Here is a 56,532-nt window from a genome sequence, read left to right as displayed (position 1 = left end):
GCATCCTCGAGTCCGGCCTGCACTCGGGCATGGCGTCCGGCATCGTGCCCAGCTCGTTCCGCATCGCGCGGCTGCTGCTCGACCGGCTCGAGGACGCCGAGACGGGCGTCGTGAAGGTGCCGGAGATGCACGTCGAGATCCCGCCGCACCGCATCACCGAGACCCGCGAGGCCGTCGAGACCGCGCCCGGCGCGCTGCTCGGCGCCGTCCCGCGCGTCGGTGACCTGCGGGCCATGTCCGACGACGAGACCGAGCTGGCGCTCAACTCCGGTTGGCGGCCGACGCTGTCCATCACCGGCGCCGACGGCCTGCCCGCGCCGGACGACGCGGGCAACGTGCTGCGCCCGTTCACGTCGATCATGCTGTCGTTCCGCCTGCCGCCGACCGCGGACGCCAACGCCGCGCTGGCGGCCGTCACCGAGCTGCTGACCACGGACGTCCCGTACGGCGCGACCGTCGAGCTCAGCCGCATCGAGGCGGGCAACGGCTGGAACGCGCCCGAGCTGGCGCCGTGGCTGCGGGCCGCGCTGGACGACGCGGGCAAGGAGGTCTTCGGCGCGCCGTGGCGAACCGTGGCGCTCGGCGGCTCGATCCCGTTCATGGGGTTGTTGCACGAGGCTTACCCGGACGCGCAGTTCGTCGTGACCGGCGCCGTAGGGCCGGACTCCAACTGCCACGTGCCGGACGAGTGGCTGCACCTGGCCCAGGCCGCGCGGGTCACCGAGGCGGTCGCGTTGGTGCTGGACGCGCACTCGAAGCGCTCGTGAGTGGTAAATGACTCAGACCTGACCCTGGATTAACCAGCGGCCGGAACCGGTGCCCCACACTGGGCGCCATGAGCGAGCGAACGGAACGGGAACGTCTGGCGACGTCGGGTACTCCGACGTCGCCGTGGCGTCTGTGGGGCCCGTACCTCGCCGGGCGCCAGTGGGGCACCGTGCGCGAGGACTACTCGGCGGGCGGCGACGCGTGGACGTCGTTCCCGTTCGACCACGCTCGCGCCCGCGCCTACCGCTGGGGCGAGGACGGCATCGCGGGCATCTGCGACGTCCACGGGTTCCTCAACTTCGGGCTCGCGCTGTGGAACGGCAAGGACCCGATCCTCAAGGAGCGGTACTTCGGCCTCACCAACGACGAGGGCAACCACGGTGAGGACGTCAAGGAGCACTGGTGGGTGACCGACGGGACGCCCACCCACTCCTGGATGCAGGTGCTCTACCGCTACCCGCAGCAGGAGTTCCCGTACGACGAGCTCCGCAGGCTCGCGCGCGAGGCCGGACGCGAGGAGCGCGAGCCTGAGCTGAGCGACACCGGCGTGCTCGACCAGAACCGGTTCTTCGACGTGCGGGTGACCTACGCCAAGGCGGGCACCGACGACATCTGCGTCGAGATCAGCGCCACCAACCACGGGCCCGCACCGGCGCCGTTGCACCTGCTCCCCCAGCTGTGGTTCCGCAACACCTGGGCGTGGGGCCGCGACGAACGGCCGTGCTCGATCGTCGGCAGCACGAGGAACGGCCGGAGCTTCACCGCCGAGCACGGGCAGCTCGGGCGCTACCACCTGCACACCGAGGGCACGCCGACGCTGCTCGTCACCGACAACGAGACGAACGAGCAGCAGCTCTTCGGCGCGCACAGCAACCCGACGCGGTTCACCAAGGACGGCATCGACGAGTACGTGGTGAAGGGGTCGACGACCAGCTGCCAGGTCGTCGGACCGGACGACACCAGCGAGCCGGGCACGAAGGCCGCCGCCTGGTACTCGTTCGACCCGGTCGAGTCCGGCGAAACCGTGACCGTCCGGCTGCGCCTCACCGCGCTGGAGCACGACGACCCGTTCGGACCGAGCTTCCAGTCCACTGTGGATGAGCGAAGACGAGACGCGGACGACTTCTTCGCCGACCTCCTGCCCGGCGGCACGCCTGAGGAACAGCAGGTGCTGCGCAAGTCGCTCGCCGGCCTGATGTGGACCAAGCAGCACTACCGGTTCCGCGCCCGCGACTGGCTCGACGGCGACCCGACCAAGCCCGAGGCGCCGCAGTCGCGCCGGACGCCGACCGCGCGCAACACGCACTGGCGGCACCTCGACGTCGCCGACGTGATCTCCATGCCGGACGAGTGGGAGTACCCCTGGTTCGCCGCGTGGGACCTGGCGTTCCACACGATCCCGTTCACGCTCGTCGACCCGGCGTTCGCGAAGGAGCAACTGCTCCTGCTGTGCCGCGAGTGGCTGATGCACCCGAACGGCCAGCTGCCCGCGTACGAGTGGGAGTTCGGCGACGTCAACCCGCCGGTGCACGCGTGGGCCGCGCTGCAGGTGTACCGGATGGACGGCAGCTGGGACCGCAAGTTCCTGGCGAAGGTCTTCCACAAGCTGCTGCTCAACTTCTCCTGGTGGGTCAACCGCAAGGACGCCGACGGCAGCTACCTGTTCGAGGGCGGCTTCCTCGGCATGGACAACATCGGCCCGGTCAACCGGTCCGAGCCGATGCTCGGCGAGTGGCGGCTGGAGCAGTCCGACGCGACGAGCTGGATGGCCGCGTACTCGTTGCACCTCATGCAGATCGCACTGGAGCTGGCGCGCGAGGACGAGTCCTACGAGGACGTCGCGACGAAGTTCGTCGAGCACTTCCTGAGCATCGCGGAGGCGTTCACGCACTTCGGCAGCGCGGGCACGAGCATCTGGAACGAGGAGGACGGCTTCTGCTACGACCTGGTGAGCCGCAGGCACCCGGACGGCAGGGTCGAGTCCGAGCCGGTGCGCGTCCGCTCGATGGTCGGCCTCATCCCGTTGCTGGCCAACGCGGTGCTCGAACCGTGGGTGCTCAGCGACCTGCCCGGATTCACCAGCAGGCTCGACCACCTGCTGAAGCGGCGTCCCGAGCTGCGCCAGTTCATCTCCTTCAGCGACAAGGGCGCGTTCGTCAGCCTGCTCAACGAGCCCAAGGTGCGACGCCTGCTCAACCGGATGTTCGACGAGCAGGAGTTCCTGTCGCCGCACGGCATCCGCTCGCTGAGCGCGGCGCACCGCGAGGGGCTCGAGGTGATCGTCGCGGGCAAGGAGCACCGGATGGGCTACGAGCCAGGCGAGTCGCACACGCCGATGTTCGGCGGCAACTCGAACTGGCGCGGCCCGATCTGGTTCCCGACGAACGCGCTGCTCGTCGAGGCGCTGCGCACGGCGGACGCCTACTTCGACGGCGGGTTCTCCGTCGAGCTGCCCACCGGGTCGCGGCAGTTCGTCACAGCCGCCGAGGCGGCGGACGAGCTGGCGCGCAGGCTGGTGTCGCTCTTCCTGCCGGACGCCGACGGGCGGCGGCCGAGTGACGGCAAGCGCGTCGAGGCGAGCGACCACCCGCTCTGGCGCGAGCACGTGACGTTCTCCGAGTACTTCGACGGGGACACCGGCGAAGGACTCGGCGCCACGCACCAGACGGGGTGGACCGCGCTGGTCGCGAGCCTGCTCAAAGATCGCGGAGCACCGTCCGGCGGGCATTGACGCCGCAGGTCACGGCCCTGTTGATCAGATGACACTGCAGAGAGTCGTCATACGGCCGCATTACGTGCATCTGTTGTGTGATCTAGCCCAATTCGCGCAACAAACTGCGGCCGGACGGGCGATTCGACGCAAAAGTCATGCGTGAACGCGGTCTGTAACACGCACGTGCTGTGCACCACGTCACCCAAGTGGCAGTATCCCGGTCACTCGTCCGCGACAGTTACGAGGAGTGACGCAGTGGCTCGTCGAACCAGGCAGGTGCTGGCCCTGATCCCGGCGGTGGGGTTGGCCGTGATGGCAGCAGCGGGCTGCGCAACGCCGGTGAACCAGGGGTCGGGAACCGGCGACGTCCCCCTCATCCAGAGCGGCAAGCTGGTCACCTGCACGCACCTGTCCTACAAGCCGTTCCAGTACAGCGAGGGCGACAAGACCGTCGGCTTCGACGTCGACCTCGTCGACCTGGTGGCGAAGGACCTCGGCGTCAAGCAGGAGATCTTCGACACCCCGTTCGAGACGATCACGTCCGGCACGAGCTTCAACGCGAACCAGTGCGACCTGGCCGCGGCCGGCATGACGATCACCGAAGAGCGCAAGGGCGCGATCGACTTCTCCGAGCCGTACTTCGACGCCTCCCAGGCGCTGCTCGTGAAGAAGGACTCGGGTCTGAAGGACCTCGCCGCGCTGAAGGGCAAGAAGCTCGGTGTCCAGCAGGACACCACCGGTGAGAAGTACGCGAACGACAACGCGGCCGCCAACGGCTACACCGTCGTCCAGTTCGAGGACCTCCCGCTGATGGAGACCGCCGTCCGCACCGGCGCGGTCGACGCGGCGATCAACGACAACGGCGTGCTCTACGACTACGCCAAGGAGTTCCCGGACACCGAGGTCACCAAGGAGTTCGACACCGGTGAGCAGTACGGCATCGGCGTCAAGAAGGGCAACACCAAGCTGCAGGCCAAGATCAACGACGTGTTGAAGAAGGCCAAGGACAGCGGCGAGTACGACAAGATCTACGAGAAGTGGTTCGGCAAGAAGCCCGAGAAGAAGTAACGGCTTCTCACGGGGCCGGTGCAGCACAACGCGCCGGCCCCGCCGCATGTCCGAACCAAACCGCTAGGAGCCCTCGATGGCAATGTCGAAGCGCAAGCGGGCGCAGTACATCCGGTACGGGCAGTACGGCCTGCTGGTCGTCGTCGCCGGGCTGGTCGCCGTGCTCGCCGACTGGGGTCAGATCCGCCGGGCGTTCTTCAACACCGACATCGCGGCGTCGATGTTCCCCAACATCATCACCGTGGCGTTGAAGAACACCATCCTCTACACGGCGCTCGGCTTCGGTTTCGGTCTCGCGCTGGGTCTCGTGCTCGCGCTCATGAAGCTGTCCACGGTCGCGCCGTACCGGTGGATCGCGACCGTCTACATCGAGTTCTTCCGCGGCGTGCCCGCGCTGCTCGTGTTCATCGGCATCTACTACGGCGTGCCGATCGCCTTCCAGGTGCAGTTCCCCGCGCTCACCACCGTGATGCTCGCGCTCGGCAGCGTCGGTGCGGCCTACATGGCCGAGACGATCCGCGCGGGCATCCAGGCGGTGCCCAAGGGGCAGGTCGAGGCCGCGCGCTCGCTCGGCATGTCCGCGAGCCGCGCGACGATCACGATCGTGATCCCGCAGGCGTTCCGGATCATCCTGCCGCCGCTGACGAACGAGCTGATCCTGCTCACCAAGGACTCGTCGCTGATCTACATCCTCGGCCTGTTCCGCGAGCAGTACGAGCTGACGAAGTTCGGCCGCGAGACGCTGAGCCGCAGCCCGTCGCTGACGCCGATCCTCATCGCCGGCCTCTGCTACTTGATCATCACGTTGCCGCTCGGCTACCTGTCGCGGTACCTGGAGCGTCGTACGGGCGGGAAGAAGGTGTCGGTCCTGTGAGTGGTGCCGCTGTCGAGATCACCGGGCTGTGCAAGTCGTTCGGCCCGCTGGAAGTGCTCAAGGGCATCGACCTGACCGTCCTGCCGGGCGAGGTCGTCTGCATCATCGGACCGTCCGGCTCCGGCAAGTCCACGATGCTGCGCTGCGTCAACATCCTCGAGGAGCCGACCGCGGGCAAGGTCGTCGTGAACGGCACCGAGCTGACCGACCCGGACGTCGACATCGACTCCGCGCGCACGAAGATCGGCATGGTCTTCCAGTCGTTCAACCTGTTCAGCCACCTGAGCGTCATCAACAACCTGACGGTGGCGCAGCGCAAGGTGCTCAAGCGCGGCGAGAAAGAGGCGCAGGAGAAGGCGCTGCACAACCTCGAGCGGGTCGGGCTGAGCGACAAGGTCAACGCGATGCCCGCGCAGCTCTCCGGTGGCCAGCAGCAGCGCGTCGCGATCGCGCGGGCGCTGTCGATGGACCCCGAGGTCATGCTGTTCGACGAGCCGACGTCCGCGCTCGACCCCGAGCTCGTCGGTGACGTGCTCGGCGTCATGCGCCAGCTCGCCGACGAGGGCATGACGATGCTGATCGTGACGCACGAGATGCAGTTCGCCCGCGAGGTCGCGGACAAGGTGATCTTCATGGACGGCGGGTACGTCGTCGAGGAAGGACCTGCCGCCGACGTCATCGGGAACCCGCAGGAGGACCGCACCAAGTCGTTCCTCGCGCGCGTTCTGGACCCGATCCACCACGGTCCGAGCGATCCTGAGTAGTGATCGATCCCCATCGGGAATGCTGATCGCGTGATCCCACGATCCCCGTTCGAGCGGCAGTACTTTGGCTCCGTACCAGCCAGAGCTCGAGCGGGGATCGCATGCAGCCGCAAGAGACCGTCCACCGGACCGTGCTCGTCGTGGACGTCGAGGCGTTCGGCGACCTCCGCCGCACCAACCCGCACCAGAGCGCGGTGCGCGACGCCCTGTACCGGATCCTGCGGCAGGCCTTCGACGAGTCGGGGATCGGTTGGGACGACTGCCACCACGAGGACCGCGGCGACGGCGTGCTGGTCGTCGCTCCCGCCGAGTTCCCGAAGGCGCTGTTCACCGAGGCGCTGCCACCCGCGCTGGTCACCTTGCTGGCAGAGCACAACAGCACCCATCCCGACGAGCAACGCATCCGCCTGCGCATGGCCGTGCACGCCGGTGAGCTCAGGTTCGACGGGCACGGTGTCGTCGGCGCCGCGGTCAACCACACGTTCCGGCTGCTGGAGGCCCGTCAGCTGAAAGCGGCGCTGACCGGATCGCCCGGTGTGCTGGCGATCATCGCGTCGTCCTGGTTCTTCGACGACGTCGTCCGGCACAGCCCCGCCAGCGGTCCGGACACGTACCGCGCGGTGCGCGTGTCCACCAAGGAGACCAGGACGACCGGCTGGATCCGGCTGCCCGACCACGTTTACCGCCCGCGCGACCGGAGACTCGTCATCGTGGGGGCCGCGATCGCCGCCGTCTGCGTGATCTCGTTCGCCGCCGTCAAGCTGCTCAGCCCGGACTCGGCCACCGGCCAGCCGGGTTCGTCCGCTCCCACTCCTGCACCCACGTCGGTCTCCACGAGCGAGCAGACGTCCGTTCCCGCGACGACGTCGACGACCACGGCGCCCGCCCCGACTGCCACCGCGCCGTCCCGGCCGCTGGATCCGACTGGCAGGCCGACCGGTTCCGCACCACCGCCGCCACCACCCACGACCACGGTCGGAGCGGAAACCGCGACCGTGCACGTGCAGCGCGACGTCACACTGGACAGGTACTCCGCGATCGACGTCGACTCGGGGGCGTACAACCCCACCTACGGCGGCGACCTCTACTACGGGCAGGACGCGAACACGCTCGAGTTCTTCTTCCAGCCCATGGCGGACAGCGAGATCTGGCCGGTCGGCGGGACCGGTCAGGACATCGACCGCTGCACCGCCGCCCGCTCGCCGCAGGAGAAGATCGTGCTGACCTCGGTGCCCGTCGTCGTCTGCCTGAAAACCACAGACGGCCGCATCAGCGCGGTCAAAGTCATAAGGTCGGTGGAGGGGCCGTCCGGTCGCAGCTACGACGTCAACTACCTCACCTGGGAGCGCACGACATAGATGGCGCTGAGCAAACTCCCCGCCGCCGACGTGCTGCGGGGCTTGGGGGAGTCCGAGAACAACAGCAGCGGCACCTGGCGCCTGCCGAGGCGCAAGGCGAGCGTGTCACCGGTGATCAGGGTCGTCGACCGGACGATCACCGGTGCGCTCGACCTGCGTGCGGTCGAGGTGCCGTACCTGCTCGAGTTCGTGCGCTGCACGTTCGAGGAGACGCCGGACCTGCGGCAGAGCCGCATCGCGGGCATCGAGTTCAACGAGTGCTCGCTGCCCGGCTTCGCGGGCCGGAACCTGAGCAGCGACAACGACGTGGCGTTCATCAGCTGCACGGTCACCGGCCAGCTGGACCTCGTCGACGCGGACATCGCGGGCACGCTCGTGTTGCGGGACAGCACCTTCCACTCGCGCGGCAGGCCCGCCGTGCAAGCGGACCGGGTGACGCTCGCGGGCGCGCTGCTCGGTTTCGACCTGCGCACGAGCGGTGAGCTGCGGCTCGCGGGCGCGCGCATCGGCGGCAACTGCAACCTCAACGGCGCCGTGCTCGACAACGAGGACGGCATGGCGCTCAACGCCAACGGCGTCCAGGTCGGCGGCAACATGCTGTGCTCGTTCACCGCGCGCGGCACGGTGTTCCTGACCAACGCCAAGATCAGCTCGGCGTTGTCGTTGCGCGGCGCGAACCTCTCGCGCGGGCCGGCGACCGTCGACACGACCGACCCGCACGCCGATCCGAACGCGACGCTCGTGCTCGACCGCACCGACGTCAGCGGTGATGTGGGGCTGGACCGCGGTTTCGTCAGCGCGGGCACGTTGCGGCTGGTCAACGCGAACATCGGCGGCTCGCTGTCGCTCGTCGGCGCGTCGGTCGACGCGATCAGCCCGCCGCAGACGGGCAACGAGCCGATCGGCCGCGGCCGCGCGCTGCACATGGACGGCGCGCAGATCGGCGGTGACGTCGTCGGCAGGAACATGCGGATCAAGGGCCAGCTGCGGATGGTCGACCTGCACGTGCGCGGCAGCCTGATCCTCGACGGCTCGCGGCTGGAGAACCCGCAGGCGGACTGCGTGCTGGCCAACCGGTGCGTCGTCGGCAGCAACTTCGCGGTCCGCGACGCCGAGGTCGAGGGCGGGCTGGAGCTGCGCGGCGTCAACGTCGGCGCGAACCTCGACCTGCGCGGCAGCAGGCTCATCGCGCCCGGCCGCTACCGGCACCAGCCGAAGGAGAAGCCGTCACTGGACATCGGCGGCGCGATCATCGGCCGCGACCTCGTGTGTGCGCAGGGCGACAAGGAGTTCGTCGCGCACGGCGGTGTGCGGTGCCGTCGCGCCACGATCGGCCGGATGGCGAACTTCAACGGCGCGGTGCTCGGGTACAAACTGGACAGTCACGCGCTGAACGGCATGGGCATGCAGGTGCAGGAGCTGATGCTCAACGTCGTGACGCCGCCGAAGGGCGACGTGACGCTGCGGCAGGGCCGCTGCACCTCGTTGGACGACAACGCGATCTTCTGGCAGGCCACCGGGTACATCGACCTCGACGACTTCCGCTACGACTCGCTCGCCAGCCCGATCGACCTGCGCGACGACGCCCAGGTCGAGCTGCGGCTGCACTGGTTGCGGCAGGCGACCAGGCGCGCGTACCGGCCGCGGCCGTACGACCAGTTCGCGGAGATGCTGCAGGCGAGCGGCAACGACGAGCACGCGTCGACGGTGATGATCGAGAAGCAGCGGCTGCGGTACAAGGCGCTCGCGGAGGGCATGCGCTTCTACGGTCCGCTGGTGCTGCTGTGGAGCTGGCTGCAGCGGTCGATGGTCGGCTACGGGTACCGACCGGCGCGGGCGCTGGGGTGGCTGATCGCGTCGTGGCTGCTCGGCAGCCTGTGGTTCGAGTTCAAGCCGGACCTCGTGCCGATCAACGCCGACGACCACCTGCCGTGGAACGCCTGGCTGTACACGATCGACCTGGTCGTGCCGATCGTCGACTTCGGGAACAAGAACCGCTGGCAGACGCCCGGCGCGTCGCAGTGGATCGCGTCCGGGCTCATCGTCACGGGCTGGATGCTCGCGACGACCGTCGCCGCCGGTCTCACCCGCATGCTCAAGCGCTGAGCAGCCGGTGCAGCTCTTCTGGCCGGTGCACGACCAGCTTCTGCCGTCCGGTGCTGAGCACGCCGTCGTCGCGCAGCACGCGCAACGCCCGGCTGACCGCTTCGCGTGAGGCCGACACCAGCCCGGCGATCTCCTGCTGGCTGATCCGCAACGTGATCAGCCAGCCGTCGGCCGTCTGCACGCCGTACCGGTTGACCAGCTCGATCAGCAGCGCGACGACCCGCACCAACGTGGTGCGGTCGGCGTACTCGGCACGTCGCAGGCTGGCGATGCGGAGCCGACCGCTGATGATCTTCAGCAGGGCAGCCGACACGGCGGGCTCCCGCATCAGCTCGGTGAACCTGCCCGCGGGCAGGAAGAGCGCGGTCACGTCCTCGACCGCGATCACCGACGCCGACCGGGGGTTGCCGTCGACCGCGGACATCTCGCCGATGATGTCGCCCGGCTCCCGGACGCCGAGCACCGCGTCGTGGCCTCCCCCGGTCGACGACACGACCTTGACCCGGCCCGCGGTCAGCACCAGCACCCAGCCGGACCTGTCCCCCTCGTTGATGACCACGGCTCCCGACCGGAAGTTGCGGACGTCCGCAACGGACCGGAATGCTTGTCGTGTCGATTCGTCGAGCATGCTCCAGAAGTTCACATGTCCTCCCCCCGGAGAAATGGCCAGTAATTGGCCATTTCTCCGACTGCTGGCCCACCCCAATTGTTGTGTGTAATGTCACCCGCATCCAGTTCCTCGTTGTGTGTCACTTGGCACAGAACGAGTGCCCTCTTCACTGCCACCCTTCCGGGGCCAGCGCAGGAGAAGAGGGGTGAGCGAGATGGAGCCGCACAGGATCGTGGTCTTCGTGCTGATGGGCTGAGTGGCCAGCGGGGAGGAGGTGGGTCAGCTTGCGGGAGCTGACCCACCGGCCCAGCGCCATTGGACTCCGTATCCGAAGCCTTGCACCAACTCGTGGAACTCGGCGCGGATCTCGCCATTCGCGTCCACGCTGAGCAATTCGCCGCACGGCGTCGCGTCGTCCACCATGCGAATCGGCAGGTGGGATACCAGCCAGACCGCGCGAGGTGGATTGCGCACGTCGAAGTGGATTCGCACCGAGAACCTGTCACACCGGCGGTGCGGTGAGAACACGTAGTGCGGCCGCATCGGCTGCCCCTGCGGGACGCGCAGCTGCATCGCGTACTCGTGCGTCTGCCCGGTCTTCAACGGCTGCGGCAGCGCGATCGTGAACCGGAAGTAGCTCTCCGACGGCTGTTCCTGCTGGATGAGTTCGCCGCCGTAGAGGAGCGACGCGTTGACGTCGTGCAGCGGCCGCTGGTCCGCGCGGTGCCTCGGCAGGCTCAGTGCGGGCACGATCGCGTCGACGCCGTCCCTGGTCGCGACGATCGTGCGCCGCTCGACGACTTCCGGCGTGCGCGTGTCGAGCCGCACCTGGGCGTCGAACGCCTCGACGTACCAGCCCTCGTCACGCGGCCGGTTCTCGGCGGCCTGCGCCAGCAGCTCCAGCGCGTCGTCCGCGCGGCGCCGCGCGGTGCGGACCTGCTTGCCCAGTTGCTCGGCGAGCCACGCGACTCGGTCGGTCAGCAACGGGTGCTTCGCCTGCGGGTGGATGGCGAGCGCGGCCAGCGCCGCCAGCCGCAGGTCGGGCTGCAGCGTCTCGGCGAGCTTGCGCAGCTCCTCGGTCACCTTCTGCCTGATCACCGGTTTGGTGTCGGGTGCGGAAATCCCACACAATGCACGCAAGGCGTTGCCTGCGAGCGTGTCGATGTCCGGCGCGAGGACTCCCCTGCCCTTGCGCAGCCGTTTGAGCTCGTCCCTCAGGCCGGACATGGCGCATATGGTTGCAGTGGTGCCGGGGTCGGGGCCAGACGCAGGGACAATGTGCCTCCTAAGGGATCAAGAGAGAGGCACGTGGTGACTGATCTGGTGCTGGCACTGGACTTCGGCGGCACCAAGATCGCCGCTGGTCTGGTGGACCGGCTCGGCGAGGTGCGCCGGTCCGCGCAGGTGCCGACCCCGCGGACCGACCCGTGGGACGCCGTCGTGTCCGTCGTGACGCAGGTGCTGGACGGCGAGCAGGTCGCAGGCGTCGGCATCGCCTCCGCGGGTCCGGTGGACACCGGGCGCGGGACGGTCAGCCCGATCAACGTGCCGTCCTGGCAGGACTTCCCGCTGCGGTCGCGCGTCTCGGAGCTGCTGCCCGGTGTGCCGGTCGAGCTGGCGGGCGACGGCGTGTGCATGGCGCTCGGCGAGCAGTGGCGCGGGGCGGGGCGGAGCAGCCGGTTCATGGTCGGGCTCGTGGTGTCGACCGGTGTCGGCGGCGGGCTGGTGCTGGACGGACGGCCGTTCGGCGGCCGGACCGGCAACGCCGGGCACATCGGGCACGTGGTGGTCGAGCCGTCCGGCGAACCCTGCACGTGCGGGGGACGCGGGTGCGTGGAGACCGTGGCCGGTGGACCACGCATGGTCAGCTGGGCCGTCGCCCGCGGCTGGCGCGGCGACGACGCGGTGGCATTGGAGGCATCAGCTCGCGCCGGTGATGCCATCGCTCAGGCCGCGTTCGAGCGCGCCGGTCACGCGGTCGGGCTGGCGATCGCCGCGACGGCCGCGGTGTGCGACCTCGACCTCGCGGTGATCGGCGGTGGTGTGGCGCGGGCGGGCGGGCTGTTGTTCGACCCGGTGCGCCGCGCTCTGGCGACGCACGCGGGTCTCTCCTACCTGTCCACTTTGGAGGTTCGCCCCGCCGTGCTCGGTGGCGCGGCGGGGCTCGTGGGTGCCGCTGCTCTCGTCAGTGGGGTGCCGCGACCGGCTTGACCCGGTCGCTGTCCTCGTCGACGTGGTAGTCCGACGGGTCGGTCTGGTCGGTGCCGTTGAACACGTGCGTGCGCTTGGCGATCAGCGTGACGACCACCGCGACGAGCAGGTTGAGGACCACCGCGACCGCACCGACGTAGATCTGCGTGGCCGACCCCGAGAACGGGTGCCAGCCGAAGAGCGACAGCTTGTCCAGCGCGAGCGCCGAACCGGCGAAGTGCGGGCGCTTCCCGTCCGCGCTGGGGATGTTGTACAGCAGGTACATGCCGTAGCCCATGCCCGCGAACCAGCCGGCGACCAGGCCCCAGATGTGGAACCAGCGCGTGTACAGCGCGATCGCCACGGACGGCAGCGTCTGCAGGATCATCACGCCGCCGATGAGCTGGAGGTCGATCGAGAACTGCGGGTCGATGAACACGATGAACGCGACCGCGCCGAACTTGACCACCAGGCTGGCGAGCTTGGCCTGCTTGGCCTCCTGCGCCGGGGTGGCGTGCTTGCGGATGTACTCCTTGTAGACGTTGCGCGTCCACAGGTTCGCGGCCGCGATCGACATGATCGCCGCAGGCACGAGCGCGCCGATGCCGATCGCCGCGAACGCGATGCCCGCGAACCACGACGGGAAGTTCGCGCCGAAGAGCTCGGGGACGATCGTGTTCGTGTCCGGGCGTCCGGTGGCCTGGTTGACGATCGGCTTGGTGCCCGCGCTGATCGCGACGTAGCCGAGCAGCGCCAACAGGCCGAGCAGCAGCGAGTACGCCGGGAGCGCGACCATGTTGCGCTTGATGACGTTGCGGCCGCGGCTGGCCAGGATGCCGGTCAGCGAGTGCGGGTACAGGAACAGCGCCAGCGCGCTGCCGAGCGCCAGGGTGGCGTACTGCAGCTGGTTGTTCGCGGTGAGCAGGATGCCGTCGGTCTTCGACGGCGTGGCGTCGAACTTGGCCTGCGCGTCGTTGAAGATCTCGCCCCAGCCGCCGAACTTCGACGGCAGGTAGATGACGGCGACCAGGATGACCGCGTAGATCAGGATGTCCTTGACGAACGCGATCAGCGCGGGCGCGCGGAGGCCGGACTGGTACGTGTAGAGCGCGAGGATCACGAACGCGACGAACAGCGGCGCGTGGCCGAGGATGCCGCTGCCGTTGAGGCCCATGCTGCGCAGCACCGCTTCGAGGCCGACGAGCTGCAGCGCGATGTACGGCATGGTCGCGACGATGCCGGTGATCGCGATGATCAGCGCCAGCCAGTGCGAGCCGTAGCGGCCCTTCACGAAGTCCGCGGGCGTGACGTAGCCGTGCACCCGGCTGACGCTCCACATGCGAACGAGCGGCAGGAAGACGATCGGGTACAGGATCACCGTGTACGGCAGGGCGAAGAAGCCCGTCGCGCCCGCGCCGAACACCAGCGCCGGGACGGCGACGAACGTGTACGCCGTGTAGAGGTCACCGCCGACCAGGAACCACGTGATCCAGCTGCCGAACTTGCGGCCGCCGAGCCCCCACTCGTCGAGATGGTCGAGCGTGTCGCCCCGCTGCCAGCGCGCCGCGAAGAAGCCCATGACGGTGACCAGCAGGAAGAGGAAGCTGAACACCACCAGCTCGGTCCACTGCATCACTTGGCTCCTTCGTCCAGGTCGTCAACGCCGAGCTTGTCCGGTTTCCCCTTGACCGCCGGTTCGTCCTTCGTCTTGACGTAGACCAGTCCGACGCAGAGCACGCCGACCGGCACGAAGACGAACTGGTACCAGTAGAAGAAGGGGAGGCCGAACAGTCGCGGCTGGTCGAAGTTGAACCACGGCGTGATCAGCATCAGCAACGGGACCAGCAGGAGCACGTTCCAGTTGCTCCAGCGCAGGCTCCGGGTGCGGTCCATGTGGCCCTCCGTGTACGCGGTGTTGCGCGGATGTTAGGCCCGTTCACCTGCCAGGGCAGCAGATGTGCTCGCAATCGTGACCAGCTGACTAACTAGCCGACAGGTGTGTGACCACGTCCTGCTCGGCGATGCGGAAGTACTCGTCGAGGGTGCTGACCGCTTCCTGCGTCTTGTTCTTGTTGAGCAGCTCGACGATCTTGACGTTCCACTGCAGGTAGCGCTCGTAGAACTGGCGCGTCTCCCTGGTCATCTGGAAGGCGAGGCGGACCTCGGCGTAGAGGCGGTCGGCGTCCTCGTTGAGGCGTTCGCTGCCGGCCAGCCTGGTGATCGCCTGGTGGAACCTGATGTTGCCGGTGCCGACGTCGGCCCAGTTGTCCGTCCTGGCGCCCTGCTGGCCGAACTCGACGGCTTCCTTTACTGCTTGTTTCGCTTCGTCCGACGCTTCGTCCCACCGGCTCAGTGCGCCGCACTCGATGATGCGGCGGGCCGCGTAGATGTCGTGGACGTCGTCTTTCGTCGGGACTCGGACGAAGACGCCTCGGCTGTGCTCGTGGACCAGCAGCCGGTCGTGGGTGAGGAGGCGGAACGCTTCGCGGAGGGTGTTGCGGGAGACTCCCAGTGCTCCGCCGATGGCCTCTTCGCTCAGCTTGACGCCAGGGGCGAGCTCGCCGTTGAGGACTCGGGCGCGGAGGACGTCCGCGACCTTCTGCGCTGTGGTGGCTCGTTCGAGGTCCGCTTTGCCCCTGGCCAGGGTCGACGCGACATTGTCCGCCATGTGAACAATCCTACTGGAGTATTGCTCAATTGCTCCCTTGTAGTATCGTCCACTTGTAGAATTGTTCAACAATCTTGCTCTTCCCGGCGAGGGCGGTGAACCATGGATCTGAACGCGGACCTCGGTGAGGGTTTCGGCCATTGGACCCTCGGCGACGACAAGGCCCTGCTCGACGTCGTCACCAGCGCGAACATCGCCTGCGGCGCCCACGCCGGCGACCCGGACACCATGCTGGCCGCCGCCCGCGGCGTCGCCATCGGCGCCCACGTCGGCTATCGCGACCTGGCGGGCTTCGGCCGACGCTTCATCGACGTCGCGCCTGACACGCTGACCAACGAGATTCTGTGCCAGCTCGGCGCTCTGCAGGCTTGCGCTGCGGTGGCGGGTGCCCGGATCAGTTACGTGAAGCCGCACGGCGCGCTCTACAACGCGCTGGTGCGCCACGAGGCTCAGGCCGATGCCGTGGTCGACGCGGTGCGACTGTTCGACCCGCGGCTCGCCGTGCTCGGCTTACCCGGTGCGGTCTGGCTCAAGCGCGCCCAGGTCGCCGGGTTGAGCGTGCGCTACGAGGCGTTCGCCGATCGGGCGTACACCTCCAGCGGCACGCTCGTGCCGCGCGGGCTGCCCGGTGCGGTGCTGCACCAGCCCGCCCAGATCGCCGAGCGGTGCGTCCAGCTCGCCACCGAGGGGTGGCTGACGTCCATCGACGGGCGCGCCATCCGGGTGCGGGCCGACTCCATCTGCGTTCACGGCGACACGCCTGGGGCCGTGGGGATCGCGCGGGCGGTGCGCGATGCGCTGGTGGCGGCCGGGGTGTCCGTTCGGGCTGTGCCCCGTGTCGACGCCAGCCGATCCATCGCCTGACCGTCCCTCTTGATTCCTGTCGACACGGACAGAGTCAACGGAATGGGCCGGATGAAGGGTTCTGCCGGCCCACGCACCCCGAGAGGATCAGCGGCGTGAACAACATCGCCCGACTGGTGACCCTGGTCGCGTTGAGCCTGGTCGCGGTACCCGGCATCGCCAACGCGCAGGACAAGGCCTCCTGTTACGACGCGGCCGCGCCGCTCACGGTCGAGGAGCAGCGCCTCGACGACACGCTCGCACCCGGCGGACCGGCTGTCGGTCCTGAGCTGACGAAGCGAGCCGGGTTCGACGACGACGTGGAGCGGTTCACGCAGAAGCTGTGTCGCACGTTCGTCAAGCGGCAGGCGCAGCAGACGGCCGAGCAGGCCGGCGCGGACCTGTGGCGCACGGCGGTCAAGCGGGCGCAGGGCAAGGAGCAGACCCACGACGTCTTCGACGACCGGCCGCTGTACTGGGCGCGGTTGCAGATGACCAAGGCGCTGCGGCAGTGGCAGCCGCGGTTCGCGTTGGACGGGCAGGAACGGGCGAAGCTCGTCCAGGGCCTGGACTGGGCGTCCAGGGGGATCGGGGACATCAACTTCCCGAACAAGAAGGCCAAGCGGATCGTGCTCACCGGGTTCGACCCGTTCCAGCTCAACGGGCCCACGGTGCGGCGCAGCAACCCTGCCGGCGCGGCGGCGTTGCAGCTCGACGGGCGGGAGATCGACACGCCCGAGGGCAAGGTCGTCGTGCAGGCCGCTGTGCTGCCGGTGCTGTGGGGCGGGTTCGACGAGGGGATCGTCGAGCAGTTCTACGGGAGCGCGGTCAAGGCGAAGCCGCAGGGGTTCGTGACGGTCAGCCAGGGCAGGCCGGGGCGGTTCGACATCGAGCGGTGGGCCGCTCGGTGGCGCGGTGGGTTCCCGGACAACAACGACCTGCGCAGCTTCGGCACGGTGCCGAACGCGGCGGGCTGGCCGCAGCCGGCCACCGAGTTCATCGAGACGACGTTGCCGTTCCAGAAGATGATCGACGCGAAGACGACGCCGTACCCGGTGGCGTTCAACCTGTCGTTCTGCGAGTGGCCGGTCGGCACGACGCCCGGTGTCGGGCCGCGGAGCTGCCGGACGGACCAGCCGACGCCGGGTGCGGTGGCCGCGGTCGGTGGCGGTGGTGACTACCTGTCCAACGAGAGCATGTACCGGGCGAACCGGGTGCGGATCGGCATGCAGGCCAACAACGTTGTCGGTGGACACCTGCACACGCCGGTGCTCGGGCAGCCGACCGACCCGGCCGCGCTGACCGACGCCGCCTTCGAACTCGAACGTCGGAACATCGCCAACCAGGTGGTAGCCCTAGTCTCTGCGGTGTGAACTGTGTGCGACAGGCGGTGCTCGTCCTTCTGACCATGCTGGCGGTGTCCGCCTGCGCGATCCACGTCGGGGGGTACGCGGTCCCCGGACCGCTGCCGAGCACCGCCTCCGCACCCGCTCCTGACCTGCCGAAGCTCGGGCAGTGCATGAACTCCGCCGACTTCAAGGTGCTCGCGTGCGGTGAACCGCACGAGGCCGAGATCACCGCGGTCGGCGAGATCTCGGGGCTGTCCAAGGAGTACCCGAGTGAGCGGGACCTGCGCCGCGCCGCGTTGCCGCCGTGCCGGGACGCGCTCACGGAGTACCTCGGCAGTGCGGACGCGGACGCGACGCGGCTGCAGGTGTGGGCGTTCTGGCCCAACAAGAAGGGCTGGGAGGACGGCCAGCGCTGGCGGTTGTGCTCGGTGATCGAGATGTCGCCGAACGACGAGAAGAAGGTGAGCCGCAAGGGAAGCCTGAAGGGCGTGCTCGCCGCTTCCGGGTTCGGCACCTACCAGCTGTGCTCGTCCGGTTCTCCCGCCAAGGACACGAAGCTCGCGCTCGTCGGGTGCGACACGCCGCACGTCGGCGAGGCCGTGCCGGGCGTCGTGTCCCTGGGGAAGTTCACCGATCCCGCGCCGTCGCAGGACCAGATCACCGCGATCGCGAAGGACAAGTGCGCGAAGGCCGTCGCGGACTACGTCGGATCGGACAAGCGCACCGACGTCATCGCCGCGTGGCGGCCGTTCGGCGCTCAGGCCTGGTCAGAGGGATGGACGAACGCCATCTGCTACGCGGAAGCGTCCCGTACCTTCAGCGGACGATTGTGGGGACTCGGCGTCAAGCCGCTCCCGAACTAGTCCCGCGATCACGACCATCAGCACCGCGGCAAGGGACAGCACCAGCATCGCAACTCCCGCAACGATCCCCACGGCACACCTCCCTTTCCTCCAGGTGACGATCTTCAGTGACCGTCCTCACATATAGGACGTACCCGGAGGGGGTGAGGTTCACTCCCAATTTTTCGTCCACAAGCTGTGCACAACTCCATGCACAACCTGTGGACAACTCAGAGGACGACGGTGGACAGCAGGGCGCCGAGCACCACACCTAGGACGAGCCCGGCGATGAACAACAACATGGGGCGCCACCACGGGGTGCGCGAGGCCGGTTGCTGATCCACAGGGACGGGGTAGTAGCGCACGATCCCGGTCATCGGCCCGACCTGGACATCACGTGCCGAGCCGTCGAAGTGGAGACCGCCGGGGAGATCGTCATCCTGCGTCACACCACTATTGGTACCTCAAAAGAGTGACCCGGTGGACGTCGTTGTCCACCGGGTCACGGAAACACCCGGAAACTCAGCCCAGGCGCTGCTTCAGCGCGGCGAGCTCGTCGCGCAGCGTCGTCGGGACCTTCTCGCCGATCTTGGCGAACCACTCCTCGACCAGCGGGATCTCGGCACGCCACTCGTCGACGTTCACCTCGAGCGCGGCCTCGATGTCCTCGATCGGCGTGTCGAGGCCCTCGAGGTCGAGGTCAGCCGCGGTCGGCACGTGCCCGATCGGGGTCTCGACCGCGGCGGCCTTGCCCTCGATGCGCTCGATGGCCCACTTCAGCACGCGCGAGTTCTCGCCGAATCCGGGCCACAGGAAGCGCTTGTCGTCGCCGCGGCGGAACCAGTTGACGTAGAAGATCTTCGGCAGCTTGTCCGCGTCCGCGCGCTTGCCGAGGTCGACCCAGTGCTGGAAGTAGTCACCGGCGTTGTAGCCGATGAACGGCAGCATCGCCATCGGGTCGCGGCGCACGACACCGGTCTTGCCGACCGCGGCGGCCGTGGTCTCCGACGACAGCGTGGCGCCCATGTAGGTGCCGTGCTGCCAGTCGCGGGACTCGGTGACCAGCGGGATCGTCGTGGCGCGACGGCCGCCGAAGAAGATCGCCGAGATCGGCACGCCGTTCGGGTCGTCCCACTCGGGCGCCTTGATGTCGCACTGCTCGATCGGCGTGCAGTAACGCGAGTTCGGGTGCGACGACAGCTCCTCGGAGTCCGGCGTCCAGTCCTGGTGCTTCCACGAGGTGAGGTGGGCCGGGGGCTCGCCCATGCCCTCCCACCAGATGTCGCCGTCGTCGGTCAGCGCGACGTTCGTGAACAGCGAGTTGCCCTTCGCGATGGTGCGCATCGCGTTCGGGTTGGTGTGGTAGTCCGTGCCGGGCGCGACGCCGAAGAAGCCGTTCTCCGGGTTCACCGCGTACAGGCGGCCGTCCTTGCCGAAGCGCATCCAGGCGATGTCGTCGCCGAGCGTCTCGACCTTCCAGCCGGGGATGCTCGGCTCGAGCATCGCGAGGTTGGTCTTGCCGCAGGCCGACGGGAACGCGGCCGCGATGAAGTAGACCTTGTCCTCGGGCGAGGTGAGCTTGAGGATCAGCATGTGCTCGGCCAGCCAGCCCTCGTCGCGCGCCATCACCGAGGCGATGCGCAGCGAGTAGCACTTCTTGCCGAGCAGGGCGTTGCCGCCGTAGCCGGAGCCGAAGCTCCAGATCATCCGCTCCTCGGGGAAGTGGACGATGTACTTCGTGTCGTTGCACGGCCACGAGACGTCGGCCTGGCCGTGCTCGAGCGGCGCGCCGAGCGAGTGCAGCGCGGGCACGAACTCCGCGTCCTCGCCGAACACCGCGAGCGCCTTGGAGCCCATGCGGGTCATGATGTGCATGGAGACGACGACGTACTCGGAGTCGGTGATCTCGACGCCCAGCATCGGCTTCTCCGCGTCGAGCGGGCCCATGCAGAACGGGATCACGTACATCGTGCGGCCACGCATGCAGCCGCGGTACAGCTCGGTCATGATGGCCTTCATCTCTGAAGGCTCCATCCAGTTGTTCGTCGCGCCCGAGTCTTCCTCGCGCACCGAACAGATGAACGTGCTCTCTTCCACACGCGCGACGTCCGTGGGGTCCGAGGCGGCCCAGAACGAGTTCGGCTTCTTCTTCAGCGGCACGAACGTGCCCGCGTCGACGAGCTTCTGCGTCAGGCGGTTCCACTCGTCCTGGGAACCATCAGCCCAAACAACCTCGTCGGGGCAGGTCAGCTCAGCGACTTCCTGCACCCATGCGAGCAGGCGCGCGTGGTTGGTAGGTGCCTGATCGAGACCGGGAATGGTCACTGCCGTCATCTCGTCTCGTCTCCTGACTGAACGCCTCGGCCTCCCGAGCACGTCACCGTCCGTGTGGATGGACTTCGTCGTCCTCGGAAATAGCTGCGCCCGCCCGGTGGGGGCCGGGCGGTTGCGGTAGGGGATGAACCGAGGTTAGCCCGGTGAATGGCAGGTAACGCACCCCTGGCCTGAGGCTTCTCTCACAAAACCGATTCTGGAATCGATTCAGCACACGGACGGCGTTATGTCTCCCTTAAACGGGGAAAACACAAGAGGCGTTGGGTGTGGTTTGGGGCACCCTTCGGTGCTGTGACCTGGGCTTCAGTTGGGGCTGATCCACTGCCCGGTGGTCGAATCGATTCGGACGACCCCGTCGAAGCGCTCTTCCTCGACCCACACGTCGGTGTCGTCGAGCACGCCGCTCTTGCTGTCCGTGACGTACTTGCCGTCCGAGTCGATGTGCCCGTGCTCGACCTCTACCCAGTCGTCACCGCGGTGTTCCGCCATCGTGACCTCGCCCGACCGGGTGATCTCGGTCGACAGGTCGGCCTTGCCGTCCCCGTCGCGGTCGGTGAACAGCCACGTGTCGCCGTGGTCGTCCTGCACCACGGCGGTGTCGGCCCTGCCGTCGCCGTCGGTGTCCTCGGTGGCCGGACCGACCTTGCGATCGCCTTCGTCGGTGTCGACGACAATCGTTTGTTCCTGCGTGGAATTCGTCTTTTGTTGCGTGTGGTCGTTCGGGGCCACCTCGACCCACTCGCCCGAATTCTCTTCGAAGCGCGCTTGGCTGAGGAGTTTCCCGTCCTTGTCGAACGTGCTCATCAGATCGGCGTCGCCGTCGCCGTTCGTGTCGGTGAACGCCAGGTGTCCACCGTCGTCGGTCTCGACCACCGCGCTGTCGTTCACGCCGTCGTCGTCGAGGTCGTAGGTGGCCTCAGCGGTGTACTCCTCATCGGCCACGGTGACCTTCAGCTCGCCGTCGGTCGCACCGTTCTCGTCGATGTACACCGGGACACACCTCCTGCAGCTCCTGCGTACCGGTAAGACCCACGTTATGCCGGTTCGGTTCCGTCGCCAACCTCATCCACCCCGTGGCGCACCGTGCAAGACGTCTGCAAGACCGGTCCGGGAGGGTGGATCACGTCCGAACACGAGAAGGGGGAACCGATGTTCACCACGAAACGGCTGACGATCGCGTCACTCGCCACGGCCATGCTGCTGGGCGGACCGTTCGTCGGACAGGCGCTCGCGAAGCCCGCGTTCCAGCTGCCGTTCCAGTGCAACACGAGCTGGCGGCTGAACACCTGGGGTCACGCGCCCGCGCTCGACATGGTCAAGGAGCCCAACCAGGTCGGCACCGAGGGCGCGCCGGTGCTCGCGTCCGCCGACGGAGTCGTCAACCAGTCGTTCTACCACTCGAACGCCGGCAACATGATCCAGATCAACCACGGTGGCCGCTGGTTCACCACGCAGATCCACCTCCAGTCGCGTGCGGTCGCGGTGGGTGCGCGGGTGAAGCGCGGGCAGCTGATCGGCCGCGTCGGCAAGACCGGGCCGGGTGCCAACAACCACCCGCACCTGCACTTCGAGCAGGCGTACGACGCCAACAACGACGGCAGGGCGTCGTGGGGCGCGCCCGGCACCGAGCGGGTCAAGGCCGTGTTCAACGGCGTGACCTACGGCGGTCCCGAGCACCGCAACGTGGTCAGCAGGAACTGCTGAGCTAGGCGCGGTCTGGTCGTGAGCCGATCAGCAGGAGGCACAACGTGGTGACGGCCGCGACCAGACCGGCGAGCAGCAACATCGGGTCGAGTGCGTTCGGTTTCTGCGCCGGCACGACAGCCGCGGCGACCGCGGTGGTCGTGGCGGCGGTTGTGGTGGTGGTCGGTGCTGCTGCCGCCTCCGTTGTGGTCTGGACGGGTTCCCGCGCCAACGGTTGAGTGGTTTCCGCTGCCAGCACGGTGATCCGCGCCCGCATGTCCGGGTGGATGGAGCAGACGTAGTCGAACGTGCCGGGCTGGGTGAACGTGTAGCTCCACGACTGGCCGGTCTCGAGCATCGGCGAGCGGAACGTGCCCGCCGCGACGTCGTGCGGTGCCTGGTCCTGGTTGGTCCACGTGACGACGTCGCCGACCCGCACGGTCATGGCGGGCGGCATGTAGGAGTACTGGGCGATGGGGATCTGGTGCGTTGCCGCGCCCGCAGGCGCCGTGCTGAACGCGGTCAGCACGGCGAGCGCGGCCAGGACGGCACTGGCCAGGCCGCGCCTCATCAGCAGATCGCCTGGTTGAACGCCGGGTCGAGCATCTGCTCGAGGAGCACGGTGTGCGCCTTGATGTAGTTGTCGAACGCCAGCGCGTCGTTGACCTGCTGCACCGGCGAGGTCTCCAGGTGCGCCGCCTTCACGTGCGCGATGAACGGCGCGAGCACGTCCTGGGGCAGCGACGAGCCGAGTGCCGGGTCGAGCATCTGCTCCAGCAGCACCGTGTGCGCCTTGATGTAGTTGTCGAACGCCAGCACGTCGTTCACCTGCTGGAGCGGCGAAGTCTCCAGGTGCGCCGCCTTGAGGTGGGCGACGAACGGGGCGAGCGCTTCCTTCGACACGCAGTCACCGCTGGTCGGCGGCGTGCTGGTCGGCGAGCTGGGGTGGGTCGTCGGATGGCCGGTCGGCGGGGTCGTGGTGACCGGTGGCGTGGTGGTCGGAGGAGTCGTGGTCGGCGGCGTCGTGCCGCCGGACACGGTGACCGACGCCTTCATGTCCGGGTGGATCGAGCAGTAGTACTGGTACGTGCCCGCCTTGGTGAACGTGTAGGTGTAGGTCTGCCCCTGCTGCAGGGTGGGCGAGGTGAACTTCTCCGGGCCCGAGGTCACGACCACGTTGTGCGGTGCCGAGTCGTGGTTCGTCCAGACGACCGTGTCGCCGGGCGCCACGGTCAGCGCCGACGGCGAGTAGGCGTAGTTCATGATCTCGACCTTGGTCGTCGCCGCGGCCTGCACCTGTTGCTGCTGCGCGGCGAGGTCGACGCCCACCGGTGCCGCCTGGCCCGCGCCCACGAGGTTGAGGCACATCGCCGTCCCCGCGATGCCGAGCGCCGCCAGCAGCACGGCGAACCGAGTTGGTTTGTCCACAGTGGATCCTTTCTGGTGCATCAGCGACCGGGACCGGTCGTGACGAGGAAAGCGGCCACCCCGAGTACGGCGACGGCGAGGACCGTCTCGACGGTGACCGAGATGGCGAGCGTCCTGGTGTCGGCGGCGACCTTCATGCGCCGGTCGACCCAGGTCTTGCTCGCCAGTCCGGCGAGCAGCATCACCGCGAACGCGGCGAGCTTGATCAGCAGAATCCGGCCGTAGCCGGTGTGCAGCAGCGAGTCGACCGAGCCGACGAGCCGCCACGCGAGCAGCGCGCCCGCGGCGGTGAGCGTGGCGACGGAGACCATCGCGAGCTTCGAGTAGCGCGGCAGGACGGCGGCGAGCACGGCGCGGTCGCGTCCGGGCAGGACGGCGAGCAGCAGCACCGCGAGCCCACCGATCCACAGGCTGACGACGAGCAGGTGCACGAACACCGCGACCTGTCCCCAGCCGGGCAGGTCCACCGCGTGGCCGGTCATCCCGTTGGTGCGCAACACACCCAGCCCGACCGCGAGCGCACCGACGCGCCACGCGAGCGATCGTGCGGCCGGCGCGCCGCGGCGGGCCAGGTCGATCAGCACGACCAGCCCGAGCACCCACAGCAGCACCCGCGCGACCCACAGCCTGCCGAACTCGCTGTCCAGCACCGGTCCGACGACCGCCAGCGTGAACGCCTCGCCCGGTGGCCTGCCCGCGACCCACGCCGCCTGGAAGCACAGCCCGGCGGCCGAGCCCGCGAAGCCGCACAGCCAGCCGAACCCGAGCAGCCTGCGCACGCGCGCGGTGCTCGCGCCGTCCGGCCACAGCATCGCCACGAACGCCATGCCGCCCAGGAAGAACGTGGTGCCCAGGTAGTCGAACGACCTCGACAGCAGGTACCAGGACTTCGCCGCCTCGGTCACGGCTGGTCCAGCAGTCCGGTGACGCGGCCGGTCTTCTGGTCCACGACGAGCCGGCACGTCCCACCGAGCAGGCCGGTCAGCGCCGACAGGTCGGCCGGGGCCGCGTCGGTGCCGCCCAGCGGAAGGGTGCCCACCGGCAGTTTGCCCAGCGGCAGGCTGCCGCCGAGTGACCCGAGCAGCCCGGTCAGCAGCGCGGGGTCGACCGCACCCACGAGTCTCTTGTCCACCAACGACAAGCCGTCGACCGCCAGCGCTCCACCGGTCAGCTCACCGACGATCGGCAGCTCACCGACGAGCACGCCGAGCTGCTTCAGCAACGCGGCGATCGCGCCCGCGTCGCACGGTGCGGCCGGCTTGGTCGGCTGGGTCGGCGTGGTGGTCGGCGTGCTGGGAGGCGCAGTCGGGTGCGGATGGGTCGGCGCGGGCACGTGCGGGCCAGGGCCAGGCTGGTGCGCGACCGGGGCGGGGTTGTGCGCCACCGGTTGCGGCGCGTGGTCCGCCGGGTGCGGCTGCTCGGACCGCGTCTGGCTGGGCGGCGTCTGCGCCTGGGCCACCCCGCCTTGCGCGACGCGTCCGATGCCGGAGGCGAACCCGAGCACCACGACCACGGTGCCCACCAGGCTCGCCGCGACCACCTGGTCTCGCTGCAGCTTCATGCTTCAAGAGCGAAGCAGTGGCGAATTACCCGGCGTGCCCATTCAGTGACGCGGCCGTGAACTAGACCCCATTTCCGCCGAATACACCCGGTGCACCTTCGGTCACACGCAATTAAGTTGCACGAACAACAGCGTCCTGACCAGCGAAAATGAGCACCACTCGATTAAGTTCGATCGAATTGGAAATTCATGCGTATCCCGCGACGGACACGTTCGTTGTTGCTCTTTCAGGACCGATCGCGGACCGATCGGATTCGCGCGAGCAGCTCGTCCGTCTTCACCCGGCCCGCCTGCACCTCGGCGATCTTCTTCGTGACGGACTGGAGCTCGCGGCCGCGTTCGCCCGCCTCCATCCGCATCGCCTTCTCGACCTCGCGCAGCTCGGCCTCGATGGCCTCGATGCGGCGGGTGAGCGCCTCGTCCAGCGCGAGCGACAGCGCCTGCTCGGCCTCGATCAGCTGCTCGGCGGCGAGCTGGTCCAAAGTGGACCGAGCGTCCGCGATGGCGTCCGACAGCCACTGCTTGACGTGCTGCTTCTCGGCGGTGTGCGTGCGGGTGCGGGCCATCCACCAGCCGGCGCCGAGCCCGAGCACGATGGTCACCGGCAGCACGATCGGGTTCAGCGCGGCGACGCCGAGCCCGGCCAGCGGCATGACGGCGAGCTTGCCCGCGCCGAGCCCGCCGGAGACACCCATGAACACGAGCAGCTTGTCCTCGGCCGTCGGCGGGCGCTTGTCCTTGGGGCGCAAGATGATCGGCGGTTGGGCGCCGCGGGCGAACTGGCCGCGGATCACCGCGAGCTCGTCGGCGGAGAACAGCTCGGCGAGCGACGCGTCCGCGACGCGGGCCAGCCGGAACGCGAGGCCCTCGCTGATGCGGCCGGACACCACCTGCAGCGCGGTGTCGACCTGCTGGGGCAGGCCGGCGAGCTGCTCGCGTGACGCGACGTCGACCGCCTGCCGGAACCACGTCTGCAGATCGCGCATCTGCCTGCTGATCTCGTGGTTGTTCTCGACGCGGGCGCGCTGCACCTCGCCGCGCAGCCGCACCTGCCAGCCGCGCGTGGACGAACGCCGCTCGGTCATCAGCTCGTCACGGCGCAGCCGCAGCGCCTCGGCCTCCGACTCACCCGTCGCGAGCGCACGGCGTTCGGAGTCCAGCCGCACGTCCAGCTCGGCGAGCACGGTCGCCAAGGCGCGCAACGTGTTCGCCTCGCCGAGCATCGCGGCCCTGCCGACCACGAGCTCCTGCAACGCGGTCTGCAGCTCGGCGATGCCGGACCGCTCGCGCAGCATCGCGCCGGCGTCCGGGTTCGGTGCCTTCGCCGCCATCTCGAACAGCCGCGACGACACCGGGTGGAAGACCACGGAGGCGAACCGCGGCGCGTGCTCGGCGAGCAGCGCCTTGTTCGCGTCCAGCACCTGCCGCCAGCCGCGGTACTGGTCGGTCTTGGTCAGCGCGAAGACGACGGTCTCGACGCGGTCGCCGACGGTCTGGAGGAACGTCAGCTCGCCGCGGGTGAACGGCGACGACGCGTCGACCACGAACAGCAGCGCGGTCGCCGAAGCGGCGGCCTCGGCGGCCAGTTCACCGTGCACGGAGTCGAGTCCGCCGACTCCGGGAGTGTCCACGAGGGACATGCGTTCCAGCAGCGGGATCGGCGCGTCCACCTCGACGTAGCGCGGCGGCAGCTGGCCGGGCGGCAGCTCGTGCGCCGCCGACACCCAGTTGATCATCTGGGACCGGTCGAACGGCACCGGCGCCAGCTGGCCCGGATAGCACGCGCGAGTCGCCCAGTCCGCGCCGTGCTGGAACACCAGGTAGGTCGCGGTGGCGACGTCGGCGTCGACCGGCGACAGTCCCGGCACCGCGAGCAGCGCGTTGACCAGTGAGCTCTTGCCGCGGTTCGTCTCGCCGACCACCACGACCGTGGGCGTCGCGGTCGGCGGCACGAGCCAGTCGGCCGCCTTGGGGTCGAGCTCGCGGACCAGGGCGGTGAGTCGTTCCCTGGTCTGCCGGACGGTCTGCGGAAGGGTGCTCACCTGGCTGTGTACACCGTGACGATCGGGGCGCGCAGCGTGCGCCCGCGGTCGGAGAAGCCGACGACCTCGGTCTCGGCGACCAGCCCGTCGAGCGTCGGGTCGTCCGTCTGCACGGTGCCGCCCGCCTCGTGCCGCGACGGGTCGAAGCGCTGGCCGTCCGGTCGCACGGCGGTCACGCCGATGCCCGCGAGGCCCTCCTCGATGCGCTCGACCACGCCCGAGCTGCGGGCCCGGTCCATGGCGTACACGCACAGCTGCACCAGCGCGCGTCGCTCGGCCAGTGCCTGGTCGAGCAACTCGTCGGCGATGGTCTCCACACCGGTTTCCGACGGTTGGATCATGGGATCGGTTCCACTCATCGCTGCCCCCCAGCACGCAGTTGCTGCCACATCAGGAAATACGCCCTGTGCACGACGTGCGCCACTCGGCCCTGCGCGGGCGTGGCTCCGAACGACGCGAACGAGCGCCACCAGCCCGCGCGTTCGAGCGCGTAGGCGGTGAGTTCCTGAACGGGGCGGCCGGCGAGACCGAGCCGGCCGGGGATGTCGGGGGTGCTGCCGACCCGCAGCACCTCCTCGGCGAGGTCCTCCGGCATGGCGACGGCGCCGGACACGACCAGCGTCAACGCCTCCAGCAGCCGGAGCTGGTGCGCTTCGGGCTTGGCGAGCAGCACCTCGATCGCGTCGTGCACGCGGCGGCGTTCGCCCGGATCGGCGGACGACAACGACGTCACGGACGCGAGCGCGGCAGCGGCCTTGATCCCGTCCGCGCGGGCCCGGAACACCGCGTCCAGCCTGCCGCGCACCTCCGCGAAGCCGGACGAGTCGAGCAGTTTGCGGCGCAACGCGCCCGCGGTGATCGCGGGCTCGGCGTCGACCGCCTTCAGCGCCTCGCCGATGCCGTGCAGGTCGAGCTTCTCCAGCAGCCGTGCGCGCGTGCCGCTCGGGACGTCGCACTCCCAGCTGGTGAAGAGGTCGCCGGACATCAGCATCATCTCGCGCGTCTCCGCGTCCAGCTGGGCGAGCTGCCGCAACGACTCCGCGTCCGGCGCGGAGAAACTGCCGGTCTCGGCGGACTCGGCGAGCAGGCTGATCACCGGCAGCACGTCCGCGACGCGCGGCTTGAGCAGCTGCGCCTGCTTCCGCGCGAGGATCACGGCCGCGCGCCACACGTCTCCGTCCGCGCCCTCCACGGTCTCGGGCGCGACGGCGTCGACCTTGTTCAGCACGGCGAACGCGTTGACCGGACCGGCTTCACGTGACGCGGTGGCGGCGGTGAAGGCGGCGATGGCCTGGTGGTCGTCCGCGCGCACGCCCTGCGTGACGACGTACAGCACGGCCTCCGCGCCGGCGACCGCGTTGCGCGACACGGGATCCAGCAGTTCCTCGGTCCGCGCGACGGACGCCGCGTCCAGCGAGCCGAGCCCCGGTGTGTCGATGACCGTGAAGTCCCGCAGCACCGCGTTCGTCAGGTACGCCTCGACGTGCGACACCTGTGCGACGTCCACGCCGAGCGACGCGGGGATCATGCCGTCGGCGTCGAACGGCAGCACCAGCCTGCGCCCGTCGGTGAAGACGACCTCGACGCGGTCGACGTTGCCGTACTGGAATCGGGTGACGAGCCGGGTGCACTCACCTACGTCCGTCGGCGCGACCCGGCGGCCGATCAACGCGTTGACGAGCGTGGACTTCCCGGACTTGATGCGACCGGCGACGGCGACCTGGAGCGGCGCCTGCAACCGGCGCAGCACCTCGGCGAACCCGGCCGCGGTGGCGGGCGAGACCTGGGGCTGCAGCGCCACGCACAGGTTGGCCACGGCCGCGGAGAGCGGCCCGGCCAGCTGCTGCCCCTGGAGCGCGGTCACGGCCTGATCGTGCCACGGTTTGTGACGGCCGGTAGGCGGGTAGCCACAGCTCATGGGCGACAGCTACGTCACGTTCTTGGTGCTGGGGGTTCTCCTGGTCGCGGTCGACGGCCAGCTGATCTACCACAGCGGTAAGCGGTACATGCGCAAGGCGTACGAACCCGCTGAGGCCACCGCGATGATGCGGCTGGCGACCGTGCTCTTCCACCTCGTGGTGCTCGGTCTTGTCCTCCTGGTGTCGCTGATCGAGTTCGACTCGGCTGACACGGCGAAGAACGTCGTGGCGAAGCTGGGCATCCTGCTGCTGGTTCTGGCGCTGACGCACGCGGGCACGATGGCCATCCTCTCGCGCATCAGGGAGCGCCAGATGCAGCGGCAGATGGCGGACGAGATGGCCGAGGACCACCGCATATTCGACGAGCGTCACTCGCACATCACCGAACCTCGGGTGCAGCGAACCGTCATCGAGTCCCCGCGCGAACCCTATTCGACCCCGTAGACCACCCGGACGGCGTCGACCGCCTGTTCCAGGCTCGCACCGAGGGACATGGCGACCGCGCCGTACTCCGCCGCGGCGAGGGCGAGCGGATCCGGATGATGCGAAGGCAGGGCGGCCACCACCGTTCCCTGCCTTCGCCCCGTTCTGAGCACGCCCGCCGTCTCCAGCTCGCGGTAGGCGCGCGCGACCGTTCCCGCCGCCAGACCGAGGTCGGTCGCGAGCTGCCTGATCGTCGGCAGCCGCGAACCGACCGGCAGCTGACCACCGATGATCAGCCGTTCGAGCTGGTCGCGGACCTGCCGCCACGGCGCGACGCCGCTTTCGACGTCGACGACGATGCGGGTGCTCACGCGATCTCCCGCTCGCGCGGCGGGGTGTTCGCCATCGCGACCCAGAACAGGATCCCGGCCAGCGCCGCGAACCCGCCCGCCAGACCGAGCGCGACCGAGATGCCGAGCCCCATCGACACGTGGATGCTGCGGGTGCGCAGCGCGCTGTCCACGTCCGGGTCGCCGCTGGCGGGCCGCACCACCGCGGCCCAGGTCACCACGGCGACGACGAGCGCCGACACCAGCACCGCGACCAGTTCGACGGTGCCTCGCCAGAGCAGCACCAGGACGACCGAGGTGATCACCCCGGCCAGGTAGGTGGCGGCCACGACCGGCGAGGCGATGACGAAGAGGCTGCGCGGCACGAGCGTCGCCTGCCGCAGCGGGTCACGAGGAGGGCGCAGCGCGATGAGCTCGGCGAGCAGGGTGCCGATGAGCACGGTGATCACGATGCCGTCGAGCGAACCCTGGAACTTCCCGGTCATAAAGCCGGCCGCGACGTAGAGCCACGGGTAGAGCAGCCTGCGCCGCTTCAGGTAGCGCACGCCTTCGGCCACCTGCTCGGGTGACGGTTCGGCGACCTTCCACTTCTCCAGCAGGCGGCGCCCGGTGCTCGGCACCGGCCACAACGCCATGAGCAGCACGAGGCCCACCACCCCGTAGACCAGCGAGGTCACCAAGAACTCGGTCACGACACGCACCCCCGTTTGTATCGACTCATTGACACAATAACGTCCGACCGAAGTCGTACGTTGAGTCAGCCCGTGGCGCGACGCGCGAAAGTCCCGCGCGTACCTAATCTTGTGCAGTGCGGCGGTTGAGTCTGTGGATGCGAGCTCACCCGGTGTTCGGGGACTCCCTGATCGCCGGGGTGCTCGCCATGTTCGACCTGTTCAGCACCGCGGCCAGCGCGATGACCGTGTCCACGTCGTGGTTCCTGGTCGTCGGCCTGCTGCTGATCGGGCCGATCCCGTTCCGCCGCTACCACCCGCTCGGCTCGAGCTACATCATCCTCACCGGCGGGTTCCTGCAGCTCTTCACGCACACCACGTCGTTCGACGGCGGCGGCGTGCCGGTGCGGATATCGGACTTCGCGCTGGCCGTCGCGCTGTACACGATGGTCGCGTACGTCGGCAGGCGGCAGTCGCTGGTCTACGCGTTGTGGCTGGTCGTCGGCTCGGTGCTGTGGGCCGTGTTCCAGGTGCGGACGCTCGAGGCGCTGCCCTTGCTGTTCGTGGTCTTCGTGATCTTCGCGTTCAGCTGGGCGCTCGGCGAGTTCGTCGGCGCGCGCAGGGCGTACCACAGCGAGCTGGAGCAGCGGCTCAAGCTGCTGGAGACCGAACGCGACCAGGCGTCGAAGCTGGCGGTCGGCGAGGAGCGGTCGCGCATCGCGCGCGAGCTGCACGACGTGGTGGCGCACTCGGTGAGCGTCATGATCGTGCACGCCGACGGTGCGCTCTACAACATCAGGTCGAACCCCGAGCAGGCCGAGCGCGCGGTCGGCACGATCGCGGAGACCGGCCGGTTGGCGCTGACCGAGATGCGCAGGCTGCTGGGCGTGCTGCGCAGCGAGGACGAGGAGACGCAGTGGGCGCCGCAGCCGGACGCGCGCGGTGTCGTCGAGCTGGCCGAGCAGTCCAGGACCGCGGGTGTGCCGGTGCGGCTGGAGATCACCGGTGACGTGGACAACCTGCCGGTCGGTGTCGGGCTCGGCATCTACCGGATCGTGCAGGAGGCGCTGACCAACATCCTCAAGCACGCGGGGCCGGGCACGTCGACGCTGGTGCGGCTGGCGCGCACGGACGAGGAGGTGCGGCTCGAGGTCGTGGACAACGGCTTCGGCTCGCCGCAGGACGTGGTCGCCGTGTCCGGCGGCAACGGGTTGATCGGCATGAGGGAGCGGGCGCACGTGCTCGGCGGTTCGCTGGACGCCGGGCCGAACCCCGGTGGCGGATGGCGGGTCCGGGCGGTGTTCCCGGTGACGGCGGGATAGCTTGTGAGCGTGATCCGAGTATTGCTAGTCGACGACCAGGAGCTCATGCGCATGGGCTTCCGCATGGTGCTCGGCGCACAGGAGGACGTCGACGTGGTCGGCGAGGCCGCGGACGGGCTGGACGCCGTGCAGATGGCCGACCAGCTGCGGCCGGACGTCGTGCTGATGGACGTGCGCATGCCCGTGCTCGACGGTGTCGAGGCCACGAAGCGGATCACCGAGGCGGGCACCGCGAAGGTGCTCGTGATGACGACGTTCGACATGGACGAGTACGCGCTCTCGGCGTTGCGCAACGGCGCCAGCGGGTTCCTGCTGAAGGACACCCCGCCCGGCGACCTCGTGTCCGCGCTGCGCGCCGTGGCGTCGGGCGACGCGGTCGTCTCGCCGTCGGTGACGAAGCGGCTGCTCGGCCGGTTCCTCGGCGACGGCGGCGGTGAGCTGCGCGACGCGACCGTGCTGGACGTGCTGACCGAGCGGGAGCGCGAGGTGCTCGTGCTCATCGCGAAGGGCCTGTCCAACACGGAGATCGCGCGCAAGCTGTTCCTGTCCGAGGCGACGGTGAAGACGCACGTCGGCCGGATCCTGGCGAAGCTGGAGCTGCGGGACCGCGTCCAGGCCGTCGTGCTGTCGTACGAAACCGGCCTGGTGCGGCCCGGCGACGTCTAGCGGTAGTCGCTAGCGTCCACAGTGGACAGATCTTTGCCCGGCTTGACCACTTCCTCGAACCAGCGACCCCAGTCGGGCTTGCTGCCGTCGAGGTCGGTGAAGCCGTACTCGCGCATGAGCGCCCACGAGGACAGCGCTTGCCCGGCGAACCGGTGCTTGTCCGGGTCGGCGGCGAGGTGCGCGAGGCCGCGGCCGACGTAGTGCGGCGTCTCGGACAGCGCGTAGTGCGGGACCTTCGCGATCGCGTCGCGCCAGTTCTCCTCGGTGACGCCGAACAGTTCCAGCATGTGCTCGGAGCGCAGGAAACCGGGCGTCGCCGCGAGTGCCGTGACGTTGGTGTCCTTCAGGTCCTTGGCGAGGATCCAGCCGAACCTGCGGATGCTGTGCTTGACCGCGTCGTAGGTGAGGTTGACGTAGTACTGCTCGTTGTCGTCGCCGTCGGTGACCTCGACGATCAGTCCTGCGTCGCTCTTCAGCACGAGCGGGACCAGCTTGTGCAACGTGACGAGGTGCGTCTCGATGCCGTTGCGCCACATCCTGAGCTGCCGCTCGAGGTCGTGCTCCCAGAACTTGCCCCACTCGACGAGGCTCTCGCCGCCCCACGCGTTGTCGATGAGGATGTCCAGCTTGTCGATCTTCGATGCGAAGTTGTCCACATCGGACGGATCGGTGAAGTCGCATCGGACCGCGATGCCCTTGCCGCCCGCCTTCGTGACGAGCTCGGCGGTCTCCTCGATCGTCTCGTCCCGGTTGACGGGCGACTTCTGCTCGCGGGTCGTGCGTCCGCCGACGAACACGGTCGCGCCCGCGGCGCCCAGTTCGACGGCGATCGCTCGTCCGGCCCCGCGGGTCGCTCCGGTGACGGCGGCGACTTTCCCGGACAGGTCAGGTCCTGACGGCACGGCTGACTCCCTTTCCCTCGTGCCAAGAGACGATCACCAGTTCGTTCCCCTCGACGGTGATCGTCACTGCTTCGGTGATGTCCGCGGTGAACGTGTCCGCGTCGTCCGACGAGCTGTGCAGCGCCATGGTGCCGCTGATGCGCGCGTCGCCGTCGGTCATGGTCTGGTCGGAACTGGTGCTGTGCAGTGCGAACCGCGGATCCCGCTTCAGGTCGCGGGACTTCCACGAGTCGGCCATGCTGCCGACCCTCAGCTGACCGTCCTCGAACACCGTCTCGATGCCGGTGATCCGCGGCGCCCCGTCCTTGCGGACCGTGGCCAGCAACTTGTGCTTGTCCCGGTCGAACCGGTGGCGCACCGCCTTCGCGAGTTCCGGCGCCTGCCGCTCGAACTCCTGCCACGTCGCCATCAGCGCCACCCCTCCAACACGCTGTCGATGTCTTCCTCGATCCGTCGCACCAGCTCGCCTCTCGGTCGTACCGACCAGTCCATCGAGATCCCGTAGACGAGCGCGGCCAGCACCCGCGCCGCGTTGCCTGGGAGCTCTTCCTCGCGGCACAGCACTTCCAGCTCGTCCTCGAGCGCGGCGTAGTGCTTGCCGAGCAACGCCCTCAGCTCGGGATCGATGAGGTCGACCCCCAGCTGCGCGAGGTTGTTCGTCGCGACCTCGGGGTCCGCGAGCCGGTCGAACCAGGTGAGCAGCGCCAGCCGGACACTGCCGGCTTCGCGCATCCTCCGGACGACCGTCTCCGTGCCGGCCTTCGTCAACGCCTGCAGCAACCCGCTCTTCGACCCGAACCGCTTCGCAACCGCGCCCACGCTCACTTGTGCCTCCCGCGCGACGTCCGCGATCGTGAACTCGGGCCCTTTCCGGTCGATGACCAGGGCCAACGCGTCCAAGATGCGCTCATCGGTGATGCTGCGCGGTCGTGCCACGCCGTTAGTGAACCACAATTCACTAACCGTCGCATAGTCTTGTGCCAGTGAACTGGAGACCCCGGCTCGTCGCTCTCGACATCGACGGCACCCTCGCGCGCAGCGGCACCAACGACATCGCCCCGGCCGTGCACTCGGCCATCACCCGCGCGGCCGCCCATGGCACGCACGTCGTGTTGTGCACCGGGCGGTCGTTGATCGGCACCACCCCCATCGCCGACCAACTGGACCTGCCGGGGATCTCGCTGTGCTCCAACGGAGCCGTGTGGTGGGACCGCGGGTCTCGCGCCGTGCTGCGGCGCACCACGTTCTCGCCTGGGCCCACCATCGCCGCTCTGCGGGAACTGTTGCCAGGGGCCGTTTTCGCCGTTGAGCAGACCGGGGTCGGGAACATGTCCCTGGGGCGGTTCCGCACGGGCGACCTGTGGGGTGTCGTGACTCTCGGGACGTTCTCAGAGCTGGCCGCGGTCGCCACGCCTCGGCTCGTGGTGCGGTGGCACGACCGGACGCCCGAGGAGCTGGCGTTCGCGGTGCGGGACCTCGAGTTGCCCTCTGTGGCCTGGACCGTTGATCACACCGAGCCGTGGTTGACCGCGGTGCCGCCTGGGGTGACCAAGGGGTCCGCTCTCGAGGAGTTGCGGGTGCACCTCGGGGTGGCGGCCGGTGACACGCTCGCCGTTGGGGACGGGCACAACGACGTCGAGATGTTGCGGTGGGCGGCGCACGGGGTTGCCATGGGGCAGGCACCTGCGACCGTTCAGGCTGCTGCCGACTCGGTGACCGACACCGTGCTGGAGGACGGGCTGGCTACCGTGCTGTCTCGCTTCTTCCCCGCCTGACGGCAACGCCGCAAGGCCTTTCGCCGGCCGGGCAGCCCCCCGCCCTCCCTGGGGGGCGTCCCTGCTCCAGTCTACCGTCAGTAACAGGTTGACCACAGGTTGTTGACCAACCTGTGGATAACTCGCCACCTGTGGACAACTCAGGCGCGCAGCCGCGCCGCCACCACGCCGACGTTGCGCTGAGCCTCGACGCGGTCCACCTTGGTCGACTCCCCACCGGCGACAACCTGCTCACCGGCAACCCACACGTCGGTCACCCGCCGCGACCCGGACCCCCACACGAGGTTCGCGAGCAGCTGCGCATCGGGCGCGTCGAGCCCCACGGCGAAGGCCGGGTCGTCGGCGTCGATGTGCACGAGATCAGCCCAGTAACCGCTGGTCAACGACCCGATGTCGGTCCGGCCGAGCGCAGCGGCACCGCCACGGGTGGCCATCAACAACGCACCGGCAGCGCCCAGAGCGGACGCGTCCATCGAGGACACGCGGGCGAACAGGGCGGCGAGTCGCATCTCCTCGAACAGGTCGAGGTCGTCGTTGGACGCGGGCCCGTCGGTCCCGAGCCCGACCGACACGCCGGCCTCGAGCATCGCGGACACGGGCGCGATGCCGGACGCGAGCTTCCCGTTGGAGCCTGGGCAGTGCGCGACACCGACGCCGTGCGACGCGTAGATCTTGATGTCCTCGGGCGACAGGTGCACCGAGTGCGCGGACAGCACGCGCCCGCCCAGCACGCCTGCCGAAGCCAGCAGGCGCGGAACCGACCCGTGCGCCTCGCGCTGCGCGATGTCCTCGTCCGGGGCCTCGGCCACGTGGATCTGCATCAACGCACCGCGGGCGCGGGCCTCGTCGGCGATCTCGCTCAGCATCTCCGGCGTCAGCATGTACGCCGAGTGCGGGCCGTAGCCGACCTCGATCCGCTCGCCCGGCCCGAACCGCAGACCGTCCGCGTCGATCCACTTGGTGATCACCTCGGTCATCGGGCGCCACGGCATGCCGGGCAGGTCGAGGATCGCGCTGCCGAACACGACGCGCGAGCCCGCCTCGAGCACTGCCGAGACCAGTTCCTCGCCGTAGAAGTACATCTCCGCGCTGGTCGTGACGCCGTGCCGCAGCATCTCGACGGCGCCGAGCAGCATGCCGGTGCGCACGTCGGCTCCGTTCATCTGCGCCTCGGCGGGCCACATCGCCTCGCGCAGCCAGCGCAGCAGCGGCAGGTCGCTGCCCAGTCCGCGCAGGACGGTCATCGGGCTGTGCGCGTGCGAGTTGATCAGGCCGGGCAGCAGGATGCCGCTCAGCCGCCTGACCTCGCCGTCGAACGCGGGCGCGTCCGCGGCGGGACCGACGAACGCGATCCGTCCGTCGACCACGTCGACGACCGCGTCGCGCAGCACGGTGCAGGACGCGTCGCAGGGCAGGACGACCGGAGCGTGCAGGCGAAACGACATGCGCCTAATCCTGCCATTGTGAGCTGGCTCACTTTCAGGTGTGGGTTCTCGGCGGCGCGGGAAAACCCGTCTCGTCGGGGACGGGCCGACCCCCAGGGTCCGCCCCCGGCACTCACACTTCACCCCAACCGAGGGGCCCGCCGCGACGCACGCGGCGGGCCCTTCGTGCAACCACGGGGTAACACACGCGTCTTCAAGATCGAACAGACTGAGCAGGAGGTGCACTACATGTCGAAGAAGCCCTGCACGTCTCGTGGTGACTTCAGGCGCGCGCAGAAGCCCGCGACGCCGAAGCCGCCTAGGCGATCGGCAACGAAGCCCTGACTTCCCAGCCGCGCGGCTGCCGCCTGCCCGCGTGGAACGTTCCGCCGAGCAGCTCGACCCGCTCGCGCATGCCGACCAGTCCGTAGCCGCCCGATCCGCCGACCGGTGCGTGCTGCTGGCCGTTTCCGTTGTCCTGCACCAGCACGTGCACGTTTCCATCCCTTGTGGACAGACTGACGTCCACCGCGGACACGTCGGTGCCGTGCTTGCGCGCGTTGGTCAGCGACTCCTGCACCAACCGCAGCACCGACCTGCCGAGCTCGGGTGGCACCTGCTCGGCGAGGTCGAACGACAGGCGCACCGGCTGGCCGGACTCCTCGGCCAGCCCGCGCACGTCGTCCGCCAGGTCGCTGGTGGTGTTGGCACCTGACGAACCAGCGGGCTCGCTGCCGCGCAACGTGCCGACCAGCCTGCGCATCGCGGTGAGCGCCTCGTTGCCGCTGTGGGTGATCACCGGCAGCACCTGCATCGCGGCCTGGGGATTCACCTGTCCCGCCTGCGAATGCACGACGATGGCCGTGACGTAGTGCGCGACGACGTCGTGCAGCTCGCGCGCCAGCGCCATCCGTTCCGCGTGCTGCGCCTCGGTGACCTGCAGCTCGACGGACTTCGAGCGTTCCCGGTCACGGGCGCGGAAGTACAGTCCCGTCCCGACGGACAGCACGAGCATCAAGGTGCCGCCGAAGTAGTACTGGTCGAAGGAACCGCGATAGCCGTAGTGCACCAGGTCGTAGTTGGACCGAAGCACCTCCGCGACGGCCATTCCTTCCACCACGACAACTGTTCCGATGACCGCACGCCGTGGCGTGGCTTGACGAACCACGAACGCGATGATGGCCATCGCCGCCGCGGTTTCGGTCAGAACGGCTCCGCTGACGAAGAACTGCGGCGTCGGCGCGACCTGCAACCACTTCAGCAACACCGAGCTCGCCAGCAGTGTGGCGCTCGCGGCGAGCGCGGCGTCGAACGGACGACGCGGCGCGAGCACCGCCAGCGCGATCATCACCAGCGAACCCGGTACCTGCCACCACAGTTCCGGTTCGGCGGACGAGAAGCCCGTGACCTCGATTAACAGGAAGGCCAGCAGGATCAGGGCCAGCGGCCACTGCCGTCTCGCGAGGCTGCGCCAGCTCAGATCGGGGCTCGTCACGCGAACACGGTAAATGCTCAGGACTGATCGTGCGTCGTACCTGGGTCGGTTACCGCATCAGCCAGAAGGCTGATCCAGCGACCTGCGGAAACAACCCTCCTGGTGGATGCCGGATGACGTGTGCGCAGCTCACTCTGGAGTCAGAAGTTCGGGGAACGGAGGATGCGATGTTCGGGATTGTGCTCACCTGGGTCGCTGCGGTGGCCGGTTTGGTTGTTCTTGCCCTGATGGCACTTTCGGGCGTGATCGTCGACTCGCAGCAGCGCTGAAGCGGGAGCCAGTGGTTGATGGGGAAGTCAAGCACTGGCCTCTGCTGCAAGTGAATGCAACCGCATGAGCTCGGCGAGCCGGCCGTGCGGACGGGTCTCCTCGACAGCGCCGGGCGCGAACCGAGCGGGACCACCGGTGCGGGCGCGTTGCGCCGCAACGGGATCGAGCCGGAACGCGGGACGAGCTGGTGACGGCTTCTGCCGGGAACGCAGCCACGCCAACCGGTGCAGCGCCTCCGCGTGGTGGTCGGTGATCGTCACCTGCGCCTTGTCGAACGAGTGCAGCACCGCGCGGTTCAGGTGCACCGTCGCGAGATCGCGCCACAACGTGCGTTCGGACGACGTGTCCAGGCCGAGCGCTTCGGCGACTTCACGTGCGGCACCGTAGGCGCCTTCGTCCGCGAGGCTGCGCGCGCCGATCTCGGCACCGACGAACCAGGAGTTGAACGGCGCGGCCGGGTAGTTGATGCCGCCGATGGTGAGGCGCATGTTGCTGATCACCGGCGTGGAGTGCCAGCGCAGCCCCAGTTCGGCGAACTCGGGGATGTCCGGGTGCTCCAGCGGCACCTCGTGCACGACCTCGCGCGGCATCGTGAACAGGCGGGCGCCCTCGTGCGCGGTCTCGACGACGAGCGGCAGGTAGTCGAAGCGCGAGCGGTCGTCCGGCGGCACCCAGCCCATGCCCTGCATGGTGTCGGTGAACTGCGCGTAGCGCGGATCGCCCATGCCGTCGGAGTAGCCCGCGTAGCGGATCAGCTGTTCATTCCAGATGCACGGTCCCGGCGTGCCGGGCGTGTCCGGTGCGAAGACCGTGACGAGCGGCCGGATCTCACCCTCGTTCGTCGCGAGCCGCAGGTGTTCGACGCATTCGCCGGCGACCGCCGCGGCGTTGCGGTAACCGCGCAGGTCGCGCACCTTCAGTCTGCGCCAGGGAACGCCGGACGTGCACCAGCCCGAATCTCGCAGCGCGATGCGCGCGCCGTACGCGAGTTCGTTGGTGGTGTGGCGGTAGGTTCCCGTGTCGGCGACCTCGGCGCGCACCTGCGCGATGCGCGCGCTGACAGAGCCGGCTTCGGAGTGCGCCACGTGGAACATGCGGAGGAATTCCTCCGCGACATCGAGGTCAACTGCGGTCACGGCGCGAAACCTATGGCCGGAACGGCTTCACTCGCCACTGCCACTCGGGGCACATCGGGTGATCAACACGTCCCAGCCAATCGGGTGACATATCGACGGAGTGTGTTCGTCTCGACAGTCTCAAGAGTCATCTTGAGTACACGGTCAGGTGACGTTGTTCCGCTTGAACATCAGATCGTGGCTGATTCGAGCCTCCTCAACGGCCCGCTGCTCGAACTTCGTCACCGGCCGCCAATCGGGACGCGGCGCCCAGCCGTCGTACACGTTGTCCAAGGTCGGCTCGGCGGAGCACACTGCGAGCATCTGGTTCGCGTAGTGCTCCCAGTCCGTCGCCATGTGCAGCACGGCGCCCTCCTGAAGGCGCGACGACAGCAGCTTCACGAACTCCGGCTGCACCAGCCTGCGCTTGTGGTGCTTCTTCTTCGGCCACGGGTCCGGGAAGAAGATGCGCGCACCGCTCAACGAACCGGGTGCGATGTGGTCGGTCAGCAGGTCGACGGCGTCGCCGCGCAGCACCCGCAGGTTGTCCAGCCCGCCGAGGTGTTCGGCGCGCAGCAGCAGCTGCGCCAGGCCGGGCTTGTAGACCTCGACGGCCACGTAGTTCAGCTCGGGCGCGGCCGCGACGAGCTGCGCCGTCGTCTCACCCATGCCGGAGCCGATCTCCAGCAGAACGGGCGCTTCGCGGCCGAACCACGACGTGAAGTCGAGGTGCCCGTCGGGCAGCGTCTTCACCTCGGCGCCGAGCTTCTCCCAGTGGGTGTCCCAGGCGCGCTCCTGTCCAACGGTCATGCGCTCACCGCGCTGGACGAAGCTGACGATCGATCGGTGGTGCTCAGGCCTGGTCACGGCCATACAGACTAGGCGATGAGCTCGATGTCCTCGATCTGCGCACGCAGGTCGGCGATCGTGAAGTCGATCGGCTGCCGCAGACCGGGCCCTCGGTGGGCGGGCAGCAGGTCGACCCAGCCGGGGTGCCGGTCCGTGAACTGCACCGTTGTCGGCTCTGCCGGGCCGTAGACGCCGCTCTCCGACGGCACGAACTCCCAGTAACCGACCTCACCCGCGTTCACCCACGGCACGTACACCCAGCCCGGACGGTCGCCGAGCAGTTCGGTCACCTCGTCCTCGACCGCGTACCCGGCCGCGCGGGACGGCAGCTTGCCGCGGGCGACCGCGCGCAGCCACCACGGCGACGGCGGGCTCGTCTCCATCCTGCGAACCGCCTCGAACAAGGCGAGCACCTGTCGTTCGTCGGCGCGGTCGATCCACGACCTCCGCGCCTCGGCCGGTGTGGCGGCCAGTTCGCCGTTCGTCGATTCGATCGCACCCGCCCACTCGAGACCAACCATTGGTTCAACACGCAGCACGACGGTCACCTCCGCAAACGGGATGTACCCATGTCACCGCGAGTTGGAACAAAAGTCATTGTCCCGAGGCCGATTTCACGCGCTATTAACGACAGCCTTACGTGTGATGTGAGGCCCAGCACGTTGCGTTCTGGTGTTTTGTGACGATGGACATGACGTGCCGCTGATGCCCGTGCTCGCTCTCGCGCTGCCGCTGCTGCTCGCCGGTCAGACGATCGAGGAGCAGGAGTGGCACCTCGACGCGCTCGACGTGTACTCGGCGCACGAGATCAGCAGGGGCGACGGCGTGGTCGTCGCGGTGATCGACTCCGGTGTGGACGCCTCCCACCCCGACCTCGCGGGCCAGGTGCTGCCCGGCACCGGCTTCGGCACCTCCACCGGTTCCGACGGCACGAAGGACACCGACGGGCACGGCACCGGCATGGCCGCGATCATCGCGGGCAAGGGCACCGCGGGCGGCGTCCGCGGGATCGCTCCCAGGGCCAAGATCCTCCCGGTCGCGTCGGCCGAGAAGGAGCAGTTCGCGCTCGACGTCGTCGCCGACAGCATCCACTGGGCGACCGATCACGGCGCCCGCGTCATCAACATGTCGCTCGGTTTCACGTCATCGCTGACGCCTTCGTTGGTGCGCGCCGTGAACTACGCGATCGAGAAGGACGTCGTGCTCGTCGCCGCGACCGGCAACGAGGGCGGTGCCGTTTCCGCTCCCGCCAACATCGGCGGCGTGATCGCGGTGGCGGGCACCAACCAGGCTTCGGAGCCGTGGAAGCAGTCCAACGTCGGTTCCGACACCGTGCTCGCCGCGCCCGCCGAGGGCATCGTGACCGCGTCGCCGACGTCCGTGTTCGCCACCGGGTACGCCGAGATGGACGGGACGAGTGCCGCCTCGGCGATCGTGTCCGGGGTGGCCGCGCTGGTGCGGGGCAAGTACCCGGCCATGTCTGCACCCGACGTCGTCAACCGGTTGATCACCACCGCCCGCGACATGGGCGAGCCGGGACGGGACAAGCCGACCGGGTTCGGGATGGTCGACCCGGTGAAGGCGTTGACCGCCGACGTGCCGTCGGTGGCCCGCAATCCCCTCCTGCCACCGCCTCGGGCGTCCAGTTCGGTGCCCACCACGGTTCCCGCTCCGCCCGTTCAGGCCGCCGCTCCGGTGGAGGGGCGGGTGCCGTTCGTGCTCGGAACCGTGCTCGTCGTCGGGCTGTTCAGCACGTTGCTGGTCGTGGTTCCGGCTTCGCGGTCTCGGCGGAGGCACGCGCCGGTGGCCGGTGCTCCACCTCTGCCACCGGACTCGTTCGCCCCTTGGCCGGTCGCGGCGGTCGGTGAGGACGCGCTCGCGGCCCCGATGACCTACAGCGCGCCGCCCGCGGTCACGGCTGTGGAGCCTGCGGCTGAGCAGGAGCCGGTTCCGGCACAAGAGCCCTCGCCGGAGTCGGCCGCAGACCAGTCGTCTCAGCCGTCAGGGCCGCAGGCCTCGAACTGAGGCGGCTCAGGCGCTGTTCGGCGTGGCGCTGAAGAACTTGAACGGCAGTTCGTCGACCGCCCGCAGTTCGCACCGAACGTCTCCGCGGTCCCGCAGCTGCTCGTACGCGTTCTCGGTCAGCAGGGTCTCGCCGGCGCAGGCGGTGTCCTCGCCCAGCTTCGACGCGCAGTTCATCTCGTTGCCCATCGCCAGGTTCGGACCGATGGCGAACACGTCGCCGTACCCGATCCCGATGCAGCCGGCAGCCTGGTAGATGCCAGTCCGCCGGGCCAGGCCCTCATGGATCTCGAACGCCGCGTCCAACGCCGCATTCGGGTCGTCGAACAGCGCCACGATGTCGTCGGCGAACGCGCGGATCAGGCTCGCCCCTCGGCGCTGCAAGATCGGCTGGCACAGCTTCTGCACGTTCAGGATCCGCAGAAACGCATGAACCTCGCTGGATTTGAGGGCAGTCGTGGTGAAGCCGGTGATGTCCAGCACCAGGATGGCCTTGCGGTGGAGGTACCGGTCGCGGAATCCCTCCTCGGTGAGCTCGCCTCGTTCGACCGCCAGCAGGTCCTCGCAGACCGGCTCCGTCCACACGCAGAGACCCGCCAAGAGCTTCGGATCTTCCAGTAGTTCGTCCACCACGCGACCTCTCACGTCCGAGAAAGGTCGGCACGCTACTTCAGTCGTGGGCGTGGTAGTCCACGGACTCCTTGGTCAGCTGCATGAAGGCCTCCTCGAGCGACCCGCGCTGCGGCGACAGCTCGTGCAGCACGATGCCGTTCTCCGCCGCCACCTCACCGACGACGGACGCCGCCAGCCCGTGCACGACGAGCGCCCCGTCGACCGCGTCGTCGGCGACCAGTGCCTGGCCGGCCAGCAGCTCGCGCAGCCGCGAGGCCTGCGGGGAACGCACCCGGACGCGGTCCTCGGTGGCGTCGTGGATGAACTGCTCGGTCGTCGTCGCTGCGATCAGCTTGCCGCGGCCGATCACGATCAGGTCCTGTGCGGTCTGCGCCATCTCGGACAGCAGGTGCGACGACACGAACACGGTGCGACCGTCGTCGGCGAGGCGGTGCATCAGCTGGCGGATCCACAGGATGCCCTCGGGGTCGAGGCCGTTGACCGGCTCGTCGAACAGGAGGATCTCGGGATCGCCCAGCAGCGCGCCTGCGACACCGAGGCGCTGTGACATGCCCAGTGAGAACCCGCCCGCGCGCTTGCCAGCCACCGCGGTCAGGCCGACCATCTCCAGCACTTCGTCCACACGCGACACGGGCAGCCGGTTGGACTTCGCCAGCCAGCGCAGGTGAGCGCGGGCGGAACGGTTGGGGTGCACCCACTTCGCGTCGAGCAGTGCGCCGACCTTGCGCAGCGGGTGCTTCAGACCGGCGTAGTGCTGGCCGTCGATCAGGACGTCGCCGCCGTTGGGGCGGTCAAGGCCCAGGATCATCCGCATGGTCGTGGACTTGCCGGCGCCGTTGGGCCCCAGGAAGCCGGTGACCCGGCCGGGGTTCACGGTGAACGACAGGTCGTCGACCGCGACGGTCCGGCCGTAGTGCTTGCTGAGCCGCTTCGCTTCGATCATCACAAGCCTCCCGATAGCGGTGCAGAAAGACAGCGGGGCGCGGATCACCCCCCGAAGGTGACCCGCGCCCCTGTTCCCCCATGGTCAGGCGTCCCGCCTCTTCGCGACGACGAACGCCACGATCAGCAGGCCGACGGAGATGGCCGCGAAGTAGCCGAGCGATCCCCACGCCCCGAACGGGTAGTTGATGACCGGCTCCCCTGGGAACGGCTCGGTGCCCGCGGTGAGGAAGCGGTTGCCGTTCACGAAGGGCATCCAGCGCTGGATGTCGTCACCGATCTTCGGGATGATCCCGACCAGCGACTCGACCACGAGCGCCCACACCAGCAGGAGCGCGACGGCGCCCGCCGTGTGCCGCAGCAGCGTGCCGATCGCGATGGCGAAGATCGCGCCGACGAAGAACACCGCCCCGACACCGGCGACGTTGCGCCACTCCTGCGCGGTGTTGATCGCGATGTTGACGTCCGGCTTGATCAGCTTGCTGATGCCCCACGAGCCGAACGCGACCAGCTCGCCGATGACACCCGCGAGCAGCGACACGACGACCGTCTTCGCGAGCAGCGCCGAGATGCGGTTCGGCACCGCGAGGAACGTCGCGCGGATCGTGCTGAAGCGGTACTCCGTGGTGATCGCGAGCGCCGCCATCACCAGGACCACGTACATGCCGAACGTGTAGAACGCCTGCGTCACGCCGACCGTCAGCGGGAACTCCGTGCTGGTGTTCGCCGCGATCAGCGCGGTGATGCCGACCGTGATCACCAGCGCCAGTGCGGCGCACCACCACGGCGAGCGCGTGGAGAAGAGCTTGATTCTCTCGACTGCCAACAGGGTCATGGTGTCACTTCCCGATCTCGGCGTGGTACTCGACAGCATCGCCGGTGAGCTGCATGAACGCCTCTTCGAGCGAACCGCGCTGCGGCGACAGCTCGTGCAGGACGAAGCCGTTCGCGGCGACGATGTCACCGATCTGGTCACTCGTCGCACCCGATACGGACAGCGACGTGTCGCCGTTGTCACGAACGGTGAATCCCTTGTCCACCAGCAGGGGACCAAGTGCGCCCAGCTGGGGGCTTCGCACCTTCACCGAGGCTTCGGACGAGCGCTCGACGAACTCCTGCGTGGTGCTCTGCGAGATCAGCTTCCCCTTGCCGATCACGACGAGGTCCGACGCGGTCAGCGCCATCTCGGACAGCAGGTGCGACGAGACGAGCACGGTGCGGCCCTCGGCGGCCAGGCCCTGCATGAAGTTGCGGATCCAGAGGATGCCCTCCGGGTCAAGGCCGTTCACCGGCTCGTCGAACAGCAGCACCTGCGGGTCGCCCAGCAGTGCCGCGGCGATCCCCAGTCGCTGCGACATGCCGAGCGAGTACCCGCCCGCGCGCTTCCCCGCGACGGCGGTGAGACCGACGGTCTCCAGCACCTCGTCGACACGGCGCGCGGGCAGGCCGTTGGACTTGGCCAACCACCGCAGGTGTGCCCGCGCCGAGCGGTTCGGGTGCACCCACTTGGCGTCCAGCAGCGCGCCGACCGTCCGCAGTGGACGGTGCAGGCCCGCGTACGGCTTGCCGTCGATGAGCACCTTGCCCGACGTCGGGCGGTCGAGGCCGAGGATCATCCGCATGGTCGTGGACTTGCCCGCCCCGTTGGGACCGAGAAAGCCCGTCACCTTGCCCGGCGCGACGGAGAACGACAGATCGTCGACGGCTACCGTCTTGCCGTATCTCTTGGTGAGGCCGATCGCCTCGATCATGGTGTCTCCCCTGGGTCCCTGTGTTGGGAATCAGAGTCGCCCCACCACCCGTGCGAGGACATCACTCCCGGGTCTTCGAAATGCGTCAACTTAGGTCTGGGGAAAGATGGCCTTTATGGGTTACACCGAAGCTCCAGAAGGCTGGTGGCGGGAGTTCGTGCTGGCGTCGCCGGCGCGAACCGGCAAGCTCGCGGTCACGCGCAAGGACGGATCTCCGCACATCGCGCCCGTCTGGGTTGATCTCGACGGCAGCGATCTCGTGTTCCTGACCTCGAAGGACACCATCAAGGGCAAGTCGATCCTGCGGGACGGCAGGGTGTCTCTGTGCTTCGACGACGAGCACCCGCCGTTCAGCTTCGTGACCCTTACGGGTCGTGCTACTACCGATGAGGACCCCCAACAACTTTCGTATTGGGCAGGTCGAACGGCCGCTCGCTACATGGGAGCGGAGCGTGCTGACGAATACGCGGAGCGCAACGCCGTGCCCGGCGAGATGGCCATCAGGGTGAAAATCGACAAGATCGTCGCGAAGGTCAACGTCTCCGACTGAGCGGACTCAGTGGGCTCGCGGGCGGACGACGATCTCGGTGAAGTGGGCGTCGTCCCCGGCGAGCACCGCGGTCGCCACCGCCTTGCCGACCGAGTCGGCCTCCAGGTAGTACTGCGGCTGGTAGTCGCCGCCCTCCTGAGCCCGGACGTCGCGCTGCATGTCCGTGTCGACCCGGCCGGGGTGGACGGACGTGACCCGCAGCGACTGCTCCTCGGCGCGCAGCGAGTCGCCGAACGCCCGCAGCGCGAACTTCGACGCCGCGTACACGCCCCAGTTCGGGTTCGCCTGCAGGCCCGCGCCCGAGTTGATCAGCACCACGTGCCCCTGCGCCGCGCGCAACGCGGGCAGCAACAGCCTCGTCAGCGACGCGACCGCGATCAGGTTGATCTCGAACGTCTGGCGCCACACGTCGACCGAAGCCTCGGCGAGCGGCCCCAAGAACGCGACGCCTGCACTGTGGACCAGCACGTCCAGCGACGAGATGGCCGCCACGTCGTCCGACGACACCGACGTGAGGTCGACCGGCCAGGCCCGCGCCGACGGCAGCTCCTCGGCGAGGTCCTCGAGCAGGTCGCGGTCACGTCCGCCCAGCAGGAGGTCGTGCGTTGGCGCGAGGCTGCGGGCGACCGCCGCACCGATACCGCGGGTGGCCCCGGTGATGAGGGCGACGGGTCGATCACTCATGGGGGAGACCGTAGCTTGCGGAAGGCGTTCCGGATGCCCTCCTTTTGTCGGCTGCACGAATCGTTGGCAGCGCGAAACCGCCCCGGCCACCAGAGGAAGTGAGGTGGCCGGGGCGGCGATGACCGCGCCAGGGTCAGGCCTCGGGCGCGAAGAACGTGTAGAGCGCCGAGTAGGGCACGGAGGTCTGGGCGCCCTGGGTGCAGCCACCGCTCGGGGCGACGCCGCCCTCGGTCTGCAGGCGCTGCACGTAGTTCACCTTGCCGAACAGACCGTCGCCGCGGTTGGCCTTGGTCTTGAGCAGCAGCTCCGGCACGGCGCCTGGACGGTCGACCTTCGCGCCGTCGACCGGGGCGGCCTCGACCGCACTGCCATCCACAGTGGACACCCAGACCGGGCCGCGGGAGTGCAGGATGATCGGCTTGCCGTCCTTGTCGACCAGTGTCGCGGCGGGCTCGAGACCCTTCCACGCGTTGCCGGTGCAGGTGTAGACCTGCACGCCGGTCGCTTTGTACTTGCCGACGAGCTCGTTGCCCGCGGGGACCTGCACGGCGGCCGCGACGGGTGCGTCAGCGGCGTCCGAGGCCGGGGTGGAGGTGGGGGTGGTGGCGGTCGCCGAACCGCAGGCGGTGGTCACAGCGGCGATGGCAACGGCACCAAGGAAAAGGGCAGCACGCTTCACGACAACTCACTCCTTTTTGGACAACCACATCGAACCTGATCTGCGGCTGTCCGCGGTGCAGCCACCCATCACACGGACGGGTGGCTGCGACCGTTCATTCCAACTGAGTGAGCTACGTCATGATCAGTCGCAGACGTGCCCGCGGTCCTTGCGCCAGATCACCGCGACGGCGGGCCGCGGCTGGCTGGTGCCACCGTCCGGCCAGTGCGACAACGGGTTGTTGGCGCTCGCGCCGTCGAGCTCGCCGGGGTGCTGCACGGACACCAGCACGAAGTCGTCGGTGATGACCGGGCCGCACGTCTCGGCTCCGTTGGGCACCGTGAGGAACTGCTTCACGAACCCGCGGCGCTTGCCCTCGACCGGCAGCGCGAACAGGCCGTCGTTGGACTTGAGCGCGTTGCCGTCCGTGGAGATCCACAGGTTGCCGCGCGAGTCGAACGCGACGTTGTCCGGGCAGGAGATCGCGCTCACCTGCGACTTGTCGTAGCCGCCGAAGTACGTGTCCGGCGACTTCGGGTCACCGCACACCAGCAGGAGCTTCCAGGAGAACGTCAGCGCGGTGTTGTCGCTGCGGCGCTCCTCGACCTCCAGCACGTGGCCGTGCTTGTTGTTGACCCGCGGCGCGATCTCGGTCGCGCCTTCCTTGCCGGGCTTCACACCGCGGTCGGTGTTGTTGGTCAGCGCGGCGTAGATGCGGCGGTTCTTCTTGGACGGCTCGACGTCCTCGGGACGGTCCATCTTGGTGGCGCCGACCTTGTCCGCCGCGAGCCGGGTGAAGACGTAGACCTGCTCGGCCGTGAAGCCGTCCACGAACGACTTGTCGTTGCGCGCCAGCGGAATCCACTCGCCGGTGCCGTCGAACTCGCCGTCGGACGGGAGCTTGCCGGTGCCGTCGATCTCGGCCACCGGGCTGTCGCCCTTGAAGCGTGCGACGTACAGCGTGCCGGAGTCGAGCAGGCGTTTGTTGTGCTCACGCGCGCGCTTGCTGTCACCGGGGAGGTAGCAGTCGTCGGAGACGAACTTGTACATGTAGTCGAAGCGCTCGTCGTCACCCATGTACGCGACGACGCGGCCGTCGCGGGCGATGATCACGTTCGCGCCCTCGTGCTTGAACCGGCCGAGCGCCGTGTGCTTGACCGGCGTGGAGGTCGGGTCGAGCGGGTCGATCTCCACGATGTAGCCGAAGCGGTTGGCCTCGTTGGGTTCCTGCGCCAGGTCGAAGCGCTTGTCGTAGTTCTCCCACTTGCGCAGGGAGCCCTTGCCGCTGAAGCCGTAGCGGCCCAGCTTCGCCTTGGTGTCCGGGTCCGTGACCAGGTCGGCGTTGGCGAAGTACTGGTTGAAGTTCTCCTCGCCGGACAGGATCGTGCCCCACGGCGTGACACCGCCCGAGCAGTTGTTCTGCGTGCCGAGCACCTTCTTGCCGGTCGGGTCGGCCGACGTCTTGAGGTACTGCGAACCGGCGGCCGGGCCGCGCACCTCGAACGGCGTGGTGAGCGTGATGCGGCGGTTGTACCGGCGCTTGTCCTTGGACGGCACCAGCTTGCCGGTGCGGTGGTCGCGCTCGACCTGGACGACCGACAGGCCGTGCGCGGCCCACGCGATCTTGGCGTGCCGTTCGGTGATCTTGTCCGGCGCCCAGTCCTTGAACATGAACGACTCGGTCGTGTACTCGTGGTTGCTCACCATGAGCCAGCGGTCCCAGCCGGGCAGCGGGACCAGGCCGCAGAAGTCGTTGTTGAAGCCGAACTGCTTCGCCTGCGCCTCGGGCGTCTGGTTGTCGAAGTCGAACTTGGGCGCATCAGGCAGCACGGCGTCGCCCCAGCGGATCACGACGTCCTGCTGGTAGCCCTTCGGCACGACGATCTGGTCGAGCGTGTTGGGCGCGACCGGTTCGAAGTTGAGGCCGTCGCGGTCGCGACCGAACTTGAGGTCCAGGTCGACGTCCAGGTCGACCTCGACGGGCGCGGCGAGGGCCGTGCCGCTCATCGACACCGCGCCGACGCCGGCCGCGGCGATCACCGCGCCCGCCTTGAGCATGCCGCGGCGGCTCACGACCTCGCGGACGACGTCGCCGAAGTACTGGTTTTCCGAGGAGTTGGGGGCTTCGTGCGAGCACGCGTTGCCGCAGCGGAACTCGCAGGTGACCGCCGCGCGCCCGAGCGGGTGCGTCGGGAGCAGGGGCAGCAGGCGGCGGCCCCGATCGGTGGGGGAAGACACGTAGGCCTCCGAGATCGGCTCAGTGGGAACCGGCTGAACCTAGGTCGGCAAGTCGATGTCCAGCCGTCCACGAGGTGAACGGGAGACGAACTCGTCCTGCACCCAACGATCGGGGCACGCTGTGTGATCAGCCGATTTCGTCCAGCTGCCGATGCCCGCGCTTCCAGACCGCGACGACCGACGGACGCGGCTGGCTGCTGCCTCCGTCAGGCCAGTGCGACGCCGGGTTGTCGGCGGAGGCGCCGTCCACCTCTCCAGGGTGCTGCACGCACACCGTGATGACGCGTTCGCCGATGATCGGGCCGCACGTCTCGGCCCCCTTCGGCACGGTGAGGAACAGCTTCAGGTGTCCGCGTTCGCGTCCTTCCAGCGGCACCCCGTAGAGGCCGTCGTTCAGCCCGTTCAGCGCGCCCGCCGAGTCGGTCGAGATCCACAGGTTGCCGTGCGGGTCGAACGCCACGTTGTCCGGGCTGGAAATCGGGCTGACCTGCGACTTGTCGTAGCCGCCGAAGTAGGTGTCCGGCGACTTCGGGTCACCGCAGACCAGGAACAGGTCCCAGCGGAACGTCAGGGAGAGCGCGTCGTCGCGGCGTTCGGCCAGCTCGAGCACCTGACCGTGGCGGTTCTGCAGGCGCGGGTTCGGCTCGGTCGCGCCTTCCTTGCCCGCGTTCCCGCGTTCGACGTTGTTGCTGAGCGCGCAGTACACCCGGCCGGTGTGCGGGTGGCACTCGATGTCCTCCGGGCGGTCCATCTTCGTCGCGCCGACCTTGTCCGCGGCGATGCGCGTGAAGACGTAGACCTCCTCGGCGGTCATACCGGGCACGAAGGACTTCTTGCCGCTGGCCAGCGGGATCCACTCGCCGGAACCGTCGAACTGGCCGTCGGACGGCAGCTTGCCGGTGCCGTCGATCTCAGCGGGCGGGCTGTCGCCGGTGAACTTCGCGACGTAGAGCGTGCCGTCGTCGAGCAAGGTCATGTTGTGCCTGCGCGCTGACCTGCTGTCGCCCTTGCGCACTTTGCCGTTCGAGATGAACTTGTAGATGTACTCGAACCGCTCGTCGTCACCGGAGTACGCCACGACGCGGCCATCGCGAGCGATCCGCACGTTCGCGGTCTCGTGCTTGAACCGGCCGAGGTGCGTGTGCTTCACCGGCGTCGAGTCGGGGTCGTTGGGGTCGAGCTCGATGACCCAGCCGAACCTGTTGGCCTCGTTGGGTTCCTGGGCGAGGTCGAACCGCTTGTCGAACCGCTCCCACTTGCGGCCGGTCGCGGTGCCCGTGATGCCGTACCGGGCGAGGCGCGGGTCGTTCAACGGCCCCGCGTTGGCGAAGTACTGGTTGAAGTTCTCCTCGCCGGACAGGATCGTGCCCCACGGTGTGACACCGCCCGAGCAGTTGTTCATGGTGCCGAAGACCTTCGTGCCGGTCGGGTCGACCGACGTCTTCAGCAGTGCGCTGCCCGCGGCCGGGCCGCGCACCTCGAACTCGGTGTGCAACGTGATGCGGCGGTTGTACTTGCTGAAGGCCGGCTTGAGCTGGCCGGAGTGGGGCGTGCGCTTGACCATGAACACCGACAGGCCGTGCGCGGCCCAGGCGATCTCGACCTGCTCCCTGGTGGGGTTGGCCGAGCTGTAGCCCTTGAACATGAACGGCTCGGACGTGTACTCGTGGTTGGTCACCATGAGGTTGGTGAGGCCCAGGTGGTCCAACGGCAGCATCGCGGCGAAGTCGCAGTTGAAGCCGAACTGCTCGGCTTGCTTGGCGGCGGTCTGGTTGTCGAAGTCGAACTGCGGCACGCCGGGGAACAGCGGGTCGCCCCAGCGGATGACGATCCCCTGCTCGTAGCCCTCGGGGACCACGACCGCGTCCTGGGTGTTCGGTTGCACGGGCTTGAAGTTCAGCCCCTTGGGCGGACGGTGCCCGCTCGCCTCCTGGGCCGCGGCGGTGGCCGGGAGTCCGACGGTCGCGGCGGCCGCGACGACCGCACCCGCCTTCAGCGCGGCGCGGCGGGTGAACAGGTCACCGAAGTAGGGGTTGCCGGACGTGTTCGGAACTTCGTGGAAGCAAGCGTCGCCACAGCGGTACTCGCAGGTCACCGCTGCTCTACCAGGGCGGTGGTTGGCGAGCAGTGGCAGGGGGATCATGGTCGTGGCCTCCTACGGTCAGACAGGAACCAACTGACCGTAGGACCTTGTTCACTTCTTGTTAACCCGCCATCTGTCCGCCGACGAGGACCGCTTCGGCGGGTACCTCGTGCACATCCGCTCTGATGGTCGTCAGCAGACCGGAGGCGACCAGGCACATGATCGCGGCGATCACGAACGGGTGGGGCAGGTGGCTCACGAACGTCGCCGCAAGCGCGCCGCCGAGCCAGCGCAGGAAGTTGTAGCCGGCGCTCGCGACCGGGCGCGGGGCGTCGCTGATGCTCATCGCGGTACCGGTGAACAGCGTGTTCAGCAGGCCGCTCACGACACCGCTGACGATCACCGCGACGACCAGCAGCGGCTTGCTCGGCACGGCCATGACCAGCATGAGCGCCGCGAACGCGATGACCGCCGCCACCGTCGCGCGCTGCTCGCCCATGCGGTGCGCCAGCCGTGGCGCGAGCACGACGCTGGACACCGCGACGCACAGGCCCCAGCCGAAGAAGATCAGGCCGATGGCGACCGCGTCGTACTCGAGCACGAACGGCGACCAGGCCAGCACTGCGAAGAACGCGGCCGTGTAGAGCGACGCGCCGATGCTCGTCTTGAGCAGTCCGGGGTGCTTCAGCGCGCGGAGCGGGTCCAGGATCTTGATGGGAGCGCGTTCCTCGTGCCCGTCCTTGGTCAGGAAGATCGAGCAGAGCACGAGCGCGACGGCCATGAGGATCGCGGTGCCGAGGAACGGGCCGCGCCACGAGATGCTGCCGAGCAGCGCGCCGAGCAGCGGTCCCACGCTCAGGCCGAGGCCGAGCGCCGCCTCGTACAGCAGGATCGCGCCCTTCTGGCCGCCGCTGGCCGCGCCGACGATGACGCTGAGCGCGGTCGCGATGAAGAACGCGTTGCCGAGGCCCCAGACCGCGCGCAGCCCGACGAGCTCGGTGATGCTGCCTGCCGCGGCGCAGGCGAGCGTGGCGGCGACGATCAGGGCGAGTCCGGCGGTGAGCGTGCGCTTCGCGCCGAACCTGGCCGACGCGGCGCCGGTGAACAGCATCGCGAGGACCTGGACGCCGAGGTAGCTGGAGAAGAGGAGGGTGACCTGCGCGGGCGTCGCGTGCAGTCCCTCCGCGATGGACAACAGGATGGGGTCTACGAGACCGATTCCCATGAAGGCGATGACCGCGGCGAACGCCGTGATCCACACCTGCTTGGGCTGCCCTTTCAGATTCACTTAGCTACCCTAACATTAATTGCTTCGCATAGCTAAGTAATTGCGGTCACGGGTAGGTTGGCCGCGTGGAAGCTGTGGTGTTCGACCTCGACGGCGTGCTGGTGGACTCCGAGCAGGTGTGGGACGAGGTGCGCCAAGCGTTTGCGCTCGCCCACGGCGGTGCGTGGACGCCCACCGCGACGACCGACATGCAGGGCATGAGCACCCCCGAGTGGGCCGACTACCTCGTGTCGTCCGTCGGTGTTCAGCTGGCGCCCGCCGCGGCTTCCGACGGCGTGATCGCCGGGATGGTGGAGCGCTACGAGTCCGGTCCACCCGTGCTGCCCGGTGCCGTTTCGACGGTGCGCTCGGTCGCCGCGCGCTACCCCGTGGCCATCGCCTCGTCGTCGCCGCCGGTGCTGATCAGGTCGTTCCTGCACGCGACCGGGCTCGACGAGCTGATCCAGGTCGCACTGTCGTCCGAGGACGCCGGTCGGGGCAAGCCCGCACCGGACGTGAACCTGCTGGCAGCCGCGAAGCTCGGGGTGGCCGCCGAGCGTTGCTACGCCGTCGAGGACTCCACGAACGGGCTCCGTGCGGCTCTGGCCGCCGGGATGACCGTGTTCGCGGTGCCCAACGAGCACTTCCCGCCGGACCCCGCGGTGTTGGCGCAGGTGTCGGTTCTCGGCTCGATCGTCGACCTGCCGGACGCCTTGGCGTAGCCGTCGGCTGCACGGCCATCGGTCCGCACTTGAGCTGAGTAGACTCGCCCACTTTCCCGCGAGTGAACTCGCAGGTCGAACCTCTGTTCGATAGGATGAGGTCGTGACGAACCAGGTCGAACAGGCCGCGCTGCTGCTCGCTCTGCGGGAGAGCGAGCTCGGTTGGGCCGACGTCACCAGGGTCGTGGAGGAGTCCGGCTCTGCGTTGACCTCTCTGGACACGTTGCTGACGCCGGAGCAGCCGACGCTCGACCACGTCACCGTCGACCCCGCCGATCAGCTCGACGCGGTGGTGCACGAGATCAAGGCGTGGGCGGAAGAAGGCATCCGGCTCGTCACCGTGTTGGACGAGGACTACCCGGTGCAGCTGATGATGGTGCACCAGCGGCCCCCCTTCCTGACCTACCGCGGCTTCCTCGATCCCGCCGACCAGAACGGCGTTGCCGTAGTCGGCAGCAGGAACGCGTCCAGCCGCGGACTGCACATCACCCGCGAGATCGCGACGATGCTGACCCAGAACGGGATCACTGTCCTCAGCGGACTCGCGGCGGGAGTCGACAGTGCGGCGCACCGAGCCGTGCTGGACGCAGGGGGCCGCACCGTCGCCGTGGTCGGCACCGGCCTGCGCACCTGCTACCCGAGCGCCAACGCCGAACTGCACGAGGAGATTCAGCGAACGGGCGCTGTGCTGTCGCAGTTCTGGCCGGACGCCGGACCGGCCAAGCATCACTTCCCGATGCGCAATGCGGTGATGAGCGGGTGCAGTGTCGCGACCGTCGTCGTCGAGGCAGGCGAGCACAGCGGCACTCGCATCCAGGCCCGGCTGGCACTGGAGCACGGGCGCCACGTCTTCCTCCTGCCTGAAGTCGTCACCGGCACGACCTGGGGACAGGACATGGCGGCGAGGCCGAACACAACCGTGCTGGAGAGCCCGGACCAACTGCTCCGGGTACTGGACGATCTCGGCACCGACGTTCCGGATTTGATCAACTTCTGACGTGAGCCCGTTCAGCCAGCTCATCGAGCGCTACAGCAACATCCTCGTGCCCCCGCCACCCGTTGTCGCCGGCGTGGTGTGCGAGGTCTGTCGCCGTGACTCGAAGGGGTGGACTCGCTGCTGGCAGTGCAACAAGCACTACGAGGCCGCCAACAGCGAACTGGCCGATCTCGTCGTGCCGATCTCCATCGCGGTCAAGGATCAACAGCTCGCCTACGTCCTGGCGAAGTACAAGTACAGCCGCTTTCAGGCTGTGCGCACTCGGTTCACCAACGAGCTGCTCTCCGTGCTCGCGAACTTCCTCGGCCGCCACGGCGAATGCCTCGGACCGTTCGAGCTGGTCACGGTCGTTCCGAGCACGCGCGAGCGCACCAATGCTCACCCACTGGTCGACCTGCTCGGGCGACGACTCGGATTCACCCGAGGTCGGTTCGCCGAGGTGCTGAGCACGACCGAGCAGAACACTCGGCAGCTCCGCCCGGATGCCTGCACCGTCCACAGCGACGTGGCCGACAAGAACGTTCTCCTGGTCGACGACACGTGGACGTCCGGAGCAAGCCTCCAGTCCTGCGCGGTGGCTCTGAAGCGTGCCGGTGCTAAGCGAGTTGTCGGACTGGTCATCGGGCGCCACTTGGATCCCACCGACGAGCACACGACCCAGTACCTCGACCTCGTGCGCTCGCGCCCCTTCGACTGGAACAGCTGCTGTGCGTGTTTCGTGGGCTAAGCACCGCTGGTCCTGAGACGTGGGATCACGCACGGGTGCTGCCGCTCGGCCCGCTCAGGCACCTAGCCTCGCGCTCATGACGCAACGAGTTGCTGTGGTCACCGGCGCGGCGCAGGGCATGGGCCTGCGGATCGCGGACGTGCTGCGCGAGGACGGGTTCACCGTCGTCGGCTTCGACCTCCAGGAGAGCAAGGACGGGATCGTCGGCAACGTCGCGTCGCCCGCCGACGTCGAACGACTGACCGCGCACGTCGCCGACACGTACGGCCGGGTCGACGTGCTGGTCAACAACGCGGGCATCGCGGGGATCGTGCCGTTCGAGGAGACGACGCTCGAGCAGTGGCACCGGATGCTCGAGGTGAACCTCACCGGCCCGTTCCTGCTCACGCAGGCGCTCGGCAAGATCATGCTCGCGCAGGGCTCCGGTTCGGTCATCAACATAGCGTCGGTCGCCGGGCTGCGTGGTGTGGCGGACCGCGCCGCGTACAACACGACCAAGCACGGGCTGATCGGCATGACCCGCACGCTGTCCGTCGAGTGGGGCGGGCGCGGGGTGCGCGTCAACGCCGTGTGCCCCGGCTGGGTCAAGACCGAGATGGACGTCGAGTCGCAGGCCGGCGGGTACTACGTCGACTCCGACATCACCGACCACGTGCCCGCGGGGCGGTTCGCCGTGCCGGACGACATCGCCAACGCCGTCGCGTTCCTGGCTTCGTCCAAGAGCACGTTCATCAACGGCGTGGCGCTGCCGGTCGACGGTGGGTGGACCGCCGACGGCTCCTGGCAGAAGCTGCGGCTCTCCAAGCGCTGAGCGGTGTGGGGGGGGGGGGGCGGGGAGCGGGGGGCCCCAGCAACCCAAAAGGAATCGCCGCCACC

General features: G+C 68.7%; 56 protein-coding genes (1 of these 56 cut by a window edge). 22 read left to right on the top strand and 34 right to left on the bottom strand.

Annotation, left to right across the window (positions count from 1 at the left end):
* The 7 genes from FKR81_RS07570 to FKR81_RS07540 form a co-directional block, all read left to right on the top strand.
* Positions 1–767, top strand: partial view of a M20/M25/M40 family metallo-hydrolase gene (locus FKR81_RS07570; protein WP_146350208.1) — the 3' portion only. It extends 658 nt beyond the left edge of the window; 767 of the gene's 1,425 nt are visible here — the last part of the coding sequence; its start codon lies beyond the left edge, outside the window; its stop codon occupies positions 765–767.
* 68 nt (positions 768–835) lie between these two features.
* Complete coding sequence (locus FKR81_RS07565; protein ID WP_146350207.1) at positions 836–3,499, top strand: MGH1-like glycoside hydrolase domain-containing protein; 2,664 nt, start codon at positions 836–838, stop codon at positions 3,497–3,499.
* 237 nt (positions 3,500–3,736) lie between these two features.
* Positions 3,737–4,549 (top strand): transporter substrate-binding domain-containing protein, encoded by an 813-nt coding sequence (locus FKR81_RS07560; protein ID WP_146350206.1) that lies wholly within the window; start codon positions 3,737–3,739, stop codon positions 4,547–4,549.
* 76 nt (positions 4,550–4,625) lie between these two features.
* Positions 4,626–5,423, top strand: a complete 798-nt coding sequence (locus FKR81_RS07555) for an amino acid ABC transporter permease (RefSeq protein WP_146350205.1) — start codon at positions 4,626–4,628, stop codon at positions 5,421–5,423.
* A complete protein-coding gene (locus tag FKR81_RS07550) occupies positions 5,420–6,187 on the top strand; it encodes an amino acid ABC transporter ATP-binding protein (protein ID WP_146350204.1) in 768 nt (255 codons plus the stop codon). Before FKR81_RS07555 ends, FKR81_RS07550 begins: the two co-directional genes overlap by 4 nt.
* 101 nt (positions 6,188–6,288) lie before the next feature.
* Complete coding sequence (locus FKR81_RS07545; RefSeq protein WP_146350203.1) at positions 6,289–7,545, top strand: hypothetical protein; 1,257 nt, start codon at positions 6,289–6,291, stop codon at positions 7,543–7,545.
* Positions 7,546–9,651: a translocation/assembly module TamB domain-containing protein gene (locus FKR81_RS07540; RefSeq protein ID WP_146350202.1), complete on the top strand. Its 2,106-nt coding sequence runs from the start codon at positions 7,546–7,548 to the stop codon at positions 9,649–9,651.
* Here the strand turns inward: FKR81_RS07540 and FKR81_RS07535 are convergent.
* Positions 9,641–10,294 (bottom strand): Crp/Fnr family transcriptional regulator, encoded by a 654-nt coding sequence (locus tag FKR81_RS07535; protein WP_235921372.1) that lies wholly within the window; start codon positions 10,292–10,294, stop codon positions 9,641–9,643. The genes FKR81_RS07540 and FKR81_RS07535 overlap by 11 nt on opposite strands.
* Before the next feature lie 246 nt (positions 10,295–10,540).
* Positions 10,541–11,488 carry a hypothetical protein gene (locus tag FKR81_RS07530; RefSeq protein ID WP_146350201.1) on the bottom strand — a complete coding sequence of 316 codons (948 nt, stop codon included), beginning with the start codon at positions 11,486–11,488 and terminating at the stop codon, positions 10,541–10,543.
* 81 nt (positions 11,489–11,569) lie between these two features.
* Here FKR81_RS07530 and FKR81_RS07525 point away from each other — a divergent pair, with 81 nt between their 5' ends.
* Positions 11,570–12,472 carry an ROK family protein gene (locus FKR81_RS07525; protein ID WP_235921371.1) on the top strand — a complete coding sequence of 301 codons (903 nt, stop codon included), beginning with the start codon at positions 11,570–11,572 and terminating at the stop codon, positions 12,470–12,472.
* Here FKR81_RS07525 and mctP read toward each other — a convergent pair.
* The 3 genes from mctP to FKR81_RS07510 form a co-directional block, all read right to left on the bottom strand.
* Positions 12,447–14,084, bottom strand: coding sequence for a monocarboxylate uptake permease MctP (mctP, locus tag FKR81_RS07520; RefSeq protein ID WP_146350200.1), 1,638 nt, complete (start codon positions 14,082–14,084; stop codon positions 12,447–12,449). The two genes, FKR81_RS07525 and mctP, sit on opposite strands and share 26 nt — an antisense overlap.
* On the bottom strand, positions 14,084–14,344 hold the full coding sequence (locus FKR81_RS07515; protein WP_146350199.1) for a DUF3311 domain-containing protein: 261 nt from the start codon (positions 14,342–14,344) through the stop codon (positions 14,084–14,086). The genes mctP and FKR81_RS07515 overlap by 1 nt, the downstream gene beginning before the upstream one ends.
* A gap of 88 nt (positions 14,345–14,432) precedes the next feature.
* A complete protein-coding gene (locus FKR81_RS07510; protein WP_146350198.1) occupies positions 14,433–15,119 on the bottom strand; it encodes a GntR family transcriptional regulator in 687 nt (228 codons plus the stop codon).
* A gap of 102 nt (positions 15,120–15,221) precedes the next feature.
* Between FKR81_RS07510 and FKR81_RS07505 the strand changes: the two genes are divergently transcribed.
* From FKR81_RS07505 to FKR81_RS07495, 3 genes are all read left to right on the top strand, one after another.
* Positions 15,222–15,983 carry a LamB/YcsF family protein gene (locus FKR81_RS07505; protein ID WP_146350197.1) on the top strand — a complete coding sequence of 254 codons (762 nt, stop codon included), beginning with the start codon at positions 15,222–15,224 and terminating at the stop codon, positions 15,981–15,983.
* A gap of 95 nt (positions 15,984–16,078) precedes the next feature.
* Positions 16,079–17,335, top strand: a complete 1,257-nt coding sequence (locus FKR81_RS07500; RefSeq protein WP_235921370.1) for a C15 family peptidase — start codon at positions 16,079–16,081, stop codon at positions 17,333–17,335.
* Positions 17,332–18,174, top strand: a complete 843-nt coding sequence (locus FKR81_RS07495; protein ID WP_235921369.1) for a septum formation family protein — start codon at positions 17,332–17,334, stop codon at positions 18,172–18,174. Before FKR81_RS07500 ends, FKR81_RS07495 begins: the two co-directional genes overlap by 4 nt.
* A gap of 209 nt (positions 18,175–18,383) precedes the next feature.
* Here the strand turns inward: FKR81_RS07495 and FKR81_RS07490 are convergent, their stop codons facing one another.
* From FKR81_RS07490 to FKR81_RS07480, 3 genes are all read right to left on the bottom strand, one after another.
* Positions 18,384–18,602, bottom strand: coding sequence for a hypothetical protein (locus FKR81_RS07490; RefSeq protein WP_146350196.1), 219 nt, complete (start codon positions 18,600–18,602; stop codon positions 18,384–18,386).
* 73 nt (positions 18,603–18,675) lie between these two features.
* A complete protein-coding gene (locus FKR81_RS07485; protein WP_146350195.1) occupies positions 18,676–20,487 on the bottom strand; it encodes a phosphoenolpyruvate carboxykinase (GTP) in 1,812 nt (603 codons plus the stop codon).
* A gap of 303 nt (positions 20,488–20,790) precedes the next feature.
* Positions 20,791–21,477, bottom strand: a complete 687-nt coding sequence (locus FKR81_RS07480) for a DUF6802 family protein (RefSeq protein WP_146350194.1) — start codon at positions 21,475–21,477, stop codon at positions 20,791–20,793.
* 159 nt (positions 21,478–21,636) lie between these two features.
* On the opposite strand from FKR81_RS07480, the gene FKR81_RS07475 reads away from it, so the two are divergent.
* Positions 21,637–22,191 (top strand): M23 family metallopeptidase, encoded by a 555-nt coding sequence (locus FKR81_RS07475; protein WP_146350193.1) that lies wholly within the window; start codon positions 21,637–21,639, stop codon positions 22,189–22,191.
* A gap of 1 nt (position 22,192) precedes the next feature.
* On the opposite strand, the gene FKR81_RS07470 is transcribed toward FKR81_RS07475, so the two are convergent.
* From FKR81_RS07470 to FKR81_RS07440, 7 genes are all read right to left on the bottom strand, one after another.
* On the bottom strand, positions 22,193–22,741 hold the full coding sequence (locus tag FKR81_RS07470) for a cupredoxin domain-containing protein (protein WP_146350192.1): 549 nt from the start codon (positions 22,739–22,741) through the stop codon (positions 22,193–22,195).
* Positions 22,741–23,598, bottom strand: coding sequence for a cupredoxin domain-containing protein (locus FKR81_RS07465; RefSeq protein ID WP_235921368.1), 858 nt, complete (start codon positions 23,596–23,598; stop codon positions 22,741–22,743). The genes FKR81_RS07470 and FKR81_RS07465 overlap by 1 nt, the downstream gene beginning before the upstream one ends.
* 20 nt (positions 23,599–23,618) lie before the next feature.
* Positions 23,619–24,503 carry a copper resistance D family protein gene (locus tag FKR81_RS07460; RefSeq protein WP_235921367.1) on the bottom strand — a complete coding sequence of 295 codons (885 nt, stop codon included), beginning with the start codon at positions 24,501–24,503 and terminating at the stop codon, positions 23,619–23,621.
* Positions 24,500–25,159: a hypothetical protein gene (locus FKR81_RS07455; RefSeq protein ID WP_146350190.1), complete on the bottom strand. Its 660-nt coding sequence runs from the start codon at positions 25,157–25,159 to the stop codon at positions 24,500–24,502. The genes FKR81_RS07460 and FKR81_RS07455 overlap by 4 nt, the downstream gene beginning before the upstream one ends.
* 227 nt (positions 25,160–25,386) lie before the next feature.
* A complete protein-coding gene (locus tag FKR81_RS07450) occupies positions 25,387–27,201 on the bottom strand; it encodes a dynamin family protein (protein WP_146350189.1) in 1,815 nt (604 codons plus the stop codon).
* On the bottom strand, positions 27,198–27,542 hold the full coding sequence (grpE, locus tag FKR81_RS07445) for a nucleotide exchange factor GrpE (protein WP_146350188.1): 345 nt from the start codon (positions 27,540–27,542) through the stop codon (positions 27,198–27,200). The genes FKR81_RS07450 and grpE overlap by 4 nt, the downstream gene beginning before the upstream one ends.
* Before the next feature lie 14 nt (positions 27,543–27,556).
* Positions 27,557–29,119: a dynamin family protein gene (locus tag FKR81_RS07440; protein ID WP_186762820.1), complete on the bottom strand. Its 1,563-nt coding sequence runs from the start codon at positions 29,117–29,119 to the stop codon at positions 27,557–27,559.
* Between FKR81_RS07440 and FKR81_RS07435 the strand changes: the two genes are divergently transcribed.
* Positions 29,118–29,564 (top strand): hypothetical protein, encoded by a 447-nt coding sequence (locus FKR81_RS07435; protein ID WP_146350186.1) that lies wholly within the window; start codon positions 29,118–29,120, stop codon positions 29,562–29,564. The genes FKR81_RS07440 and FKR81_RS07435 overlap by 2 nt on opposite strands.
* On the opposite strand, the gene FKR81_RS07430 is transcribed toward FKR81_RS07435, so the two are convergent.
* Both FKR81_RS07430 and FKR81_RS07425 read right to left on the bottom strand, forming a co-directional pair.
* Positions 29,549–29,914, bottom strand: coding sequence for a GntR family transcriptional regulator (locus FKR81_RS07430; RefSeq protein WP_146350185.1), 366 nt, complete (start codon positions 29,912–29,914; stop codon positions 29,549–29,551). The two genes, FKR81_RS07435 and FKR81_RS07430, sit on opposite strands and share 16 nt — an antisense overlap.
* Positions 29,911–30,585 (bottom strand): hypothetical protein, encoded by a 675-nt coding sequence (locus FKR81_RS07425; RefSeq protein WP_146350184.1) that lies wholly within the window; start codon positions 30,583–30,585, stop codon positions 29,911–29,913. Before FKR81_RS07425 ends, FKR81_RS07430 begins: the two co-directional genes overlap by 4 nt.
* A 137-nt stretch (positions 30,586–30,722) precedes the next feature.
* Between FKR81_RS07425 and FKR81_RS07420 the strand changes: the two genes are divergently transcribed.
* Both FKR81_RS07420 and FKR81_RS07415 read left to right on the top strand, forming a co-directional pair.
* Positions 30,723–31,886 (top strand): sensor histidine kinase, encoded by a 1,164-nt coding sequence (locus tag FKR81_RS07420; protein ID WP_146350183.1) that lies wholly within the window; start codon positions 30,723–30,725, stop codon positions 31,884–31,886.
* Positions 31,887–31,895: 9 nt separating this feature from the next.
* Positions 31,896–32,552 (top strand): response regulator, encoded by a 657-nt coding sequence (locus FKR81_RS07415; RefSeq protein WP_146350182.1) that lies wholly within the window; start codon positions 31,896–31,898, stop codon positions 32,550–32,552.
* Here the strand turns inward: FKR81_RS07415 and FKR81_RS07410 are convergent.
* From FKR81_RS07410 to FKR81_RS07400, 3 genes are read right to left on the bottom strand one after another with little or no spacing between them, the layout of a single operon-like run.
* Positions 32,549–33,454 (bottom strand): SDR family oxidoreductase, encoded by a 906-nt coding sequence (locus tag FKR81_RS07410; RefSeq protein WP_235921366.1) that lies wholly within the window; start codon positions 33,452–33,454, stop codon positions 32,549–32,551. The two genes, FKR81_RS07415 and FKR81_RS07410, sit on opposite strands and share 4 nt — an antisense overlap.
* Positions 33,438–33,863 carry a pyridoxamine 5'-phosphate oxidase family protein gene (locus FKR81_RS07405; protein ID WP_146350181.1) on the bottom strand — a complete coding sequence of 142 codons (426 nt, stop codon included), beginning with the start codon at positions 33,861–33,863 and terminating at the stop codon, positions 33,438–33,440. The genes FKR81_RS07410 and FKR81_RS07405 overlap by 17 nt, the downstream gene beginning before the upstream one ends.
* Complete coding sequence (locus FKR81_RS07400) at positions 33,863–34,390, bottom strand: TetR/AcrR family transcriptional regulator (protein ID WP_146350180.1); 528 nt, start codon at positions 34,388–34,390, stop codon at positions 33,863–33,865. The genes FKR81_RS07405 and FKR81_RS07400 overlap by 1 nt, the downstream gene beginning before the upstream one ends.
* A 47-nt stretch (positions 34,391–34,437) precedes the next feature.
* Here FKR81_RS07400 and FKR81_RS07395 point away from each other — a divergent pair, with 47 nt between their 5' ends.
* On the top strand, positions 34,438–35,229 hold the full coding sequence (locus tag FKR81_RS07395; protein WP_235921365.1) for an HAD family hydrolase: 792 nt from the start codon (positions 34,438–34,440) through the stop codon (positions 35,227–35,229).
* Between the two features lie 140 nt (positions 35,230–35,369).
* Here FKR81_RS07395 and FKR81_RS07390 read toward each other — a convergent pair whose 3' ends face one another.
* The 5 genes from FKR81_RS07390 to FKR81_RS07365 form a co-directional block, all read right to left on the bottom strand.
* The gene (locus FKR81_RS07390; RefSeq protein ID WP_146350178.1) at positions 35,370–36,674 is read right to left on the bottom strand and encodes an amidohydrolase family protein; all 1,305 of its coding nucleotides are present in this window, start codon (positions 36,672–36,674) and stop codon (positions 35,370–35,372) included.
* A gap of 298 nt (positions 36,675–36,972) precedes the next feature.
* Positions 36,973–38,148 (bottom strand): sensor histidine kinase, encoded by a 1,176-nt coding sequence (locus FKR81_RS07385; RefSeq protein ID WP_146350177.1) that lies wholly within the window; start codon positions 38,146–38,148, stop codon positions 36,973–36,975.
* 296 nt (positions 38,149–38,444) lie between these two features.
* Positions 38,445–39,554: a nitric oxide synthase oxygenase gene (locus FKR81_RS07375; protein WP_235921364.1), complete on the bottom strand. Its 1,110-nt coding sequence runs from the start codon at positions 39,552–39,554 to the stop codon at positions 38,445–38,447.
* Between the two features lie 144 nt (positions 39,555–39,698).
* Complete coding sequence (gene trmB, locus FKR81_RS07370) at positions 39,699–40,343, bottom strand: tRNA (guanosine(46)-N7)-methyltransferase TrmB (RefSeq protein WP_235921395.1); 645 nt, start codon at positions 40,341–40,343, stop codon at positions 39,699–39,701.
* 68 nt (positions 40,344–40,411) lie between these two features.
* The gene (locus FKR81_RS07365) at positions 40,412–40,921 is read right to left on the bottom strand and encodes a hypothetical protein (RefSeq protein WP_235921363.1); all 510 of its coding nucleotides are present in this window, start codon (positions 40,919–40,921) and stop codon (positions 40,412–40,414) included.
* A gap of 166 nt (positions 40,922–41,087) precedes the next feature.
* Between FKR81_RS07365 and mycP the strand changes: the two genes are divergently transcribed.
* Positions 41,088–42,407 carry a type VII secretion-associated serine protease mycosin gene (mycP, locus tag FKR81_RS07360; RefSeq protein WP_146350173.1) on the top strand — a complete coding sequence of 440 codons (1,320 nt, stop codon included), beginning with the start codon at positions 41,088–41,090 and terminating at the stop codon, positions 42,405–42,407.
* 6 nt (positions 42,408–42,413) lie between these two features.
* Here mycP and FKR81_RS07355 read toward each other — a convergent pair whose 3' ends face one another.
* From FKR81_RS07355 to FKR81_RS07340, 4 genes are all read right to left on the bottom strand, one after another.
* On the bottom strand, positions 42,414–43,034 hold the full coding sequence (locus FKR81_RS07355) for an adenylate/guanylate cyclase domain-containing protein (RefSeq protein ID WP_146350172.1): 621 nt from the start codon (positions 43,032–43,034) through the stop codon (positions 42,414–42,416).
* Positions 43,035–43,074: 40 nt separating this feature from the next.
* Positions 43,075–43,980 (bottom strand): ABC transporter ATP-binding protein, encoded by a 906-nt coding sequence (locus FKR81_RS07350; protein WP_146350171.1) that lies wholly within the window; start codon positions 43,978–43,980, stop codon positions 43,075–43,077.
* Positions 43,981–44,064: 84 nt separating this feature from the next.
* Entirely contained in the window at positions 44,065–44,814 is a 750-nt protein-coding gene (locus FKR81_RS07345; protein ID WP_146350170.1) for a hypothetical protein, read from the bottom strand.
* Positions 44,815–44,818: 4 nt separating this feature from the next.
* Positions 44,819–45,730, bottom strand: a complete 912-nt coding sequence (locus FKR81_RS07340) for an ABC transporter ATP-binding protein (RefSeq protein WP_146350169.1) — start codon at positions 45,728–45,730, stop codon at positions 44,819–44,821.
* 115 nt (positions 45,731–45,845) lie between these two features.
* Here FKR81_RS07340 and FKR81_RS07335 point away from each other — a divergent pair, with 115 nt between their 5' ends.
* The gene (locus tag FKR81_RS07335) at positions 45,846–46,280 is read left to right on the top strand and encodes a PPOX class F420-dependent oxidoreductase (RefSeq protein WP_146350168.1); all 435 of its coding nucleotides are present in this window, start codon (positions 45,846–45,848) and stop codon (positions 46,278–46,280) included.
* Positions 46,281–46,286: 6 nt separating this feature from the next.
* Here FKR81_RS07335 and FKR81_RS07330 read toward each other — a convergent pair whose 3' ends face one another.
* The 5 genes from FKR81_RS07330 to FKR81_RS07310 form a co-directional block, all read right to left on the bottom strand.
* Positions 46,287–46,964 (bottom strand): SDR family oxidoreductase, encoded by a 678-nt coding sequence (locus FKR81_RS07330; protein WP_146350167.1) that lies wholly within the window; start codon positions 46,962–46,964, stop codon positions 46,287–46,289.
* 133 nt (positions 46,965–47,097) lie between these two features.
* Positions 47,098–47,598, bottom strand: coding sequence for a DUF3455 domain-containing protein (locus FKR81_RS07325; protein ID WP_235921362.1), 501 nt, complete (start codon positions 47,596–47,598; stop codon positions 47,098–47,100).
* Between the two features lie 168 nt (positions 47,599–47,766).
* Positions 47,767–49,860 carry a PhoX family protein gene (locus tag FKR81_RS07320; RefSeq protein WP_146350165.1) on the bottom strand — a complete coding sequence of 698 codons (2,094 nt, stop codon included), beginning with the start codon at positions 49,858–49,860 and terminating at the stop codon, positions 47,767–47,769.
* 127 nt (positions 49,861–49,987) lie between these two features.
* A complete protein-coding gene (locus FKR81_RS07315) occupies positions 49,988–52,003 on the bottom strand; it encodes a PhoX family protein (RefSeq protein ID WP_186762819.1) in 2,016 nt (671 codons plus the stop codon).
* Positions 52,004–52,064: 61 nt separating this feature from the next.
* Positions 52,065–53,231: an MFS transporter gene (locus FKR81_RS07310; RefSeq protein WP_235921361.1), complete on the bottom strand. Its 1,167-nt coding sequence runs from the start codon at positions 53,229–53,231 to the stop codon at positions 52,065–52,067.
* 65 nt (positions 53,232–53,296) lie between these two features.
* Here FKR81_RS07310 and FKR81_RS07305 point away from each other — a divergent pair, with 65 nt between their 5' ends.
* The 4 genes from FKR81_RS07305 to FKR81_RS07290 all read left to right on the top strand — a co-directional run bounded on the left by FKR81_RS07305 (position 53,297) and on the right by FKR81_RS07290 (position 56,467).
* Positions 53,297–53,932, top strand: coding sequence for an HAD family hydrolase (locus tag FKR81_RS07305; RefSeq protein ID WP_146350164.1), 636 nt, complete (start codon positions 53,297–53,299; stop codon positions 53,930–53,932).
* Between the two features lie 103 nt (positions 53,933–54,035).
* Positions 54,036–54,929, top strand: coding sequence for a DNA-processing protein DprA (locus tag FKR81_RS07300; protein WP_146350163.1), 894 nt, complete (start codon positions 54,036–54,038; stop codon positions 54,927–54,929).
* A 1-nt stretch (position 54,930) separates the two neighbouring features.
* Positions 54,931–55,656: a ComF family protein gene (locus FKR81_RS07295; protein ID WP_146350162.1), complete on the top strand. Its 726-nt coding sequence runs from the start codon at positions 54,931–54,933 to the stop codon at positions 55,654–55,656.
* A gap of 76 nt (positions 55,657–55,732) precedes the next feature.
* Positions 55,733–56,467 carry an SDR family NAD(P)-dependent oxidoreductase gene (locus FKR81_RS07290; protein ID WP_146350161.1) on the top strand — a complete coding sequence of 245 codons (735 nt, stop codon included), beginning with the start codon at positions 55,733–55,735 and terminating at the stop codon, positions 56,465–56,467.
* The last annotated feature ends 65 nt before the right edge of the window (positions 56,468–56,532 follow it).

This window comes from Lentzea tibetensis, assembly GCF_007845675.1.
Classification (GTDB): domain Bacteria; phylum Actinomycetota; class Actinomycetes; order Mycobacteriales; family Pseudonocardiaceae; genus Lentzea; species Lentzea tibetensis.
Note: the sequence above shows the minus strand (reverse complement) of the source record. Positions and strands in the feature narration are given on the sequence as shown.

Bases quoted from the DNA above. Each gene is read 5' to 3' on its own strand.
- FKR81_RS07565 (WP_146350207.1), top strand. From the start codon at position 836: ATGAGCGAGCGAACGGAACGGGAACGTCTGGCGACGTCGGGTACTCCG.
- FKR81_RS07555 (WP_146350205.1), top strand. From the start codon at position 4,626: ATGGCAATGTCGAAGCGCAAGCGGGCGCAGTACATCCGGTACGGGCAG.
- FKR81_RS07545 (WP_146350203.1), top strand. From the start codon at position 6,289: ATGCAGCCGCAAGAGACCGTCCACCGGACCGTGCTCGTCGTGGACGTC.
- FKR81_RS07540 (WP_146350202.1), top strand. From the start codon at position 7,546: ATGGCGCTGAGCAAACTCCCCGCCGCCGACGTGCTGCGGGGCTTGGGG.
- FKR81_RS07530 (WP_146350201.1), bottom strand. From the start codon at position 11,488: ATGTCCGGCCTGAGGGACGAGCTCAAACGGCTGCGCAAGGGCAGGGGA.
- mctP (WP_146350200.1), bottom strand. From the start codon at position 14,084: ATGCAGTGGACCGAGCTGGTGGTGTTCAGCTTCCTCTTCCTGCTGGTC.
- FKR81_RS07515 (WP_146350199.1), bottom strand. From the start codon at position 14,344: ATGGACCGCACCCGGAGCCTGCGCTGGAGCAACTGGAACGTGCTCCTG.
- FKR81_RS07510 (WP_146350198.1), bottom strand. From the start codon at position 15,119: ATGGCGGACAATGTCGCGTCGACCCTGGCCAGGGGCAAAGCGGACCTC.
- FKR81_RS07505 (WP_146350197.1), top strand. From the start codon at position 15,222: ATGGATCTGAACGCGGACCTCGGTGAGGGTTTCGGCCATTGGACCCTC.
- FKR81_RS07485 (WP_146350195.1), bottom strand. From the start codon at position 20,487: ATGACGGCAGTGACCATTCCCGGTCTCGATCAGGCACCTACCAACCAC.
- FKR81_RS07475 (WP_146350193.1), top strand. From the start codon at position 21,637: ATGTTCACCACGAAACGGCTGACGATCGCGTCACTCGCCACGGCCATG.
- FKR81_RS07470 (WP_146350192.1), bottom strand. From the start codon at position 22,741: ATGAGGCGCGGCCTGGCCAGTGCCGTCCTGGCCGCGCTCGCCGTGCTG.
- FKR81_RS07455 (WP_146350190.1), bottom strand. From the start codon at position 25,159: ATGAAGCTGCAGCGAGACCAGGTGGTCGCGGCGAGCCTGGTGGGCACC.
- grpE (WP_146350188.1), bottom strand. From the start codon at position 27,542: ATGATCCAACCGTCGGAAACCGGTGTGGAGACCATCGCCGACGAGTTG.
- FKR81_RS07435 (WP_146350186.1), top strand. From the start codon at position 29,118: ATGGGCGACAGCTACGTCACGTTCTTGGTGCTGGGGGTTCTCCTGGTC.
- FKR81_RS07440 (WP_186762820.1), bottom strand. From the start codon at position 29,119: ATGAGCTGTGGCTACCCGCCTACCGGCCGTCACAAACCGTGGCACGAT.
- FKR81_RS07420 (WP_146350183.1), top strand. From the start codon at position 30,723: ATGCGAGCTCACCCGGTGTTCGGGGACTCCCTGATCGCCGGGGTGCTC.
- FKR81_RS07405 (WP_146350181.1), bottom strand. From the start codon at position 33,863: ATGGCGACGTGGCAGGAGTTCGAGCGGCAGGCGCCGGAACTCGCGAAG.
- FKR81_RS07390 (WP_146350178.1), bottom strand. From the start codon at position 36,674: ATGTCGTTTCGCCTGCACGCTCCGGTCGTCCTGCCCTGCGACGCGTCC.
- trmB (WP_235921395.1), bottom strand. From the start codon at position 40,343: ATGACCGTTGGACAGGAGCGCGCCTGGGACACCCACTGGGAGAAGCTC.
- mycP (WP_146350173.1), top strand. From the start codon at position 41,088: ATGCCCGTGCTCGCTCTCGCGCTGCCGCTGCTGCTCGCCGGTCAGACG.
- FKR81_RS07350 (WP_146350171.1), bottom strand. From the start codon at position 43,980: ATGATCGAAGCGAAGCGGCTCAGCAAGCACTACGGCCGGACCGTCGCG.
- FKR81_RS07345 (WP_146350170.1), bottom strand. From the start codon at position 44,814: ATGACCCTGTTGGCAGTCGAGAGAATCAAGCTCTTCTCCACGCGCTCG.
- FKR81_RS07340 (WP_146350169.1), bottom strand. From the start codon at position 45,730: ATGATCGAGGCGATCGGCCTCACCAAGAGATACGGCAAGACGGTAGCC.
- FKR81_RS07335 (WP_146350168.1), top strand. From the start codon at position 45,846: ATGGGTTACACCGAAGCTCCAGAAGGCTGGTGGCGGGAGTTCGTGCTG.
- FKR81_RS07330 (WP_146350167.1), bottom strand. From the start codon at position 46,964: ATGAGTGATCGACCCGTCGCCCTCATCACCGGGGCCACCCGCGGTATC.
- FKR81_RS07315 (WP_186762819.1), bottom strand. From the start codon at position 52,003: ATGATCCCCCTGCCACTGCTCGCCAACCACCGCCCTGGTAGAGCAGCG.
- FKR81_RS07290 (WP_146350161.1), top strand. From the start codon at position 55,733: ATGACGCAACGAGTTGCTGTGGTCACCGGCGCGGCGCAGGGCATGGGC.